Here is a 57,671-nt window from a genome sequence, read left to right as displayed (position 1 = left end):
ACATATGGATTTACTATTATAATAGAAGATACTACTGTGGCCAACCGTACAATAGATGGCGTGTTACCGCTGAATAACGTGAACAATGTATTGTTTGAATTGTCAGCCATACTGAACATGAAAATTGAAAAGAACAATGATACGCTGACCTTTAAGAGCGCCGGTCAGCGCGGCTTTTAAACACATATTATCAAAAACCAAGATCGATGAGGATTTGTATCAAACAAAGCCTGTATGGCTTCCTGTACCTATGCGTGTTGTTACTGGGCAGTTCCCGGGCAATAGCGCAACAACCAGCCGGTAAACGTTCGCCTGTTGTTTCTGTTAAAGAAGCCCTGGATAAGGTAACGGCATTATACGGAACTACCTTTATGTATGAAGGCGTGCTGCTGAAAAACAAAACCACCACGGTAAATGTAGCTGCCATGAAAGGCAGGCCGGTGGAGGATGTACTGAAAAGTATCCTGTATCCCCGTGATTTGTTGTTTTTGTATGTAGATAAAAATCACTACACCATTGTACCCCGTCAAAGAAAAGATATGCAGACCAGTAACCTGGTACAGTCATCACCGGCTGCAAGCGCCGATTCCTTTGAGGAAACAGGAACCCGCACGGTGAATGGAACAGTGAAAGACCAGCGTGGTAGCGTCCTCCCGGGCGTTACCATCCAACTGGAAGGACAAAGAAAATGGACAGTAACCGATAACAATGGCTACTTCCTGATCACCATTCCCGCAGATGCCGGCGTCCTGTTATTTTCTTACTCCGGTATGGAAGCAAAGAAGGTTGCATTGGGAAGAAGTAATACGCTGCAGGTAGTAATGGAAAACAAAGTGCTCAATGAAGTGGTGGTAACAGGTTATCAAACCCTGTCGAAAGAACGCGCCACCGGCGCATTCGCCACTGTAAAAGCTGCTGACCTGGAGAAACGCCGCATTTCCAGTCTCGCGCAGGTACTGGAAGGTACACTTCCCGGCGTAGTAAGTTATAAAGGCGATATCAATGTGAGGGGAACCAGCACCTTTAACGCTACCAGCGCACCGCTGTATGTGATTGATGGTTTCCCGGTAGAAAACATCGCCTACGACGATAACAGGAGACTGAGGGATTATGTGCCGGATATTAACCCGGAAGATATAGAAAACATCACCGTACTGAAAGATGCGGCGGCAGCCTCCATCTACGGCGCCAGGGCGGCTAATGGGGTAATTGTTATCACCACTAAAAAAGCGAAGTCCGGCCCGGCACGCATCAGCTTTTCCGGTGATTTTGCCATGACGCCAAAGTACGATCTCTCTTACCTGAAGAGAGCCGACGCTAACGAAATAATAGACCTTACCTACGATTACTTTGATAATGACCCTGCATTTAAAACAACACCGCTCACGGAAGCCGCACGCCTCCGCGCCGGCGCAGGAATAGTAACGCCTGCGCTCGACTACCTGCTACAGGTGGCAGAAGGAAAAATTACCCGTGCAGAAGCAGATGCAAAGCTGAACGAAATGCGTCATCAAAACGTATTCAATCAACAGATCCTGGATCACCTGGTGCGCCCCGCAGCTAATCAGCAATACAACCTGTCGGTATCCAAAGCCTCCGCAGGCAACGCTTTCAGTTTCTCTGCCACTTTCAGAAATGACCAGGGGTACAACAAACAGGATGTAAATAAATCACTGGGATTGAATTTTACCAACACGCTCACCATCAACAAATGGCTCACGGCTACCGCGGGCATATACCTGAATTATGGCGATAATAAACGTACGGGCGCCGATGGAATGTCTGCTACCGGTTTATTTAATAGCATGATGCCCTTTGAATCCATTTATGATGCACAGGGAAATGCATTGCCGTTAAGGAACACCCAAACTGCAGACGACAAGGCTATTTATGACAAATATGGTCTCTATTCTATCGATAGAATTCCGGAACAGGAAATGAACAAAAACCTGCTCTATACCCGTTCCATTAAAACCCGGGCCTATGGTAAACTAAACGCAAAGATTACTTCGTGGCTCAACTATGATATCATGTTCCAGTATGAAAAGAACAGTGGTAAAACGGAGCAGCTAATGGATGTTACTTCCTATTACATGCGCGATAAACTCAACACATTTTCCGCATTGGATACAAGGGGAAATACTACCTATAAATTACCGGTGGGAAACGCATTCCGCAACACGGGCGATTATTTGCGGGCTTATACATTCCGTAACCAGTTAAACTTCAGCAAAACATTTAATGAACGTCACGAAATAATAGCGATTGCCGGTTCTGAAACCAGGGAAGTGAAGAACAACCGCGACTTCAGTGGCATGTTCGGGTATGATCCGCTCACGCTGAGCTACATGCCGGTTAATGCACTGGAGCTCAGTAACCGCTTCATTGGCCTCAATGGAAGACCAGCATCTTTAAGCCCTTCTGAACTGGCGTATTTGAATGAAGTAACCAACCGTTATTTTTCTTTCTATGGAAATGCAGCCTATACCTATAACGACAAATACATGGTGAATGGTAGCGTAAGGTATGATTTGTCGAACCTGTTTGGAACCAATCCTACCTACCAGTACCGCCCTTTATGGTCTGTTGGCGCCAGCTGGATTATGAGCCGGGAACAGTTTATGGAAGGTATCTCCTGGCTGGATATCCTCAAGCTGAGAGCATCTTACGGAATTAATGGCAACGTGGCAAGGAACGCCGGTCCTTTTATGGTGGCATCGTATGGCATCAATACTATGACGGGCAACACCACCGGCTCTATTAATAATCCGCCGAACCCTAACCTGCGTTGGGAAAAAACTGCTACCACAAATGTGGGTATTGATTTCAGCGTATTGAAAAGCAGGCTGTCCGGATCAGTAGATGTATATAATAAGAAAAGTAATGACCTTCTGAGTACCGTGACCATTAACCCCGCGCTGGGCTTTGCCACTGCTTATGTGAACAACGGCGCTATGCAGAACAGGGGAGTGGAACTGATGCTCAAGGGACTGATCGTCCGCCGTCGTAGCTTCGACTGGGATGTTACCATAAATTCATCTTTCAATAAAAACGAAGTTACCAGGGTAGACTATAAGCCCAGAACGGCCAGTGAACTGGTGCCGAATGCAAACGGATACTATGTGCAGGGCGATCCGTACAGAAGTCTTTACAGCTACGCATATGGCGGCTTAAACAGCATCGGTGAACCACAGATCTACAACCAAAAGAATGAGCTGACGGATAAGCTGATCACTACGCCGGATGCAGTGCGTTACAGTGGTACCTATGTACCTGTTTACAGCGGTGCGTTAATCAATAATTTCCGGTATAGAAGTTTCCAGTTCTCTTTCCTGTTTGTATATAACGCAGGGCATGTAATGAGAATGAATGTGCCTTATATCAATGGCAGGTTCCCGAACGCAGTGATGCCGGCAGGCAATACCAATGCGTGGAAGAAACCGGGTGATGAACTGATCACCAATGAGCCGCGTATTACATGGGACTATGATAAAAATGGCAACAATTACAGGAACAGTTATTATATCTATGGCGATCAGACAATCGTAAGTGCTGCTTACATCAAGGCGAGAAATCTCTCCGTGAGTTATTCCCTTCCGAAAAGCTGGTTACACCGGTTGAAAATTGCAGATGCCAGGATCCGTTTACAGGCCGATAACCTGTTCTACATTGGGTTCAACGGAGAAGATATTGATCCGGAAGCGACCGGCTACAATGGTTCAGGGCTTACGCTGCCCATCATGCCAACCTATAATGTTGGATTTAATATTTCACTTTAATTCATGAGGTTGTAAAGATTTGTATATGAAAAGGATCATTCATTTTATATTATGCGGATTGGTGATTACCGGAACGATCAGTTGTAAGAAGTACCTGGAGATTGTGCCGAAGGGACAAAAGATCCCGCAGAGTTTTGAAGATTACAAAGCATTGGTGGAAAATGCCAAAGCGCATTCTTTCGATTACGATAATCAGAACCAGGTAGCCAATGATTTCTATTTAATCGCCAACGGGCAGGCTACGCTTAATTTAACCAGTATTAATTTCAACTGGCAGGAAACCCAGGACCGGTTGCAATATACTTCTGATGATGCAGGGTATAATGGCGCCTACACCGGCATCTTTATTTATAATGTGCTGGTGAATAATGTACAGAACGCCACTACCGGTACCCAGGCGGATAAAGACCGTTTAATAGCGCAGGCGAGGGTAGGCAGAAGTATGTTGTACTTCTACCTGATCACCAGCTATGCTAAAATGTATGATCCGGCCACTGCCGCCACGGATCCGGGCGTATTCCTGAATACATCGGATAATATGGAAGCATCCATGAAACAGGTATCGGTAAAAGAGATGTATGAATTTATCCTGAAAGATCTGAATGCGGCGATGCCTTATTTGCCTGTACATCCGGACAATCCTTACTTCTCAGGTAAAGGCGCGGGGTACGCATTGCTGTCGAGGATACATTTATTTATGAAAGACTATGCCTCCGCCGCTTCCTTTGCGGAGGAAGCCTTAAAACAGAACAGCGAACTGTTTGACTATGTGAATTATTATAACGAGAATAAAGTATTGGCAGATGGTACGAGCCCTTCTATCAATATCCCGAAGTATGAATTCAGGAACCCGGAGAATTATAACTTTCACTACGGCAGCTCTTATATGCAGGTACAGGGCATGTATATTTCTATGCTGCGGGAATCCGATTCAGCGCAGTATGATAAAGGAGACGCCCGGTTTAAAGTTAATTTCACAAAGCGGGCCCTTGGTTTGGAAACCATCTGGACCTACCGCAGAAGGGATGATGTAAATGCCGCAGGGCTTCGCACGCCGGAAATGTACTATGTAAAGGCTGAATGCCTGGCCCGTGCCGGGAAAATTGCAGAAGCCATGAACGTACTAAATACCGTGCGCCGTAAACGTATCCTGCCGGAGTTTTATGCAGATGTAACTGCCACTGACCTGGCTGGCGCCATTGCGCTGATCCGCAGGGAGCTGAAGTGTGAATACAGGGGCACCGGGCTGGTATATCTTGATTTGCGCAGGTTTAACAACGATCCGCAATTCAGGGCTACCATCACGAAGCAGGAAGGTGATAAAACCTATTCCATTACGCCTGATTCCCATTTATGGATTATGCCGTTTTCGCTGAATGCGATGGCGTATGGCGAAGGGCTGATACAGAATTCAAAGTAAGATATTAAAACCAACCATTACCATCAGGTTGCCGGTATATTGCCGGCAGCCTTTTTTATTTAATGGGTGTACTGGTTGAGCTGGAGGATTATATCGGGGTCGGGGCAGTTTTGCAGGTATTTCTCTTTTTCGCTGTAGCGGCATACGCCGGGATAATCGCCGCGGAAACCCTGCATATCTTCAATTACCTGGAAATGCAGATGTGGCGGCCATCCGCCGTTTTCGGCAGGTGTGCCGAAATGGGCCAGCGCCTGACCGGCAGTGATGGGCATATTTTCATACAACCCCTGCAGGTTGGAAATGCTGAGATGACCGTACAGCGTGTAAAAGGTATATCCGTCCAGCTGGTGCTGCAAAATGATGGTGGCGCCATAATCACCGAAATGATCATTAAAACGGAAGCTATGTACATGCGCATTCATAGGGGCATACAGCCGGGTGCCCGTTTCTCCCCATACGTCGATGCCAAGGTGCAGCCGGCGTGGTTCTTCCCCGGCGTCAAAATGAGGACTTACCGCATAAATAGTACGATGCTCTGCATAGCCGCCAATTCCCAGCCGGCAGCCACTTTGTTCCAGCGTATTGTCGATATACCGGCTGAAGCGGTTAATGTCCTGCAGTATGTTTTTGGTGAGGGTCGTGTTATTGGCGGTGAAATCCATTACCAGCAGGGGCTCATGATCTCCCAGAAGCGGAATAACCGGCTTAAAGGTGGACTGATATTTCTTTAATACCTCCTGTAACATATTTTGTAGTGCTTGACTTTCGTCTAAATATAAATATTAATTTGTGTATTAAATAATGCTGGTCCTTTGCAGTTCCCCGTTTATATCAATTTGTTTTCCTTACATTTTCCGCTGCACGCAGTAACGGAAACCCTGGGTATGTTTATTGGCTTCCGGTATTTTTTATACCTGCGGAAGCAGCAGGGCGACCGGATAGAAAGCAGTAACCGTCTCTGGGCCATTATAGGCGCCATTTTCGGCGCTTTGTTCGGCAGCCGGCTGTTAGGGGCGCTGGAGAACCCGCCGGGGCTGTATCATGCCCATAACCTGCTGTTTTATATCTATCAGAATAAAACCATCGTAGGAGGACTGCTGGGAGGTCTTGCCGGAGTAGAACTGATCAAGAAGGTGATCGGCGAAAAAGATTCTACCGGCGACCTGTTTGTTTATCCGCTGATACTGGCCATGATCATAGGCCGTATAGGTTGTTTTACGATGGGTATTTATGAAGAAACCTATGGGCTGCCCACTTCATTGCCCTGGGGCATGGATCTGGGCGATGGCATTCCCCGGCACCCGGTATCTCTCTATGAAATTGTTTTTTTAATATTATTATGGCAGATGTTAGCCGGCATCAGCCGCCGCTATTCCCTGGCAAACGGCGCACGGTTTAAACTTTTCATGATTGCCTACCTGCTGTTCCGTTTCGGGCTGGATTTTATCAAACCAGGATATCGCTTCGCTTTCGGGCTGGGATCTATACAGCTGGCCTGTTTGGCCGGGTTACTCTATTATTCACCGGTGATTATTTTTCCGTCACGACTAACACAAAAACAATATGCCTGAAAAAAATTACACCTACTACGATTTTACACTCAGCATCTGCAGTACCTGTTTGCGCCGTGTAGACGCGAAGGTGATATTTGAAGATGAAAAGGTTTTCATGATCAAGCATTGCCCGCATCATGGAAAAGAAAAGGTGTTAATCGCTACCGACATCGACTATTACAAAAATACCCGCAACTATAACAAACCATCTGAAGCGCCGCTTAAAACCAATACCAGCACACACTATGGCTGTCCTTATGATTGCGGCCTCTGTAAAGATCATGAGCAGCATTCCTGCCTGAGCGTCATTGAAGTAACAGACCGCTGCAATCTTACCTGCCCCACGTGTTACGCCATGTCGTCACCGCACTATGGCCGGCACCGTACCCTGGAAGAAATAGAGCAGATGCTGGATATCATCGTGGAAAACGAAGGTCAGCCCGATGTAGTACAACTCAGCGGGGGAGAACCTACTATCCATCCGCAGTTCTTCGAAATACTGGATATCGCCAAAACAAAGCCGATCCGGCATCTCATGGTCAACACCAATGGTGTGCGCATTGCAAAAGATAAAGAATTCACCGCACGCCTTGCTACCTACATGCCGGATTTTGAGGTATATCTTCAGTTCGACAGCTTTAAGCCGGAAGCGCTGGAACGTATGCGGGGAAAGGATCTGACCGATGTGAGAAAACAGGCGCTGGAAAATCTTAATGAAGTAAATCTAAGTACTACCTTAGTAGTAACCCTGCAACGCGGCGTGAATGAAGAAGAAATGGGCGCTATCATCGACTATGCCCTGAAACAACCCTGCGTTCGCGGTGTTACGTTTCAGCCGGTACAGGTGGCCGGTCGCACCGATGGCTTCGATCCCGCTACGGATCGTATTACCCTTACAGAAGTGCGGCAACGTATCCTGGAGCAATCACCCATCTGGAACGATCACGACATTATTCCCGTTCCCTGCAACCCGGACGCTTTAGCAATGGCCTATGCCCTCAAAATAGAAGGACAGGTATACCCGCTCACCCGCTACGTGGATCCTGCTGTGCTGCTGAATAATTCAAAAAACACCATCGTGTATGAACAGGACGAAAGACTGCATCAGCACATCCTGAAAATATTCAGTACCGGCATCTCCACCGATGCTGCGGTAAATGATATGCAGTCGCTGCTTTGCTGCCTGCCACAGGTACAGGCTCCCGGTCTCGACTATACGAACCTGTTCCGCATTGTGATCATGCGCTTCCTCGATGCTTATGATTTTGATGTGCGCGCCATTAAAAAATCGTGCGTGCATATTGTGCATAAAGATGGCCGCATTATCCCATTTGAAACCATGAACCTTTTTTACCGTGATGATAAAGAAGCCTATTTAAAACAACTCCAGGAAGAACGGACCTTTATTCCTATTGTTTAAATAATTGTATATGAATAAATTTTTCAAAGATGTACTCTTGTTTACCCTGATACCACTGGGCATTTTCCTGCTGATGTGCGTAGCCGGCGATGAAGGGATCATTGCTGCGGGACTGATAGCAATGTTTTTGGTAGGGGGTTATTTTATAATCGGACTGATACTGATCATTGCTAATAAGAACCACATAGGGAAAGTATTATTATTATCGTCGGGGATTATTTTGCTGGTGGGGTTGTCCACGTGCGGGATTATTTTAAGCGGGTTGAGTATACGGTAAGGAGGTTGTCTTGGACGCTGATTACGCTGATTTTACTGATTAATTTTTGGGATTTTTGGAGATGAGTGCATTGGCCGGATTTTAATTCAGTAGCTGATATTCTCTATTGAAAATTGATTTAAATTTGGCTTTTCATTGAATTTTTGGAAAATTCCGTGAAATTCAGCAGCTCTTACCAACAGTATTCCTTAAATAATTAAAAAAGTTGAGCGGCATTTAATAAGCTATTGCTATTAAATGCCGCTCACACTATATCGGGTATACATTTCATTAATAAGGAAGTGCCGCGTCTAAACACCCTGCACTTTTTCGTCTGTAACGCCCTGTGATAAACGATCTTAGATTCAAGTCCACGTCACTTCCACATCACCTCCGGGTCATCTGCATGTATTAAGCATATGCTAAGTATGAACGAAGTATTTCCCGGTCAATCTTTAAGTAATCTTTATTCATCCCCAACTCCTCCATCAATCTCCCAAAATCACAAAAAGATTAATCAGTAAAATCAGCGTAATCAGCGTCCAAGACAACCTCCGCTCTTATCTTCCCAAATCCCAAAAAGCTAATCAATAAAATCAGCGTAATCAGCGTCCAAGACGACCTCCGCTCCGATCTCCGCAAATCACAAAAGGTCTAATCCATTAAATCAGCGTAATCCTGAGAAAGACAACCTCCGCGCGGCATTATATCACCACATTGATCATCTTCCCTTTTACGATAATCACTTTTTTAGGCGCCTTCCCTTCCAGCCATTTCTGCACTACTTCGCTGGCCAGTACTTCTTTTTCGATGTCAGGAATAGCGGCGTCCAGTGAGAAGCCCATTTCAGAGCGGGTTTTACCGTTGATCGCAATAGGGTAATTGAAAGCGCTTTCTTTTGTGTATTGTTCTTCATACACCGGGTAAAGTGCATTCAGAATGCTTTCATTATTGCCTATATACTGCCACAGTTCTTCACACAGGTGAGGTGCATAGGGGGTGAGCAGGATCAGCAATGGTTCCAGGATGCTGCGTTTGTGACAACGCAGGGTAGCGAGTTCATTTACGCAGATCATAAACTGGCTTACAGCTGTATTGTAGGAGAAGCTGGATGTATCGTGATCTATTTTCTGGATCGTTTTATGCAATATTTTCAGTTCTTCCGGCGTAGCTGGTTGTTCATTTACCAGGATGCCTTTTTGCTCATCGGCAAACAGGCGCCACAGTTTTTTCAGGAAGCGGTGTACGCCTTCAATACCTTTGGTATCCCAGGGTTTGGATTGCTCTACTGGTCCCAGGAACATTTCGTACATACGGAAAGTATCAGCGCCGTATTTTTCCACCAATTGGTTTGGATTAACGGTGTTGTACTTGCTTTTGCTCATTTTCTCTACTTCCGCTCCACAGATGTACTGTCCGTCTTCGAGAATGAAGGTGGCAGCATGATAATCAGGTTTCCATTTACTGAAGGCTTCTGTATCTAATATTACTCCATCAACGAAACTCACATCTACATGAAGTCTGTCGGTTTGATAATTGTCTTTTAAGCCTGCAGAAACAAATTCATTTGTTCCATGAATACGATATACGAAGCGGGATGAGCCCTGAATCATCCCCTGGTTAATCAGCGATTTAAATGGCTCATCAAAACCGATATGTCCCAGGTCGTACAGCACTTTCGTCCACATGCGGGAATAGAGCAGGTGTCCTACGGCATGTTCGGTGCCGCCTACATACACATCTACCTGGTTCCAGTAATCGGTGGCTTTACGGTCTGCAAAGGTGTTGTTATTATGTGGATCCATATAGCGCAGGAAATACCAGCTGCTGCCGGCATAGCCGGGCATGGTGTTGGTTTCGCGCTTTACGCCGGGGGCTACGTTCACCCAATCGGTGATGTTGGCCAGCGGGCCTTCACCTTCTTCACCGGGTTTATAGTTTTCCACATGCGGTAATTCCAGCGGCAGGTCTTTTTCGTCCATCGCGTAAGGAATACCGTTTTTATAAATGATCGGGAAAGGCTCGCCCCAGTAGCGCTGACGGCTAAAGCCGGCGTCACGCATTTTATAATTGATCTGGCGTTTACCGATACCCAGTTCTTCCAGTTTAGTGATCACCACATCCATAGCAGGTTTCATGTCCATGCCATTGAGGAAGCCGCTGTTTTGCAGTTTGGCTTCTTTGGTTGGATTGGCTTCCTGCCCGTTGAAGGCGTCGCCAATGATGTTGGTGATAGGGATATTGAAATGTTTGGCAAAGCCAAAGTCGCGCTGATCGCCGCAGGGCACCGCCATGATGGCGCCGGTACCATAGCCGGCCAGTACGTATTCCGCAATCCACACCGGTATTTCGCGGCCATCAAACGGGTTGATGGCGTAGGCGCCGGTAAAGCAGCCGGTAATTTGTTTTACATCGGCCATGCGCTCCCGCTCGGAGCGGCTTTGCACGTATTCGAGGTACTTATCAATTTCAGCTTGCTGATCCGGGGTGGTGATCCGGGATACGAGCTCGTGTTCAGGCGCTATCACCATGAAGTCCACGCCGAAGATGGTATCGGGGCGGGTGGTATATACCTCCACATGTTCGGTGGAGTTTTTCAGGGCGAACTTAATTTCGGCTCCCTGGCTTTTGCCGATCCAGTTGCGCTGCATTTCTTTCATGGCATCGCTGAAGGATACTGTTTCCAGTCCTTCCAGGAGACGGTTAGCGTATTCGGTGATACGCAGGAACCACTGGCTCATCTTCTTCTTTACTACAGGGTAACCGCCGCGTTCACTTACGCCGTTCACTACTTCGTCGTTGGCGAGTACGGTGCCCAGTGCTGCGCACCAGTTAACTTCCGCATGCGCCAGGTAGGCGAGGCGATACTGCATCAATATGTTGCGCTGTTCCGGCTCACTATAGCTTTTCCAGTTGGCCGCCGTGAATTGTATACTCCGGTCGCCGGGGCAGATATGACCGGCGTTACCTTCTTTCTCAAAAATAGCTACCAGGGAAGTGATGGGTTCTGCTTTCTTTGTGCTGCGGTTGTACCAGCTTTCAAAGATCTGCAGGAAAATCCACTGCGTCCATTTATAGTAGGAGGGATCGCTGGTAGTTACCTGGCGGTCCCAGTCGTAGCAAAAGCCGATGTTATCCAGTTGTTCACGGAAAGCCTTGATATTCTGTTCGGTGGTTACTGCGGGATGCTGACCTGTTTCGAGGGCATATTGTTCTGTTGGCAAGCCGAATGCATCGTACCCCATGGCATGGAGTACATTAAAGCCTTTTAGTCTTTTATAGCGGGAGTAGATGTCCGTTGCAATGTATCCCAGCGGGTGGCCTACGTGTAAACCAGCCCCGGAAGGATAGGGGAACATGTCCAGTACATAACATTTGGGCTTTGGACTGTTATTGCTCACACGGTAAGCATGCGATTGCTCCCATTGTTGCTGCCATTTTTTTTCGATTGCCCTGAAATTGTATTCCATATCTGTTGTAGATGAACCTTAATTGTCCGGATATAAACAATACGTCCGGTCATTAAGGCGTTATCAGTTATAATTTAAAAAGTTGCTATAATGCCTGTTCAGCAAAATAATGTTAAATTCATTAATACTCCAATGTCATTCCCCAACATCTCTATATATTGCCATTCTATTGGCCGGAAAGGGTCTATTACCTGACCGGGTTGGCAAAATTAAACACATAACTACTAATTTTTATTATTTTCGCCGATAAACTGCAGATTAATGGCGCAATCCGGGAAATCATCAGCAAAGAAGTCGAAACCATCCTACCTGTACTCCATCATTGGTGTAGCACTGGTATTGTTTTTACTGGGCACATTGGGTCTGGTGGTAATACATGCTAACAAGCTGAGTGTGTATTTTAAGGAAAGCATAGAAATACAGGTCATCCTCCGGGATAACGTGAAAGAAGCACAGGCCACGGCCCTGCGCGATTCAATGGCACATAGGCCATATATTAAGTCAATTGAATATGTGTCGAAAGATATGGCGGCACAGCGGTTCAAAAAGGATTTCGGGGAGGACTTTATCACCCTTCTGCAATATAACCCGCTGTACAGCAGCATTAACATAAAGGCAAACGCCAATTATGTAAACAATGATAGTTTGAAGATCATTGAAAATAACCTGTCACAGCAAAGCATCGTAAGGGAAATATCCTATCAACGTATGCTGGTGAGCAAACTGAACGAAAACGTTAACAGGATTGGATTAATTATCCTGATCATCAGCGGATTATTATGCCTGGTGGTGATTTTCCTGATCGACAATACCATTCGTTTGGCCATGTTCAGCAACCGGTTCCTGATCAAAACCATGCAAATGGTGGGAGCTACCCGCTGGTTTATTGCCAAGCCCTTTGACCTTCGCAGCATTGCCAATGGCGCTATCGCCGCGGTAATCGCCATTGCAGGCCTGATCGGTATTATGTCAGTATCCGATAAATTATTGCCGGAACTGGCAGGATTGCGTGATAACCTGATGATAGCGTTCCTCTTTATAGGCATGATCCTCATCGGGATCAGTATTTCCCTGGTGAGCACACATCGCTCCGTAATGAAATACCTGCGCCTGAAACTGGACGATCTGTATTAACTTTAAATCTTTAACGAAGATATAATACCAAACACTATGGCTAAAACAGCTTTAAATAAGGAGGCAGAAAACACATTGGCCGACAGCCGCCCTATTTTCCCAAAAGAAAACTACAAATTTATGCTGGCTGGTATTGTGGTGATTATCCTGGGCTTCCTCTTCATGATGGGAGGAGATTCCAGCGATCCCAACAGCTTTAAGCCGGAACAGGTATATAGCTTCCGCAGAATCACCCTGGCGCCTATCGTTATTGTACTGGGCCTGGTGATAGAAGTATATGCTATTATGCACCGTCCGAAACCAAAGGCATAATTGCTTCTATAAAAGTATTTTAACAGCGATGATCCCTCATCGCTTTTTTTTTAACTTTTAACCATATTAAATTCGATGAATGTTTTTCAGGCTATCATTATTGCCATCGTGGAAGGCCTAACGGAGTTTCTGCCGGTTTCCTCCACCGGGCATATGATCATTGTGAGCGCGCTGCTGGGTATTGGTAAAGACGAATTTACCAAGTTATTCGAAGTAGTGATCCAGCTGGGAGCGATCCTGGCAGTGGTGGTATTTTATTGGAGAAAGTTCCTGGTATTTGATAAAAACCGGTTTAGCTTTTACCTGAAACTGGCCGTCGCCGTAATTCCGGCGCTGATCCTCGGTTTCCTCTTCAGCGACAAGATCGATGCCATGCTGGAAAGCCCGCTAACAGTAGGAATTACGCTGCTGGTAGGTGGTATCATCCTCCTGTTTGTAGACGACTATTTTAAAGAACCCACTATTACCACAGAAGAAAAAATAGACGTTTTTACCGCTTTACGCATAGGTTTTTACCAGTGCCTGGCGCTTATTCCCGGCACCAGCCGCAGTGCCGCCTCTATCATCGGTGGTATGCAGCAAAAGCTGTCCCGCAGTGTAGCAGCCGAATTCTCTTTTTTCCTGGCAGTACCTACCATGGCAGCAGCCACCGGCTACAAACTGCTGAAAGGACGGGAGTTGTTAACCGCGCATCCCGAAAACCTGAAGCTCCTGCTAATCGGCAACATCGTGGCCTTTGTAGTAGCCCTGGGCGCCATCAAATTCTTTATAGGGGCGGTAAAAAAGTACGGATTTAAAATGTGGGGATACTATCGCATCGTGGTGGGCATTATCATCATAGCGGCCATATTGATGGGCTACCAACTCGAAGTGTAGAGCGGATGTTGTCTTTCTCGCTGATTACGCTGATTATACTGATTTTTTGATTAATAATAATTAAGGGAGATAAGAGCGAATATCCGCTTTTATCTCCCTTAATCCTTTATAAAATCCAAAAGTAAAAATCAAAAAAATCAGTATAATCAGCGTAATCAGCGAGAAAGACAAAATCCGCTCTATCCTTTTACCGCCAGCAATAACTCCAAATCGGTGTATTTAAGCTTGAACTTTTCGCTCAGGTGGTAGTTCGTTAATGCGCCTTTATAAAGATAGATGCCGTTACGTACACCGCGTTTAATCCATACAAGGTTTTCGAATCCGCCGTCGTCGGCAGCTTCCACGAGTAAGGGCATCAGCACATTGCTGATGGCTTCAGAGGCGGTGCGGGCAAAACCGGATGGAATATTGGGTACGCAGTAATGTACCACATCGTACTTTTTAAATACCGGGTTTTCGTGTGTAGTGATTTCCGAGGTTTCAAAACAGCCGCCCCGGTCGATGCTCACATCCACAATAACGGAACCCGCTTTCATGTTGCTCACCATCGATTCGCTGACAACAATCGGCGTCCGCCCGCTTTGTGACGACAATGCGCCTACTGCTACATCGGCATTGCGCAGCTGCTCTGCCAGCACTTTAGGCTGGATAACGGAGGTGAATACACGTACCCCGATGTTGTTCTGTAGCCTTTTCAGCTTATAAATGTTATTATCAAATACTTTTACGGAAGATCCCAATGCGAGTGCCGTACGGGCTGCAAACTCACCCACGATACCAGCGCCTATGATCACTACTTTCGTAGGAGGAATGCCGGTAATACCTCCCAGGAGGATACCTTTTCCTTTGTTGTCGTTGCTCAGGTACTGTCCCGCAATCAGCATACAGGCGCCCCCGGCAATTTCGCTCATGGCCCTTACAATAGGGTAGGTGCCTGCATCGTCTTTCAGGTTCTCAAAAGATAACAGCGTAATACGCTTATCCATCATTTTTTCTACCTGTGGCGCTTTCAGGGCAGCCAGGTGGATGGGAGAAATAACGATCTGGTGCGGGTGCAGCAGCTCTATCTCTTCATCGTTCAGCGGTGCGGATTTTACAATGATCTCTGCTTTAAAGACCTCCTTTTTGTCGTATACAATTTCCGCCCCGGCTTCCGAATAGTCGGTGTCATAATAATGCGACCCGTCGCCGGCTTTATGCTCTACCACTATGTGATGTCCGTGTGCCGCTAGAATGCTGACTGCATCGGGCGTAAGGGCAATCCGGTTTTCCTGGAAAGATGTTTCTTTCGGGATACCTATAAACAAACGGGAATTTTTCTGCGGAATATCCAACGTTTCTTCCAGCGGTGAATAGGTAAACCCAGCACTTACTACAGGTTTTTGCCTCTGCTCCATATGCGTGTTCAGTTTTTTTAAATCGAAGTATCCAAAGATACATCATTTGAGAGATGAAGCGATTTCGCGCAGGACCCTTTTTTGATCCGGTTGTACCTCCAGCTGGAGGTGAATGGTATCCGGCGGTAGCATATGCGCTATTATTTCCGGCCACTCCACAAAACTAATGGCATCCTGGTAAAGTGTATCTTCCACGCCGGCGCTGATGGCGTCGTCTTCATCCCGGAGCCGGTACAGGTCCAGGTGGAAAATGCGGCGGGGTGTTCCCGCTGCGTCGGTGTAGGCATATTCATTTATGATTGAAAACGTAGGGCTGGCAGTAGCATCCTGCACGCCTTTGGCGGCGCATAAAGCCTTTACCAGGGTAGTTTTCCCGGCCCCCATCGGGCCTTTAAGGGTGAAAACCTGTTTACCGGTGAAATGATCCCAGAACTGCCGGGCTGTTTCCGGCAGTTGATCCAGCGTAAATGTCCATTGCATCCCCAAAAATAAGGAGAAAGCGGAAAGCAAAAGCGATTGTCGCCAGATTTTGCAAAAGTTGCAGCACTGCGTCAAAAATCGGGTAAGGCCCTTGTCCGGCCTGTTTCCGGGCACCTGTATGGCACTTCTGCCGCTTCGTTGCATTAATATTTTACCTGCCTATTTCATCCGCTGCTAACTTTGTATGCAGGAGGAAAGATGTCAGATGACAGCCATTAATTGCAAGGTGGAAGGAATGCATTGCACCAGTTGTGCACTCGGCGTTTCCAAATACCTGGAGAAAAAGGGAATGCAGGACGTTAACGTCAGCTTTGCCACGGAAGAAGTTAGTTTCAACGCACCGGAAGGCGCCAACTCAACGGAAATACTCAACGGTATTACCCAAATGGGATATCGCGTAGTGTTGCCGGAAGACAAACCCGCAGAAAAGAAAATATATACCACCCTTACATTCAAATTTGTTTTTTGTCTCATATTTACGTTGCCCCTGCTCCTGCATATGTGGGTCAGCTGGTCGTGGTTACACCACCCCTGGGTACAGTTCTGGCTTACGCTGCCAGTATACCTCGTGGGAATGTGGCACTTCGGCCGTAGCGCGATGCGTTCCGTCATCAACCGCATGGCCAATATGGACGTGCTGGTATCGATCGGTGCCACCGCAGCCTTCGCATACAGTTTTGTAGGAACCGTTGTGTACGGCAACCCCGATTATATGTTCTACGAAACCACGGCAGCCATTATCACCCTGGTATTCCTGGGAAATATGCTGGAGGAAAGGTCCGTAAAACAAACCACTTCCGCGATTGCCGAACTGGCACGCATGCAGGTCACTACAGCCCGGCTTATTAACACCGATCACGGCCACGAACATATCCATGAAGTGGATAACCGTACCCTGCGTACGGGCGACTGCGTACTGGTGAATACAGGTGATAAAATACCCATGGACGGTACCATCTACTGGGGCAGCGGCCATGCCAACGAAGCCATGATCACCGGCGAAAGCGCGCCTGTCAGCAAAAAAGAAAAGGACAAAGTAATTGGCGGTACCATACTGGAAGACGGCAGCATCAAAGTATATATCACGGCCACCGGTAAAGACACCGTGTTGTCCTATATCATAGAACTGGTAAAACAGGCGCAGTCGGACAAACCGCCGATGCAGAAACTGGCCGACCGCATCAGCGCCATATTTGTGCCACTGGTACTCGGCATAGCCCTGGTTACCTTCCTTGGATGGTATTTTATAGGGCATACCACGCTGGCCACTGCCATGATGCGCAGTGTAGCCGTATTGGTTATTTCCTGCCCCTGCGCTATGGGCCTGGCCACACCCGCCGCCGTGATGGTAGGACTGGGACGCGCCGCACGCAACGGTATCCTGATCAAAGGAGGTCACACCCTGGAAATGTTTAAGGATATCAGGCAGGTAGTATTTGATAAAACAGGTACCCTCACCACCGGTAAATTACAATTGGGCGAATACCGCTTTTTTGATATGCCGGAAGAAGATTTTAAACAGATAGTATACAGCCTGGAAAAATATTCTTCCCATCCCATTGCCCGCTCTATTGCTTCGCTCTGGAAATCTGCCGGAGAAGTGCCGCTGCAGCAGGTCCGCGAACACAAGGGTCTTGGCATGCGTGCCAGCGATAAAGCAGGTAACCAGTGGCAGTTAGGCTCTTTCCGCATGACAAATGGTATTACAGAAGATGACAGCCATAACCTGTATCTCCTGAAAAACGGCCTGCTGGCAGGATGGATCGATTTTACAGATGAAATAAGACCAGAAGCTGCACAGGTAATTATACAACTGCAGCAATCCGGTATCAAATCCATCTTACTAAGTGGCGACACTACCCGCAAGTGCCGGGAACTCGCCGCCAAATTGGGTATTACGGAAGTGTACGCGGAGCAGTCGCCCGAACAAAAATTACAAAAGATAGATGCCCTCATGAAAACCGCCCCCACCGCTATGGTGGGCGACGGTATCAATGATGCGCCTGCACTGGCTAAAGCTACCATCGGTATCTCTCTCAGCGATGCCACCCAGGTAGCCATGCAAAGCGCTAACGTAGTATTGCTCAATAACAACCTGGGCTCGCTGCCACTGGCGCTGGGACTGGGAAAACATACCTATCTCACCATCAAACAGAATCTTTTCTGGGCATTCATCTATAACGTAGTGGCGATACCGGTAGCCGCCCTCGGATTCCTCAATCCCATCGTAGGCGCCGGCATAATGGGCCTCTCCGATGTGGTGCTGGCAGTAAACTCTATACGCCTGCGCTACAAAAACGTGATCTAAGCGAATGTTGTCTTACTCACTGATTACGCTGATTATACTGATTACTTTGATTTTACTTTTTGGATTTTTAATGATTTGTGAAGATATAAGCGGGTATTTAAAATCCTTTCAAAATCCAAAAGATAAAATCAAAGTAATCAGTATAATCAGCGTAATCAGTGAGTAAGACAAAATCCGCTCTAATCGCGTATCTTCGCACTAACCATTAAATTTTTATTTGAGTACGCCCGTAGCCATATTACAGCAATACTGGGGATACGAACAGTTTCGCCCGTTACAGGAAGATATCGTGAATGCTGTACTGGAAGGACAGGATACACTGGCCCTGCTGCCCACAGGTGGTGGTAAGTCCATTTGTTTTCAGGTGCCGGCCATGATGAAGCCAGGGCTATGCCTGGTCATCACTCCGCTCATTGCGTTGATGAAAGACCAGGTGGCCAATCTCAAAAAAAAAGGGATCACTGCATACTCCATCTATTCCGGTATGCCTTACCAGGAGGTGGAAAGGGTCCTGGAAGCCGCCCGCCGCGGTGGATGCAAGTTTTTATATGTATCTCCCGAAAGATTACAAAGCAAACTTTTTCAAACCTATTGTGATGGCCTCCCGGTAAGCCTGCTGGCGATTGATGAGGCGCATTGCATCTCGCAGTGGGGATACGATTTCCGTCCGGCATACCTGCAGATCGCAGATATCCGCAGCTTCTTCCCGGAAGCGCCGGTACTGGCACTCACGGCCTCGGCTACACCAAGGGTACAAACGGATATCTGTGAGAAACTGCTGATGAAGGACGCCAAAGTTTTTACAAAAAGCTTTGCCCGCTCCAACCTTTCTTACAGCGTGCTGGAAGAATCTACCAAAATTGATAAGGTAAAACATATACTGGACCGCGTACCCGGCTGCGGCATCGTTTATTGCCGTAACCGTAAACGCACCAAGGAAATTGCTTCCCTGCTGGAACTACAGGGCATCCCTGCCAGTTATTACCATGCCGGTTTACCACAGGCAGAAAGGGCCGCCCGGCAGGAAGCCTGGATCAATAATGAAACACGCATCATGGTTTGTACCAATGCCTTCGGCATGGGAATCGATAAACCGGATGTACGCATAGTGGTGCATTACGATATGCCCGACGGACTGGAAGCCTACTACCAGGAGGCAGGCCGCGCCGGCAGGGACGAACAGAAAGCATATGCCGTGTTGCTCTATAACGAAGAGGAACTAACGGATATGCATGAACGGATTGCGTTGCAGTTTCCCTCGCTGGAGCAGATCCGTGAAGTATACCAGGGCATTGTTAACTACCTCCAGGTGCCGGTAGGCAGCGCGGAAGGCATGTACTTCGATTTTGACATCAACGATTTTGCCCGCACCTTCCACCTGAACCTCACCATTGCCTACAGCGCGGTGCGTGTGCTGGAACAGGAAGGCGTGCTGCAGCTCAGCGAAAGCGTATTCCTCCCTTCCCGGGCGGAATTCGTTACCAATAAAGAATCACTGTACGAGTTTGAAAATGCGTATCCTGCATTGGAAGAAATTATCAAAACTTTATTGCGTACCTACGAAGGGATTTTCGATAATGCCGTACCCATTTACGAACGGCAGATAGGCCGCATCATGCTGATGGAAGATGATGATATTGCCGCACAGCTGCACCAGCTGCACCAATACGGCATCCTGCATTATCAGCCCCGCCGCGACGAACCACAGCTGTGTTTCCTCCAGGAACGGGTATCCTCACAAAACCTGCGCATCAATATGGCCAGGGTGGAAGTACGCAAGAAAGTTTATGCGGACAGGCTCGCCGCCATGTTTGCGTATGTACGTAACCGTGATATGTGCCGTACGCAGCAACTGGTAGCCTATTTCGGCGAAAAGGATGCCACTCCGTGCGGCGTATGCGACATCTGCTTAAAAAAGAAATCACAGCCTATGGACGCCGCCGGATTCAAGCGTATATCCGACCACGTTATCACCATGCTGAAAGAAGAACCACTGCTGTTTAACATGCTGCAAACCAAACTACCCGATGTAAAAAGAAGCGACCTGATGGAAGTCCTCCAGTTCCTGAACGAAGAAGGCATCGTGGTGCGGGATGAGGCGGGGCGGCTGTCTTGCGCACGGTGAGAGCGGAGTTTGTCTTACTCAGGATTACGCTGATTATACTGATTAGCTGGATTTTTACTTTTGGATTCTTATATGATTTTTAAAAAGATTTGGGGAGATACAAGCGAATGTAACCGCTTATATCTCCCCAAATTCTTTTAAAACCCAAGGTGATCAATCCAGCTTAACCGCTTTTATTTCCCCGAATCTTTTTAAAAATCATATAAGAATCCAAAAGTAAAAATCCAGCTAATCAGTATAATCAGCGTAATCCTGAGTAAGACAAACTCCGCGTTAAAGATCAATCACCCTGCCCTCCTTACTGCTCTCGAAAGCAGCTTCGATTACTTTGATCACTTTAATGGCGTCCTGCGGTGGTACCGGGTTGGCAGCTTTATTTACTAAGGCTTCGTAGATGCCCTGGTAGTAGTCCATATAGTTGCCGCTTCCACCGGGAACATATTTCTTTACTACTTTGCCATCAATTTCCGTGTGGAGCAGGCCCCATTCATGCGGCTGTTCGGCGCCCCAGTCGGGGCTGTTGGGGAAAAGCCCTCTTTGCAGCTGCGCTTCCTGTATATCAGATTTTGTTTTGATAAAGGAGCCGATACGGCCATGCAGCTGGTAGGCTGGCAGGGCTTCGCGTACCAGGTAGTTGCATTTTACACGCGCCCGCAGATGATCATAGTAAAGTACCAGTTCAAAATAATCGTCTACAATGGAGTCGCGGCGGATCACGCGGATGTCTGCCCAGATGCGTTTGGGCATGCCAAACAAGGTAATGGCCTGATCGATCAGGTGTGAACCCAGGTCGTACAAAGCGCCGGTGCCGGGGCCTCCCAGTTCTTTATGTTTTTTATAACTCAGCTCTTCCTTGAAGCGGTCGTAGTGTATTTCTGCTTCCAGTACATCACCCAGCTGACCGGACTGCAATACCTCTCTTACTACTTTATAGTCGCTGTCGTACCGGCGGTTGTGGTAAACACTGAGCAATAAACCTTTCTCGGCCGCTAAGGCTGCAAGTGTTTCACCCTCTTTGGCGTGTACGGTGAAAGGCTTTTCCACAATCACATTCTTTCCTGCCTCCAGTGCTGCTTTTACAAAGTCGAAGTGCGTGTAGTTAGGAGTGTTTACTACGATCAGTTCCAGGTCTTTGTCTGCCAGCATATCCTCTACGCTCGTATATACTTTAACGTTAGGATAGCGTTGCTGCGCCAGGTTTTTACTTCTTTCTACTACCGCTGTAAATTCAAATCCCGGGTTTACGTGCAGGAACGGGGCATGAAATATCTGTCCAGACATGCCGTACGAGCATACGCCCGTTTTAATAATTCTACTCATACTTTTGATATATTGATGTAAACTGACAGCGTGGCTGTCGTTGCATAATTAAAACCAGCTTTTACTTTTACTGCTTTTTCCACCCAGGCCCAATGCGCCCAGTAGGCTACGGGTGATGATGTTGGCAGCGGTACGACCCACCTGCCGCGCTACAGAGCTATCCATCACCTGCTCAAGAACGCCTTTTTCCTGTTTTTGTTTCCCGGAAGATTTTGGCGCAGCTTCAGTAGCGGCTGTTTTCTCGGCGGCTTCCTGCAGCTTGGCGGTGAGGATTTCATACGCGCTTTCGCTGTCAATTTCCTGCCCGTATTTCTTTACCAGTTTAGAATTGTTCACCAGTCCGTCAATTTCCGCCGATGTTAATACATCCATACGTGACCGTGGAGATACCAGCATGGTAGCGGCTAACGGGGTAGGAACACCTTTTTCATTCAGGCAGGTAATGAGCGCTTCACCAATACCTATCTGGGTTAGCAACTCATCTGTTTTATAGAAATCTGATAACGGGTAGTTCTCCGCCGTTTGCTTGATTGTTTTGCGGTCGTTGGCGGTAAAGGCGCGCAGGGCATGTTGTACTTTAAGACCCAGTTGTCCCAGCACGGAAGGAGGTACATCCATCGGGTTTTGGGTACAGAAGAAAATGCCGACGCCTTTTGAACGGATCAGTTTAATGATGGTGTCTATCTGTTTCAGCAAGGCGTCGCTGGCTTCATTGAAAATAAGATGCGCTTCATCAATGAACATCACCAGCTTGGGTTTGTCCAGGTCGCCTTCTTCCGGAAGGGTTGCGTATAATTCTGCCAGCAGGCTGAGCATGAAGGTGGAAAACAGTTTCGGACGATCCTGTATATCATTTACGCGCAGTATGGATATGATACCGCGGCCATCGTCGCTGACGCGCATCAGGTCATCTACTTCAAAAGATTTCTCTCCAAAAAACAATGCAGCGCCTTGTTGCTCCAGTTCAATCACTTTGCGCAGGATGGTGCCTGTCGAGGTAGTGGATATCTTTCCGTAATCCTTTTCCAGCGCTACTTTGCCCTCATCGCCGGCAAATTGCAATACTTTTTTAAAGTCTTTCAGATCCAGTAAAGGCAGTTTGTTATCATCGCAATATTTGAAAAGCATGGCTACAAGGCCAGCCTGCGTATCGTTCAGTTCCAGGATCTTCGACAGGAGGATGGGACCAAACTCGCTGACGGTAGCCCGTAAGCGCACGCCCTTTTCCTGGCTGAGGGATAACAGTTCTGATGGATAGGCCGCTGCACTCCAGCTGCCACCTATTTTCTGATAACGCTCCGCAATTTTCGGGTTGTCGCTGCCGGCGGCTGCAATGCCGCTCAGATCTCCTTTGATGTCCATCAACAATACCGGCACGCTGGCATCGCTGAGTCCTTCGGCGATCACCTGCAGCGTTTTGGTTTTACCGGTACCGGTGGCGCCAGCAATCAAACCATGACGGTTAAGTGTTTTGAGTGGCAGGAAAACATCCGCCCCGGTTACTACTTCGCCGTTCAGCATGGCACATCCCAGCTTGAAATGCTCGCCTTTAAAAGTATAGCCGCTTTTAATATATTCCAGAAATGCATCCTGATTGGGCATGACGTAATTTTTTTTATGAAGATAATAAAAAGCAACAAGCGGTTGAGCTTCAAATTATTATCCGTCTGTACATACCGATTATCGATCATTAATTATTGATAAACGATAAAATTATTTTGATTTTCGATAAAATGAAAATATCTTTGAGGTATTAAACAGGGCGTAACATGAAAATCAGTAAGTATCTTCTCCCGTTGAAAATCGTGCTGCTCATTTCTGTATTGATCAGTGTTTACATCACGATCTTTAATGGTGTTGCTTTTTTTCAATCACGTTTCAGTCCTGATACCCCCGGTTTAAAAGCAGCCGTTCTTCAAAATACCATACTGGGTTTATTGTACCTGGTAATGACCTGGTATCTTTTCAGGTTATTGATCGGCGCCGGGAGTGAAGATATTATCTCCCGTAAAAATCTTAGCGCGGTAAAAGGGATCCTGCTGGTATTATCGGGACTGCTGCTCACTAAAATCGTTTTTGCCTGGATAGCGGGCGACAGCATAAAGGTGTACAACAACCGGCTTTATTTCCGGCTGCTGAGCGTATTGGGCGCTTCCTGGGAACTGCTGATGGCTTTCATGGTGATCCTGGCGCTGGCCATCGTTTTCGAAAGGGCGGTGAGCCTGAAGGAAGAACAGGCGTTGACCATTTAATGATCTAAATAACAATATACAATGGGGATAATCGTCAATCTGGACGTGATGCTGGCAAAAAGGAAGATGTCGCTGACGGAGCTGAGTGTACAGGTGGGTATTACGATGGCAAATCTCAGTATACTAAAAAGTGGCAAAGCAAAGGCCATCCGGTTTTCCACACTGGAAGAGATCTGCCGGGTACTGGAATGCCAGCCGGGCGATATACTGGAATACAAAGAATAGATTGCTTTTTCATACATGATAGACAAAAAAAAATCTGCTATTCGTTAGCAGATTTTTTTATTTATAAGATAACAGAAGATGATCTACAGATCTTCTTCTCTTTCCAGCATCAGGATAGCAGCCTGTGGTACGATATAATAGGTTTCTTCCTCGTACACTACCGCGGTGGAACCACTGACCAGGAAAATAGCCAGGTCGCCTTCTTTCACCTGTAACGGAATATATTTTACTTTCTCTTCTTCAGGCTTCCAGGCCTCGTCATTGTCCACAGGCACAGGTATAGCATACCCCGGCCCCGTTTTAATAACATAGCCGCGTTGAACCTTTTCTTTTTCCTGAACCCCGGGAGGCAGGTATAATCCACTGCTGGTGCGCTCGTGGGGTGTAGCTGGCTTTATCAGCACGCGGTCGCCCACAACGATCAGTTTTTTCAATTTATTATCTGTTGTTATGTGTATAGCCATACAGGATTGCTATCAAATATAATGCAGCAGCCATAATTATGACAGACTGACAGTAATTTAAATACTGCTGAGTGAAAAAGTTTCACCTGCACGGATGCCTTTTTCGGTTTGTTGCAACACACAGCATTCATTTACCGGGTCGTGCTCGAAGTAAAGGATGTATTCTTTATCTGCAGCCTCCTGTAGAAAGCTCTTCTTTTCCTGCAATGTTTTCAGTGGAAACATGTCATACGCCATTACATAGGGGAGTGGTATATGACCAGTGGATGGCAACAGGTCGGCCATGTATATAATGGTTTTGCCCTTATAGCTGATCTGCGGCAGCATCATGGCATCGGTGTGCCCGTTGGCAAACCGGATGGAAATGTTATCAGTGAAGTTGACGCCTTCAAGATGATTAATAAATTTCAGTTGACCGCTTTCCTGGATGGGAAGGATATTCTCTTTCAGGAAAGATGCCTTCTCCCGGTCGTTGGGTTGTGTAGCCCATTTCCAGTGATCTTCATTACTCCAGTAGGTCGCATTTTTAAAAGCAGGCGCCAGCTGTTCGCCCTGGCGGATAATACTGCCGCCACAGTGATCGAAGTGCAGGTGGGTGAGGAACATATCGGTGATATCATCCCGGTGGAAACCATGTGCCGCCAACGATTTATCCAGGGTCGCATCTCCGTGCAGATAATAATGACTAAAGAATTTTGCATCCTGCTTATCGCCAATGCCGTTGTCTACCAGGATGAGGCGGTTGCCGTCTTCGATCAGCAGGCAACGCATGGCCCAGCTGCATAAATTGTTTTCATCTGCCGGATTCAGTTTATTCCAGATGGTTTTAGGCACTACGCCAAACATCGCGCCGCCATCCAGTTTAAAGAATCCTGTTTCTATGGTGTATAATTTCATTATCCTTGAATTTTGTTGGATAGTTCTATTTTGAAAGATACCTAATTCTGCGATAGCTGCTTTTGTTTGCGCAATGCGGAAATGATCCATATCAGTCCGATCACAAAAAATACCACCAGTGCCAGCACGGAATTCCGCATGTCTTCCGTGAGATCATCTATATAGGCAAACGAAAACATACCAATTACAATAGACAGTTTTTCGGTAACGTCATAATAGCTGAAGAAGGACGTAGTGTCCTCTGTTTCGGGCATCAGCTTGGCATAAGTAGACCGGCTGAGGGATTGGATACCGCCCATCACCAGTCCTACCGCAGTGGCCAGTAAATAAAAATGCATAGCCGTTTGCATTTTGTAACCGGCAATACAGATGCCTATCCAGAATATGACAACGGCAATCAATACACGTAAATTACCAAACCTTGTGGAAAGCCTGGCCATGCTCCATGCACCGGCAATAGCCACAATCTGGATAATCACCACGGTAACGATCAGCATTTCATCCGGAAGCTTCAGCACCTTGCCACCAAAGATGGTGGCGGCCATCATCACGGTTTGTACCCCCATACTGTAAAAGAAAAATCCACGCAGGAATCTTTTCAGCACCGGCAGTTGTTTTACCTGGGCATATACTTTTCGTAATTCCGTAAATCCTTCTGTGAATGCGTTAACTGTGTGTTTGGTGACCGCGGTGCTTTTGGGTAGGCGGGCAAAGGTGATCTGTGCAAAGCCAAACCACCAGATACCTACCAGCAGGAAGGTAAGCTGCACTGGCTGACTTTTACCCATGCCCATTTTGGGACCCAATACCACCAGGCCAAACCCCAGCAGTTGTAAAATCACGCTGCCTACATAGCCCATGCTGTAACCCCGGGCGCTGATACGGTCCCGGTCTTCCGGCGCTGCAATTTCAGGCAGGTAGGAGTTGTAAAATACGAGCCCGCCGCAATACCCGATCGTAGAAAGGATAAAGCAAATCACGCCCAGCAGGAGATGATCCCCGTCGAAAAAGTAGAGGGCGCAGCAGGAAAGTGCCCCCAGTATGGTAAAGAAGCGCAGGAAATTCTTTTTATTACCCCTGGTATCCGCAATAGACGACAGGATAGGAGAGGCAAGGGCTACCAGCAGGTAAGCGGCTGCCATAGAATAATTGTACAGTGCGGAGTTTACAAAGTTCATCCCGAGAAAGGAAACATGTTCACCTGTAACCGCTAAAAAATAGATAGGGAAAAAAGTAGTGGTGATAACGAGGTTGTACACGGAATTAGCCCAGTCGTACATGGCCCAGCCATTAATCACTTTCTTACTGGCAGTCTTCATATAGCTTTTAGCTTTTCACGAAGATAATATTCCCGGTGATTTTATCTTATTTATAATCCAGGATATGGATATGTTCGCGGCACATGAAGTATTCCTGTTCATCGTTGGAGCTTACAATAATCAGGCGGTTGCCGCCATATTCATTGATGAGTTGCTGGTATACGGCGATACCGGCGGCATCCAGGTTAGTACAGGGTTCATCCAGCAAAAGAACGGGGACATCAGACAGGATGGCGAGGGCCAGCTTGATACGCTGTTTCATCCCGGAAGAAAAGTTACGGAGTTGTTTGTTGGCGGCTTTTTCCAGTCCTACCAGCTGCATGGCAATGGCGGGGAGTGATTCCCGGCAGGAAGCTTTTGAACTGTTGATGGAACTGGATGATTTCTGTGAGGGTGAACTCTTCGATGAGTTCAAGATAAGGAGCAGCGATGGCGCAATACTGGAAAAACGCATCGGGAGCGATGGGTTTTTCCGGCGTGCTATAGGTAACGGCGCCTTCATTGTGTTGAATGGCGCCGCTGATTACCTGTAATAAAGTGGATTTCCCTGAACCATTGGGACCCAGTATGGCATAACGTTGTCCTTCACTAAAGGTGAGGGTTACCCGACGGAAAATCCAGTCGTAGTTAAAACGCTTACCTGTCTGGTTAAGAGATATCGTCATTGGTCCTGGAAGTATAGCCTCTCATGATGCCACGTCCTGATTCACGGATGAACGACAGGATTTCATCTCTTTCATCGGTAGCAGGAAATTCTGCTTCGATGATATTCACGGCTTTTGATAATTTATAACCTTTTACAAAGATGACACGGTAAATGTCCAGGATAGAGTTGATCTTTTCCAGGGAAAAACCTCTTCTCTTTAACCCTACGGAATTTACGCCCACATAGGAAAGTGGTTCACGTGCTGCTTTTACGAAAGGAGGCACATCTTTACGCACCATGGAACCGCCGGTTACAAATGCGTGATCGCCTACTTTACAGAATTGTTGAATGGCTACCATTCCAGCCAGTACCACGTGGTCGCCCACGGTAATGTGACCGGCAAGGGTAGTGTTATTTGAAAATACGCAGTAGTTGCCTACTTCGCAATCGTGTGCAATGTGGCTATATGCCATGATCAGGCAGTTATTCCCGATGGTGGTTTTCCATTTGTCTTTGGTACCGCGGTTGATCGTCACATATTCACGGATAGTGGTGTTGTCGCCGATTTCAACGGTAGTTTCTTCACCCGCAAATTTCAAATCCTGGGGGATGGCAGAAATAACAGCGCCTGGAAAAATACGGCAGTTTTTGCCGATGCGGGCTCCTTCCATAATAGTTACGTTGGAACCTATCCAGGTACCATCACCGATTTCTACGTTTTTATGTATAACGGTAAATGGATCAATTTTTACATTAGGCGCAACTTTGGCGTCCGGATGTATGTATGTAAGCGGGTGGATCATTGCTATTATTTGCCTTCTCTTGTTTTTATAATTTGTGCGATCATGTCGGCCTCAGTAGCTACTTTGTTGCCGATGAATACTGTCCCCCGCATTTCCACAAGTCCTCTTCTGATAGGACTCAGCAACTCCATTTTTAATATCATGGTGTCGCCCGGAACTACTTTCTGTTTGAATTTACAATTATCTATCTTCAGGAAATAGGTATCATAGTTTTCAGGATCAGGTACGCGGTTCAATGCAAGAATACCGCCTACCTGCGCCAGCGCTTCCAATTGCAGAACGCCCGGCATTACAGGATTTGAAGGGAAATGTCCCTGGAAGAAATGCTCGTTGAAGGTAACATTCTTGATACCTACCACTTTTTCTTCTCCCAGTTCAATGATCTTATCAACCAGCAGCATCGGGTAACGGTGCGGCAATGTTCTTTCAATACGTGGTGTATCAAATACAGGTGGCTGATTAGGATCGTAAACAGGTACGTCTTTATTATGTTTGTTCTTTTTGATATACGCTTTGATCGCACGGGCAAACTCCACGTTGGAGGAATGTCCCGGACGGTTGGCAATGATATGCGCATTGATCGGATATCCGATCAGGGCCAGATCACCCACCACGTCCAGCAGTTTGTGACGTGCCGGTTCGTTCGGGAAACGTAATTCTATATTGTTCAGGATACCTTCTTTCTGTACAGAAATGGTTTCCCGGTTAAATACCTTTGCTAAACGTTCCAGCTCCTCTTCGGTAACCGGCTTGTCCACTACCACAATCGCGTTGTTGATATCCCCGCCTTTAATGAGGTTCAGCGACAGCTGGTATTCCAGTTCATGCAGGAAGCAGAAGGTACGGCAGGGTGCAATCTCTGTTTTGAACTCTTCGATACCCTTCATTTTCGCGTGCTGGGTACCTAATACCGGTGAGTTGAAGTCGATAAGACAGGTAATGCGGTAATCCAGGGCCGGCATCGCCACCATTTCTACCTTTTTCTTCTCATCATAGTAAGTGATGTTGGTATCAATAGTATAGTATACTTTCTTGGCATCCTGGTTTTGCAGACCGGTTTTTTCTATCGCTTCAATAAACGCGTAGGCGCTTCCGTCCATGATAGGAATTTCGCCACCATCCAGTTCCACCAGTACGTTGTCTACACCGGTTCCTGCCAAAGCAGCCATAATGTGTTCTACGGTACTCACTCTGGCGCCGTTGTGCTCGAGCGTGGTGCTGCGGGTTGTTTCTACCACATAATCCACATCTGCTTTCACGATGGGTTGTCCCGGCAGGTCTACACGTTGAAACTTAATCCCATGCCCCGGCGTAGCCGGTTTAAGGGTCATATTAACATAGGCGCCTGTATGCAAGCCAATACCCGACAAGGTGATCTCACCTTTTAAGGTATGCTGGTATTGCAACTGTTGATTTTCCATAATAAGGTAACTAATATATAACTATTTAACCAGTAATCATTTATACACCTGCCCGCTCTTGCAGCAGTTGTTTAACCATCTCTTCCAGCTCCTTTACGCGCTTTTCAAGGTCCGGCAAATTTCTAAAAATTGCCTGACTTTTCAGCGAACTTTTATAATCATACGCCGGAGAGCCTGTCAGAGAGGTATTGGGTACTGTAATCGACTTGGATAAGCCGCTCTGTGCATTGATTTTGGTATTGTCGGCTATGTGGATATGACCAACCATCCCTACCTGGCCACCGATCACGCAGTTCTGGCCGATTTTGGTGCTGCCGGAAACCCCGGTTTGTGCCGCAATCACCGTATTAATGCCGATGTCCACATTATGTGCCACCTGGATCAGGTTATCCAGCTTCACACCCTTACGGATCACCGTACTACCCATGGTAGCGCGGTCGATAGTAGTGTTTGCGCCGATTTCCACATCATCGTGGATCACCACGTTGCCAATCTGGGGTACTTTTTTATAGGAACTATCCGGCTGAGGAGCAAATCCAAAGCCATCGCCGCCTATCACACAACCTGCATGCAGCATTACGCGGCTACCCACAATACAGTTGTCGTATACTTTTACGCCCGGATACAGGATGGAATCGTTATTAACGATCACATTATCACCCAGATATACGCCAGGGTATATTTTTACGTTGTTGCCCAGCACCACATTTTCACCCAGGTACGCAAAAGCACCCACAAACACGTTTTCCCCCATCTTCACAGATGCAGGAATGTAAGATGGCTGCTGAATACCGGATTTATTGCCGGTCAGGTACCTGTACTGCTCCAATAACAACGCAAAGCTGCTATAGGCATCCTTCACCCGGATCAGGGTCGATTTGATCGGACGCTCAATCACCAGGCTCTCATTCACGATCAGAATGGAGGCATTGGTGGTATATATGAATTCTTCATACTTAGGATTGGCAATGAAACTGAGCATGCCCTCGCCAGCTTCTTCAATCTTGGCGATGTTGCTCACCTTTACGTCCGGATTTCCCTCCAGCTTACCATCTAACATGGTAGCTAATTGTAATGCGCTAAACTGCATAGTTTAAAATTGTAATGTTTTCCAGGCTACACCGGATAGTATGAACTTATTTATTTAACATTTTATTCCTTATAAAACGTTGTTAGCCTGAATTTTTGGATGACAAATGTAGAATTTTTTTACCGGTATCGCCAGTGTATGGCTAATCAGTGCATTGTCGATGGAGGAAATGTCTTTTACAGTTCCATCTTTAAATAGGATATTGATCTTCTCGTCATTAACGTTATAAGCCCTTAACGAGGCCGCACCGGAAAAAACGAAGTAGTCCAGATCCGCTCCTTCAATCCCCCATTTTTGTCTGACCTGTTCCTTCAATAATAGTGCTGCACTTCCGTCAAACGCCTGATTACTTAACACAACCTTGAATAAGTTCCTGTCTATCAGCCACTTGCATAAAAGGGACAAAACCTTGTCCTCGTGTGTTGTCCAAACTTTAATCGCCCCCATAATATCATAGTCGTCCAGTTGGCAAAATAACTCCAGGCATTCCGGTCCGCATTCAAAATTGTTCTTTGTAATGGTATTGTACAGGAAATATGACAGGGCAGGAGAGCAAAACAGCTCCTTTCCCTCCTGTGCCAGCGCTTTAGCCCTGATCAGGATTTTTACCAGCATGTTTTCGGCGCTGAGCACCGTTTTATGCAGGTATACCTGCCAGTACATCAGCCGCCGGGCTATGATAAACTTCTCAATAGAATAAATTCCCTTTTCCTCTACCATCAGCTCCCCCTTATGTACAATCAGCATCTTGATAATGCGGTCGTACCCGATGGTGCCCTCGGCCACCCCGGTATAGAAGCTGTCGCGGTTCAGGTAGTCCATTCTGTCTACATCCAGCTGGCTCGACACCAGCTGATGCAGGAATTTTTTATGATAACGTCCATTGAAAATATCCAGTGTAAGGGACAGGGCGCCATCCATCTCCTTGTTCAATGCCTCCATCAGCCACTGGGAAATCTCTTCATGAGATACCCCTTCAATAATGCCATTCTCTAAAGCGTGGGAATAAGGCCCATGCCCTATGTCATGCAGTAAAATGGCCATTTTGGCCGCTACTTCCTCTTCCGGGGTAATGTCTGCCCCCTTGCTCCGGAGCTCCAGCAGCGCCATACTGATGAGGTGATAGGCGCCCATGCTATGATGAAACCGCGTATGCATAGCACCAGGATACACCAGGTGCGCCAAAGCCATCTGGTGTATGCGGCGGAGCCGCTGGTAATATGGATGTGAAATGAGGTTAAGAATCAACGGGTGATCTATGGTAATAAAGCCATACACCGGATCATTAACAATTTTTCGCTTGCGTTCGGTCATTGCATTTAATTATACGATTTCAGACGGGGGCGTCCGCGTCTGAATCCCTGGTGCCTGTATGCAAAACTACACCCGAAATTAATTATATGTAATTTTTTTACTTATAATGACGCGCGGCATCCACGATACCCCTATGACAGTTCAAAACAATTGGTAGGTTACAGGTAATTAAAGTTATGGATGCGAAGGTAAATAACTTTATCAGCCTGTTCACTTTTTCCTGCTATGATTTTACCGTGTTCAGCCCTTTTTAACATATAATTACCGGCAAATGATAGACGGGGAATGATATTTGCAAAAAATTAGGGGTAAATTCCTTTTTTTACCGGAACCTTAAATCTTATTATGAGTCAGATAAATATACTATGGGTAGATGATGAAATAGAGTCCCTGAAATCGCAGATTATCTTCCTGGAAAGCAAAGGCTACAAAGTTTCGGCCCTTACCAACGGATATGACGCACTCGAATTTTTGAAAGAACAGGTGGTAGATGTAGTATTACTGGACGAATCCATGCCAGGCATCACCGGACTGGAAACACTCGGTAAAATCAAGGAAATTGATCAGCAGATTCCCGTGGTAATGATTACCAAAAATGAAGCGGAAAATGTCATGGACGATGCTATCGGCTCCCAGATCACCGACTACCTTATCAAACCGGTAAATCCAAACCAGGTATTATTATCTCTCAAAAAAATAATTGATAACAAAAGACTGGTGGCCGAAAAAACCACTACCGCCTACCAGCAGGAATTCCGCAGCCTGTTTATGGCGCTGAGCTCCAACCCCGACTTTAACGAGTGGATGGACATTTACAAGAAACTGGTGTATTGGGAAATGGAAATGACAAAAACCAACAGCCCGGAAATGCTGGAAGTGTTCAATGCCCAGAAAACCGAGGCCAACAACGAGTTTTCCAAGTTCATCAGCCGTAATTACAGCGACTGGCTCCATCCAAAAACAAAAGAAGCCCCGGTGATGTCCCATACCCTGTTCCGCGATAAGGTAGTGCCTAACCTGGACCCCAACGTGCCCAACGTATTCCTGCTCATCGATAACCTGCGGTACGACCAGTGGAAGGCGATCCAGCCTATTTTCCAGGAATCGTTCCGGCTGGTGGAAGAAGAGTCTTTTTACAGCATTTTGCCTACCAGCACACAATACAGCCGTAATGCCATTTTTGCCGGCATGCTGCCCATAGATATTGAACACCGGTTTCCCCAGGAATGGAAGAACGACGATGAAGAAGGCGGGAAAAACCTGTATGAAGAGCATTTTTTTGCAGCCCAGCTGAAGCAGATGAAAATGGATCCCCGGTTTTCATACACCAAGGTGACCAATCACGCCGATGCCCAAACCATGCTCAATAATATCCATAACATGCTGGATTACCCGCTGAGCGTAATTGTATACAACTTCGTGGATATGCTCAGCCATGCCCGCACCGAAATGGAAGTGCTGAAGGAACTGGCCGGCGATGAAGCCTCTTACCGCTCTATCACTGCCAGCTGGTTTGAACACAGCCCGCTGCACCAGGCCCTGAAACGTATCAGCGATAAAAAAATAAACCTGATCATCGCCACAGACCATGGCAGCGTAAGGGTAAAAACACCTGTAAAGGTGATCGGAGATAAACAAACCACTACCAACCTGCGCTACAAACACGGCCGTAACCTGAACTATGAGCCGAAAGAAGTGCTGGCCTTCCGCGATCCCCGTGATGCCGGATTGCCAAAGCCCAACGTCAACTCTTCCTACATCTTTGCAAAAGGAGATGGGTATCTCTGTTATCCCAACAACTATAACTATTTTGTGAACTATTACCGGAATACCTTCCAGCACGGCGGTATTTCCCTGGAAGAAATGATTGTGCCTTTTGCCAGGATGGTAACAAAGTAACAACAGCTTTTTGCTATTTTTGCGACATGAATATCAAAATCACACCTAATAACCTGACTAAACTGGAAAAGATCTTCGACGAGGCCAAATATGTATTGCGCTTCGAAAAAGGTAGTTTCCTGTCCGGTTACTGCATCCTGGAACACAAGAAGGTGGTAGTGATCAACAAATTCCTGAACCTCGAAGGGCGTATCAATACGCTGATCGATATTTTAACGACGCTGCCGTTGGATGAAGAAGCGCTGACGGCAGAGTCGCATAAGCTCTATAAACAGATACAGGCCAGCAAACCGATCCCGGAAGCGGGGGAGGAAGAAGGCGGGGCTTCGGAAGAACACGCAGCAGAATAGGCAAAAACAGACAAATGATGTTGGGATGAAAGTTACATTCTTAGGTACAGGTACGTCGCAGGGAGTTCCGGTTATAGCTTGTGGTTGCGAAGTTTGCACCTCGGCCGATAAAAAAAATAAACGCTTACGCAGCAGTATTATGATCTCGGCGCCCGCCGGTAATATCGTAGTAGATACCACCCCGGATTTCCGCTACCAGATGCTGCGCGAAAAAGTCGGGCACCTGGAGGCAGTACTCATCACCCACTCCCATAAAGATCATATCGCCGGCATGGACGATATCCGCGCCTTTAACTATTTTCAGAAAAGCGCCATTAATATATACGCCACCGAGTTCTCGCAAAGTGTGATCAAACGTGAGTTTGCCTATGCTTTTTCTGATTTTAAATACCCTGGCATCCCGGAAATAAACCTGCAGACCATTGCCGCCGATCCTTTCGATGTAAACGGACTAACGATTACACCGGTACATGTCATGCATCATCAGATGCCCGTGCTGGGCTTCCGCATCCATGATTTCACCTATATCACCGACGCCAACTACATTGCGCCGGAGGAAAAAGAAAAGATCCGTGGTTCTAAGATCCTCGTACTGAACGCCCTGCGCCGCGAAAAGCACATTTCTCATTTTACCCTGGAAGAAGCCATCGCGCTGGGAAAAGAGCTGGAAGTGCCGGAAGTATACCTCACCCATATCAGCCATCAGCTCGGGCTGCATGAAGCGGTATCAGCAGAGCTGCCTGCGGGTACCCACCTAGCCTACGACGGCCTTAGCCTCGAAATTTAGAGGCGTTTTATTTCTGTTAACAAAACACTGTATACATAATCCTAGCTTGGTCAAAAATTGTTGTTGACCCATGTGGAAATCATTTGTCCGCGAATATCTGCGGTTTTCCCGGAAAGAGCGGCTAGGCATATTAACGCTGGCGTTGCTCATGATATTAACCAGCTATATCCCCGACCTGGTTTTTTATTTTCAGCGTACGCCCGTTGCCGGTAGTGATAACCTGAAAGCGGCCGTAACGGCCTTTGAAGCCAGGCTGGCAGCAGTGGAGAAAGAACCGGCTTTTACCCGGCGGAGTAATGCACACACAGATAGCCTGTTTTACTTCGATCCCAACACGTTGCCGGCAAGTGGCTGGCAGCAGCTGGGTGTAAGCGAACGCACCGCTGTTACTATTGGTAAGTACCTGGCCAGGGGCGGGTATTTCAGGACGCCGGCTGATCTGGGCAAGATATATGGGTTGCCTCCCGTCTTATGCACACAGCTGATACCTTATGTGCGCATTGCGGGTAAGGAAAATAACCGGTTTTCCGGGAGATATGGTCCGCGGAGCGGACCCGGAAATAAAAACTATGGCAGGGAATCATACTACGGGGACAGCGTTGCCCTGCATGAAAGATTTAAAAAAGGACGTCACTATTACCGGGACAGCACATTTGCCAGGTATGATACGTCGTTTACCCGTTATCGTAAGAAAGCCCCGGCTGCACCTATTGATATTAACACAGCAGACAGCATCGTTTGGCAGTCGCTGCCGGGCATCGGAGCGGGCTTCGCGCGGCGGATTATTGCCTTCCGTGAGCGGCTGGGAGGTTTTTATGCCGTGGAACAGGTGGCGGAATGTTATGGCTTACCCGACTCCACATTTCAAAAAATTCAACCGTTCTTACAGATAGGTAGCAGTTCTCTAAAAAAACTAGACCTCAACCTCACAGATGAAAAATCTTTGGCAGCTCACCCATACATACGCTATAAACTGGCCCGTCTCATTGTGCAGTACCGCAGTAGCCACGCGGGTTTCAGGGCAGTATCGGACCTCCGCAACCTGCCGTTGGTGGATGAGATTATTTATCGTAAAATTGAACATTACATTGAGATCAAATATTAAAGCCACACGTTTATGAACTTTGCGCCTACGGAGATGCAACAACAGATTGCACAAATGATCCGGGATTTCGGGAAAACACATATTCAGCCTCACGTGATGGAATGGGACGAGCAGCAGGAGTTCCCGGTACATATATTCAAACAGCTCGGGGAACTGGGATTGATGGGCGTACTGGTGCCCCAGGAGTACGGTGGCAGCGGGTTGGGATACCTGGAATATGTAACCGTGGTGAGTGAAATTTCACGCATCTGCGGGGCGATCGGGCTAAGCGTGGCAGCCCATAATTCGTTGTGTACCGGTCATACGATGCAGTTTGCCAATGAAGCGCAAAAACAGCGTTACCTGCCTAAGCTGGCTACAGGTGAATGGATCGGCGCCTGGGGGCTCACGGAGCCTAACACCGGTTCCGATGCCATGAATATGAAATGCGTGGCTAAAAAAGACGGCAACGACTGGGTGCTGAATGGCACCAAGTGCTGGATTACCCACGGGAAAAGCTGCGATGTGGCGGTAGTAATAGTCCGTACCGGCGACGTGCGCGACAGTCATGGTATGAGCGCTTTCATTGTGGAAAAGGGTACTCCCGGCTTCAGTGGAGGCAAGAAAGAAAACAAACTGGGCATGCGGGCCTCCGAAACTGCGGAAATGGTATTCGACAATTGCCGCATTCCTGCAGATAATATGCTGGGCGCAGAAGGCGACGGCTTTATCCAGTCCATGAAAGTATTGGACGGGGGCCGGATTTCCATTGCCGCATTATCGCTTGGCATTGCCAAAGGCGCTATGGACGCTGCCCTGAAATACTCAAAGGAACGGTACCAGTTCGACCAGCCCATCTCTAATTTCCAGGGCGTGTCCTTTAAACTGGCGGATATGGCCACAGAAATAGCTGCTGCAGAATTGCTCACCATGCAGGCGGCAGATATGAAAAACCGCAAGGTAAAAATGACCCAGCAGGCAGCTATGGCTAAATATTATGCGTCGGAAGTGGCCGTGCGGGTTGCCAACGATGCCGTACAGATTTTTGGCGGTTATGGCTATACAAAGGACTTCCCGGTGGAAAAATTTTATCGAGATGCAAAATTATGTACCATCGGGGAGGGAACTTCAGAGATCCAAAAGATTGTAATTGCCCGGGAAGCCCTGAGATAGAATAACGATTTTGCAATTGATACTGATTCTATTGAGATAGCAGGATTTTTATAATTTATGAAAAGAGTATTTATAAGCCGTTCATCATTTTTTCAAAATAATTGAATATTACCCCTTTAGTGTTATTGAATATTGCAAAAGGAACGTTAAATTTGGGTTAATTCATCACTCTTTACCGTTTATCAACCTTAACACACAAAATCAAGAAAGATTTGAAACACTTTTACGCAATGAAAAGCACCCTGTAATACGGGTGCTTTTCTATACCGGGTCTGAACTGGTTTATCCCGTATAAAGATGCTTAGTAAAAATGTGAAGCCTGTAATCCACGTTATGATTCTTCTTTAATTCAGTAGTTCTACTGATACCTGTAATATTTATCCCTATTACTTTTACAGCTGAAATATTCCTTAATTGTTATGTTCTCCAAAAGTCTTAAGTGGGCCACACGTATCGTGTTGGGCCTGGTAGTGATCGTATTAACGGCATACGGCGTTTTTACTTTTCTCTTCCATCAGCATGCCAGCAAAAAATATACAGTTACAGTAAGAAACATTCCCATCCCCACCGATTCAGCTACTATTGCGGAGGGCCGGCACCTCTATGAAATAAAGGGTTGCGGCGAATGCCACGGGACAGACCTGCGCGGAAAAATGGTGGTGGATGACCCGGCTATCGGCCGTATTGCGGGTAATAATATCACCTATGGCCTGGGAGGGTTGCCGGAAAGCTATGATAACACCGACTGGCTAAAGGCATTGCGGCACGGTTTAAACACCGCAAATAAGCCATTATTGCTGATGCCTTCAGAGGAGTTCACCCGAATGGATGATCACGATATTGCGGCTATAATTGCGTTTTGCAGGGCACAGCCAAAAGTAGATGCGCCTTCCATTCCCATAAAAATAGGACCGATGGGAAAAGTCCTGTCTGTAATGGGTAAAATACCCTTGTTCCCCGTGGAAAAAATAGATCATCACCGGGAACAGCCTAACCAGGTGGCAAAGGCGGCAACAAAAGAGTACGGCCAGTACCTGGCGGTTTCCTGCACTGGTTGCCACAAGCCTACATTGACCGGCGGCGATAACCCGGTACCGGGCGCTGTGCCGGTAGCCAATATCACCTCTACCGGGAACCTCGGAAAATGGAGCCAAAACGATTTTATTACCACGCTGCGTACCGGTAAAACGCCGGAAGGAAAGCAGCTGCTGGTAAAAGATATGCCGTGGAATATGACTGCACAGTACACGGATGAAGAGTTAACCGCGTTGTATCTTTATCTCAGAAGCCTCTAAAAAAGAAGAAGGGCTTTCCGGGGAAATACCTCCGGAAAGCCCTTCTTCACTGTATTTTAAACTACTTTTTATCTTTGTTGAAGAAATCGGACACTTTATCCTTTGCTTCTTCGGCCCAATCCTCCGCTTTATCTTTCACGTTATCCAGAAAATCACCTGCCTGATCCATCAGACCAGCCTTTTTTCCTTCGGCTTTATCCGACATGCCTGCAAACCAGTTATCAACTGTACCGGCAATAAACGGAGGTAATTTGCCCTTCACATATTCTTTGATCACATCGATGGACTGTGCGGCCTGTTCGGCGGTAAGTCCGGCTTTTTCCTGTAATTGCTGAATGAGTTCCTGCATAAATAGCGTTTTATAGTTAGCGATAGTATTGCTGTTAACGGATTACCGGAACAGTTATGCCACTTTCAGTTTAATGAGGGTCGACTGCTCCAGTTTTGCCTGTGCATATTCCCTGGTAAGATGAAAGTGTGTTTCATTGGCAGACGGCAGTTCATACATCGCATCGCTCAGTACCACCTCACAGATGGAGCGTAAACCACGCGCACCCAGTTTGTATTCCATCGCTTTGTCCACGATATAATCTATTGCTTCTTCTTCTATCTGTAAATCGATATTTTCTACCTTGAAAAGTTTCTTGTATTGCTTTACCAGCGCGTTTTTAGGCTCAGTAAGGATCAGTTTCAGGGTATCTCTGTCGAGCGAGTTGAGATAGGTAACCACTGGTAAACGGCCCAGTAATTCAGGAATCAGACCAAAGGATTTCAGGTCCTGGGAGTTGATATAACGCAGGATCTGTTTTCTGTTTTCCTCTTCTTTTTCCTTGTTTACGGTAAAACCGATAGAGTGGGTCTGTACCCTTCTGCTGATGATTCTTTCCACGCCGTCAAATGCACCACCGCAGATAAAGAGAATATTCTGCGTGTTCAGCTTGATCAGTTTCTGTTCAGGATGTTTACGGCCGCCCTGCGGAGGTACCAGTACTTCGGTGCCTTCCAGTAATTTCAGGAGACCTTGTTGAACGCCTTCGCCGCTTACATCGCGGGTAATGGACGGGTTATCATTTTTACGGGCAATTTTATCGATCTCATCGATGTAAACAATGCCACGTTCAGCAGCTTCCACGTCGTAGTTACATACCTGTAACAGGCGGCTGAGGATACTTTCCACGTCTTCACCCACGTAGCCCGCTTCTGTGAATACGGTCGCATCCACAATAGCAAAGGGAACGTTTAATTGTTTGGCGATGGATTTAGCCAGCAAGGTTTTACCCGTACCGGTTTCGCCCACCATGATGATGTTGGATTTTTCAATCTCTACTTCGTCATCACCAATCTGCTGGTTAAGTCTTTTATAGTGGTTGTATACAGCTACTGCCAGTATTTTCTTTGCATCATCCTGGCCAATTACATATTCGTCCAGGAATTTCTTCATGTCAATTGGTTTAGACACTTTGGGTGCAAAGTTGGGGGCTACGGCTGCAGCTGCTTTTTTGCCGGGGGTGAATAACTCCTGGTCAATTATCTCCTGTGCGTTGGCTACACAGTTTTCACAGATGTGTCCTTCAGCGCCTGCAATCAGTATCTGCACTTCTTCTTTGGAGCGGCTGCAAAAGGAGCATCGGATTTTAGATTCTTTCATTTCGGAATAGATTATTTTTCTACGAAACTATCATTGCCTGCACTGTTATTGCAGGGTTACAAATTTACACTAAATAGCCGAAAGCGTAAGTCTTAATAGAGTAAAGCTTATCATCTCACAAAACAAAAGCTATTGTAGCGAAGATAATAGCGTTTTTTAATATGTATCGCTGTAATCTTCGCTACAATAGCTTATTTATGCCTGGTGCTTTAAGCTTTACTGAGGTGTTTCCAGGTTTTTCTTTGGATTTTTCTGGAGTACGTCATCAATGATGCCGTATTCTTTTGCTTCATCCGCAGTCAGCCAGTAGTCACGGTCAGAATCTTTTTCCACTTTTTTGAGTGGCTGTCCGCAATGGCCGGCAATGATTTCGTTGAGTTCCTTTTTCAGTTTCACGAACTCACGTGCAGTGATTTCGATGTCTGAAGTCTGGCCTTCTGCACCGCCATGAGGCTGGTGAATCATTACACGTGCATGTTTCAGCGCGGTACGTTTTCCTTTTGTACCTGCTACCAGCAGTACAGCGCCGAAAGAGGCCGCCATACCGGTACAGATAGTAGCTACGTCAGGAGAAATGATCTGCATAGTATCATAAATACCCAGGCCGGCGTAAACGCTTCCTCCCGGGCTATTGATGTACATCTGTATATCACGGTTACGGTCGGAAGACTCAAGGAACAACAGCTGCGCAGTAATCACGTTTGCTACGTAGTCGTTCACGGGATCTCCCAGGAAAATAATACGATCAGCCATCAACCTGGAGAAAACGTCCATCTGGGTCATATTCATCTGGCGTTCTTCAAGGATATAAGGAGTCAGACTGTTGATCTGGTGGCTTTTGGTGTAACTGTCTACTACCAGGCTGCTGATTCCCCGATGCTGGATGGCATATTTTCTGAATTCATTATTAATGTTCATGATGGTGATGTTTATGAGGTAAATTAACAAAATCTTCTGCTTTGATTTCCTCTTCTTTCACGTTCACCTTAGCCTCAGCCCAGTCAAATAACTTGGCAGTGATCATTTCACGGTAAGTCTGGTCTACAAATTTCTCATCCTGTAACAGGCGATCCAGGTAGCTGTCTAACCATTCTGCTCCATCAGCAGCGGCGCCGCCATAGTAGCCTAATACTTTTTGTTTGGCATTTTCCTTCAGATCTTCGAAAGAAACTTCCAGTTTATTTTCTTTAACCAGTTTATCGCTGATGAGTGTCCAACGTAATTGATGGTCAAAACTAGGGAATTCTTTTTCCGCTTCTTCCGCAGTTTTTGGCTTTTCACCGCCTACCTGCAGCCAGCGTTTGAGGAAATCCTTTGGCAATTCAATCGGCGTTTCGTGTACCAGTACTTCAAACAGGTCGTTGTGAAGGTGGTTGCGGCTTTCAGAATCCCAGTATTTGCCGATTTCTTCTTTCAGTTTAGCGCGGAAAGCTTCTTCAGTAGTGATTTCTTCTCCCGGATAAACTTCTTTGAAGAACTCTTCATTCAGTTCTCTTTTCTCAATCAAACCAACTTTCGTGATGGTCAGTTTGAAATATTTGTTTGCTGCTTCCTTGTCGCCTGCTTCAAAGCCCAGATCTTTCAGGATCCAGCCCAAACGCTGCTCGTCAAAGGAAGTAGCCAGTTGGAATACAATGCTGTCTTCATTCTTTTTACCCTGCAGCTCAGCCTGGATAGCCGGTGCAAAGTATTTAACCAGTAAGGCGTTTTCTTTTACGATACCGCCTTCCACTACATTACCTTTTTCGTCAGACTCTTCGAATTTAACGTTAATCACGTTATCTTCTGAAGTAATTGTTTCAGGTTCTGTTGTTTTTCCACCTTTCAGCTGTAAACGCTGTACTTCATCGTTCACCATTTCGTCGGTAACGGTTACTTTATATTTTGTAAGGGTGGTTTTGTTATCTTCCAGGGGAGTAACGCTGAAGCTGGGTTTCAGCCCCACTTCAAATTCGAAGGCATAATCAGCAGGCTTGTTGAAATCCAGGTCTTTTGCCTGTTTTTCCAGGGACAGCGGCTGGCCGAAGATCTCCAGTTTCTCTGTCTGCACATAACCCATTAATTCTCTCTCAACAGTTTTCAGAATTTCGTCGCCAAAGATAGCCTGACCGTGCATCTTCTTAACCATACCTGCAGGTACCATTCCTTTACGGAAGCCTGGTATGTTCGCATTTTTGCTGAATTGCTTTACTGCTTTGTCAAAATTAGGAAGGTAGTCTTCCTGGCTCACTTTCACAGTGATCTTATCGTTCAATAAACCAATGTTTTCTCTCGTAACGGTTGCCATAATTGAATTGTATAAAGTGTTCTTTAAGAAGCAATAATGATTCCTTGTTTATTTTTCTGCCATGAAGTCACAACGGCAAGTAGGAATGGCAGGAAACTATTTTTGAATAAAATCAGGTGAAACTGTGTCTGAATAAGACAGGAGTGACAATGAAAGTGAGGGAGAGCATAGCATTATCACGTTGCCATATTGACGCATTGCCACATAATATTATATGTGCGGATGAAGGGACTCGAACCCCCATGCCTCGCGGCACCAGATCCTAAGTCTGGCATGTCTACCAATTTCATCACATCCGCAATAAATAAAAAGAACTTACTCTTCCCAGTGTTCAACCGGCCCGGAAACCCTATCCGGCTATACATGACAAGAGCCCCTTTTTAACTCAAAAAGGATTGCAAAGGTATTATTTTTTGCGAATTAACAAAATCATTTATATAGAGAAACATTCCCCTGTTTCTACCCCTAAATTTTAAAAAATCAGAATTAAGCTGTTAAATTGGTGAGCAATTACTGTAAAAGTCTATCTGATGGCTATGGCTAAAACCTTTTTTGAAGAACTCAACAGCGCAAACGCTACCGGTGTAGCCTATAAGAATATCAACCTGAAAAAGGCGGCGCTGGCCTATTTTGCCAATACCGGCAACGCCACTATCGCCGATCTGTGCAAAGAGCTCAACCTCAGCACACCCAAAGTTACCAACCTGGTGAATGACCTTATTGTCGACGGCCTCGTAATGGACTATGGCAAAATAGAATCCACCGGCGGCCGTAAACCCAACCTGTACGGACTGGTACCGGATTCCGCCTTCTTCATCGGGGTGGATGTAAAACAGGATCACCTCAACCTGGGCCTGTCGAACCTCCACAAAAACCTGGTCACCACCGTGGAAGGACTCCCCTACGAACTGGATAATACCAAAGCTTCCCTGGAACAGTTGTGCCTCCTGATCAACAACTTTATTGACGGCCTCACCGTTCCCAAAGAAAAGATCCTCGGCATCGGTATCAATATCCAGGGACGCATCAATTACGCCACTGGCTACAACTACAGCCTTTTCTATTTCGACGATGAACCCCTCAGCAAAGTTATTGCCGCCAAAGTAGGCATCCGCGTTTTCCTGGAAAATGACTCACGGGCAATGGCCTACGGAGAATTTTGCTCGGACCTGGTAAATGGCGAACGTAACGTGCTGTTCCTCAACCTCGACTATGGTATAGGTATGGGCGTACTCATCAACGGGGAGCTATACTACGGTAAATCCGGCTACAGCGGCGAGGTAGGGCATATCCCGATGTTCGACAATGAAATCATCTGCCACTGCGGGAAAAAAGGATGCCTGGAAACAGAAGCCTCCGGATGGGCGCTGGTGAATATGTTCCGGCAAAAGCTCGCCGCAGGTTCTTCCTCTATGCTGAGCCGCACGCATCAATCCCCCGAAGATATCCACCTGCACGATATTATAGATGCAGCCAACAACGACGATATGCTGGCCATAGAACTTATTGCCAAAGTAGGAGAGAACCTGGGTCGCGGCGTTGCCCTGCTCATGAACATCTTCAACCCCGAACTCGTCATACTTGGCGGCGCCCTGGCTGCTACACAGGACCACATCCGCCTGCCCATAAAAAGCGCTATGAAAAAATATTCCCTCAGCCTGGTAAGCAACGATTCCAAACTGAAAATGTCGAGGCTCGGTGAAAGCGCCGGTATCATCGGCGCCTGCCTGCTGGTAAGAAATAAGGTGTTGATAAGTTAGTTTTTGCCTAACTTTAGGAGCTACCCAAATTCCATTTTCTTACCCTAAAAAGATTGTTATGTCCACCACATTAACACCTTATCTCACTTTTGGAACTAATTGCCGCGAAGCCATGAACTTTTACAAAGACATCTTCGGAGGAGAATTGTTTATCATGACAATGGGCGAGGCGCCTGAAAGCGAAAACGTACCCGCTGCGTCCAAAGACCTGGTGATGCATGCGTTTTTGAAAACATCTTCTTTCGAGCTCATGGCCTCTGATGGCATGGGAGGCCAGGCGCCCAAAAATGGTGACAACGTTACGCTGGCGCTGGGCACTGAATCAAACGAAGAATCAGAAAAATTATTCAATGCGTTATCCGCCGGAGGGAAAGTTACGATGCCCCTGGCAGAAACCTTCTGGGCGCACCGCTTTGGCATGTTAACCGATAAATATGGTTTCCCCTGGATGGTGAGCTTTAACAAGCCCATGTAAAAGGACAAAGATCTTTTTTCAGCTGTTTACCTGCTGCAGTTTGTGCAGAAAGTAAACAGCTGAATTATTATTTCTTCTTCCTGAAAAAAGAAAATAATCCTCCTCCTCTCAGTTCATTTTTTTTCTCTGCCGCAGGCCTGAATTCCGGATCATTCGCCACAATCAGGTCAATGATTTTTTTGCAGGTACCGGGGTCATCTTTTGCTTCATAAGCCAGCGCCATCGTATATCTTACGGCAGACGCCTCTGTATCCCATGCCCAGTTGTTGCCGGCATAAATATTCAAACACTGCGTGGCATATGCCAGGCACTCGTCATATTCTTTCTCTCCCAAATATGCCTCTGCAAGAAAAGCGTATACCCCAAACCGGTAGTTGGGGGCATTGTCTGCAGCATCGCCGTTAGACATAATCTGCAGCGTATGCAGCAGATCAGTAATCGCGGCTTTGTAGCGGCCAAGCTTTAACGCAGCCTTTCCACGGAAGTAATAGATCTTCATTTGCGAAATCACCGGCAGTTTGGTGATGCCGCCAATGGAAATGCGGTTGTTGATAGCGCCAATACAATGTTCATACTGGGCATTATCAAAATACAGGTACATCAGGTTGAAATAGGCGTCACTGTCATCCGGTTTTTCCACCAGGTGCGTTTCCAGCGCCAGTATGCGTTCAGACAAATCATCGGCGCTGTTGGTACGGATAAATGCGCGGCCGGTTTTAATACGGTCAATGTTATACGTAATGGTTTCCCGGTCGTAGTCATCCAGTTCCTGCATATCCTTTGCAATCCAGGTATTGTATTCCGCCAGTATTTTTTCATAGAGATCCAATGCTTCGGCATGTTTCTCTAACGTACACAGGTCGTCGATCATTCGTTCATGGATAGACACATAGTACATCAGCGGCAATACTTCTGTGAAATTTTCCAGGATGGTATGGCGGTCGGCGATGGCCTCGGCCAGCTTACCCATGCTGTGATACGCATCAGCCCTGGATTCCAGCTGTTCCCAGAAGGGCGACATATTGTAACCGATGGTGTGTACATGCGCTGCTTCCACAAAAATGCCGCCTTCATACAAGGCAATGCCATAGTTGTTACAGCACATGGCAAAATGATGAGGATGGCCTGCATAAGAGTTGCCTGAATTTTCATACCAGTAGGCATGATAGATATCAAATGCTTTTTTATACAGGAAGCGCTTCAGCGCGGTGGACGCCTGTTTTACGCCGTTGTCTTTTTCCAGTTGAATAATTTCACTGAAGATAACACCCGCTGCGTACCAGTCGTACGGAATGTGATGCTCCACATCCGGCCAGCTTTCGGGGAATTGCCCGTTCACTTTATAGCTCGTGAAATACCACCTCACCATGCTGAACGGATAAGGTTTTATGGCCATCGACTTTTCATACCAGGGCAATGCCTCCTGGTAACTGCCAATGTTGAAGAACGCCGTAGCGGTATAATGATAGAAGTAGGCTTCGTCGGGGTACTCAGCAATAAAGTGTTTGCCGGTGGAAATCTGTTCCAGGGTACCTTCGTCATCATCATCTCCAAAAAACTGCTGCCAGAATTCGGTAGTGCCTTTGCAGAACTCCCTTGCCAGTGCAGCATTCCGCACGCCATCCGCAAGCAGTTGCTGGATATGCCGGAGCAAACGCAGCATGTCTTCCTGTGTATTTTCTCCTGCCGTGATCATGATCTGCAGCATGCTGGCCGCAAAATCATAATCCGCCATATCCAGTGCGAACCAGGTGGTAGAGAGCAGGCGGTTGTTAAACACCGTACATTCAAAGGCCTGTTTGTAGTATTCCAGGGCGGCGGGCCTGTTTTCCGTGTGATAATATACATCGCCGATACGGGTAAAACACTGGAATCGCGCCACATTCAGCTGTGGCAGATCGTCGGCGTACAGTGATTCATATACCTGGAGGTTGCGGTGCATATCTGCCAGGGCCTTTTCGGTTTCATTTTTCAGCACCCATACCTGGAAACGGTACAGTAATGCTTTGGTAGTCAGTTCTTCATCGCCGCCGGCAATGAGGATATCACAATCGCCGATCGTTTCATCTCCTTTGTCTGCCATCACATTGGCGCCCATATAGGCGCGGTGTACACGGGCCTGCACATGTGCGGGGTCAATGGTCAGCACCTGGCTGAATGCCTCGTAAGCCTCGTTGTACATAGCGGTGGCCAGGTCGCGGTTATCAGTGGCCTTGGCGTTTTCCAGCTGGGATAAGCCCAGTAGTTGCCAGCCCCGGGCCTCGCCGGGGTTATCCTGCAGGTATATTTCCAGTTTGGTAATTGCTTCAGTATATGCCTGTTCATTATACAGCCTTTCCAGTTCGTCAAAATGCATATGCGCTTTATTAGGACATGTAATTTATTAATATTGGTGGAGGATGATAAATATTTTCTGGTAGTTTCCTCCCGAATATATATATTTAAAGACCATTTATTATCAGCCAGAAACATTCAAATCCTTTGCCATGAAAGCAATAGCAGTATTGTTATTACTCCTGTGTAATACAGTTGTAAACGCGCAGGAGTGCGATTGCAGGAAGAAATTTGACAGCGTACAGGTCTATCTGAGGAAGAATTATGCAGGGTTTATCGACAAAGTAACCCCGGTTACGGAGCAGGCTTATACTGCCATGCTGGCAAAACTACGGTTACAGGCGGCTACCATCAAGGGCGCCACGCATTGTCTCCTGCTGGTAAACCGCTACCTGCGCTTCTTCAAAGACCAGCATCTCGCCCTGCACATTGGCTACACGCCCCTCAGAGAAAAAATCACCCTCACCCCACAGCAGCTGGATTTGCTACAGAAACAGCCCGTAAGCGGTGTGGCTGGTATTTACCAGGCCGACTCCCTCTATAAAGTGGCCCTGGTAAAGAACCTGCGGGGATTGCGCACTTACGCCGGCGTAATCATGGAATCAGCCTCGCCGGATTGGAAACCCGGAGACGTATTGTTTGAACTGGCCGCTACCGGGCCGGATAAATTTGATATGATCAGCTACGCCGCGCAGGAAGTGAACTTTGATACCCTCACCATCGGAAAACAACGCGATGGCCTGTCTGCATTGGGTTGGCAGAAACCCGCTGCGGCATCGCCGCAGCAATTCACGGGCGTGAAGAAGAGTGACAATGCACCGGCGGAAATACCCGCCTTCGCCGATATGACGGCGCCTTTCTTTTTCCGGCAAATAAACGACAGCACCGGTTATCTGCGTATAAGCAGCTTTGACGCGGTGTCCTATCCGGCCGCCGATTCTGTGCTGAATGCCAGCGACGAGTACCTGCGGAGAAACCCCAACCTGGTCATTGATGTACGCAACAACGGCGCGGGCGCTGATAAACTGATTGAACGCCTGCGGCCCTTGCTGTATACCCAACCTGTAAGGATTACCGGGGCCGACTTTTATGCTACACCGGATAACATTGCTGCATGGCGCCATACCCTGGACGAACAAACCGGAAAACTACCCGGCGAATATGTAGAGCAGATCCGCACTGTAATTGAACAGGGTAGTGGTTTGCAAGGCCGGCTGGTAAGTATGGGGCCGGATGAAAACATGATCCTGCCGGCTCCTTTGCCAGCTCCGGCAAAAGTAGCGGTGCTCATTAATGGCCGGTGCAGCAATACCGCAGAACAGTTTTTACTGGAAGCGGTACAAAGTCAGAAAGTGAAGCTCATGGGAGCTCACACGGCAGGGGCGCTGGATTACTCTAATATAGCCAGGGTAAGGTTTTCAGCGCCTGATTTTTCAATAGACTATCCCGTTACCCGCTCCCGCAGGATTGCTGCAGGGCAGGGTATTGACAATAAAGGCATTCAGCCAGCGGTGAAAGTAAATTTCCATTCGGCAGGATGGCTCGAAGAAGTAGTGAAACAATTTTAATGCAGGAGTCGTTAAGATCCGGTTAACACTTGAACATAATTTAAAACCCACCTTTGAGGTATAAGCATATGCGTGAGCATATAAGGGTTTAAAAATAGTAACAATGGTAGAAAAGCTGCCTCACAATTCTTTGTGAGGCTTTTTCATTAAAATAATTTTTGCTGTAAAAGACGACCCAGTATATGTGTCAGCTCATGAAGACTGTTAGGTTTCGTCAGGAAATAAGAGGCCCCCAGTTCACGGGTTTCTTTTTTATCGGATTCATGTGAAGACGTTGAATAGATCACCACAGGGATGTGTTTTAAATGCTCCTGCTGCCGTATTTCTGCAAGAAACTGTTTCCCGTCTACCCTGGGCATATTCAGGTCCAGGAAGATAAGATCCGGCGCCAGGTTATTATTCAGCTTAAGTAGTGCGTCTTCTCCGTTGATAGCTTCATGGTAAATAATATCCGGTGCCAGCTCCTTTAATACTTCACCAAATATCATTCTGTCATCTATATCATCGTCAATTAAAAGTACTGAGGTATATTTACAACTATCGGGCATATATCGTTTTGGAATAGAGACAAATCTAAGATTTTGTTGTTATTTTATTATCATATAATTAGTTTTAGTGGTACTGTTTGGAATGAAATGTGTTAAAACCCGTTGGAAGCACAGTTTGCAGAATGGTGCCCCTGTAAAAAATAAACAAGCTCAGGCAAATGAAGAAATACTTTATGCAGCTCCCTCTTCCCAGGAAGCTGATGTTAGTTGCTGTAATACCGCTGGCGTGTCTCGTATATTTTGGTATAGCCGTATTCAATAAACAGAGTGAAGATATAGATACTATTGATAACCTGGTGCAGAAAATTACTGCTGCCACCACTATCATGAAAGTGGCCGATGAAATTCATATGGAACGCAGGAACAGCGTAAACTATGTGCTGCAAACCGGAAGCCTGAACGACCTGCTCACCCAACGCGCCAAAACCGATCTGGCCATCGATGCGGTGAAAGGCAGGTTGCTGGCCAGCGACAGCCGCTTCTTCCAATATTCACTGTTAAATACACTCCCTAAAAAGAGAAAAGATATTGATAGTAAAAGCATGCCGCAACGGGAGGTGCTGGACTACTATTCCAACCTTATTTTCCGCCTGAACAACCTGGCCAACACCAATACCCCGGATATTCCGGTATTAAAAGCCGTTCAGCAGGATATGAACGCGCAATACCTGCTGGCGCAAATGGCAGCTTACCAAGGAATGATCCGCATGGATATTTACTATTTCATGCTGAAAAAAGAAGTGTGGCCGGAAGATTTTGCCCGCATAGAAAATAATGCCGACATGTTTGCAGCCCTGCGTGCAGAACTGGTAGACAAAGCTTCTCCCGCCGTGTCAAAGGATTATCTTAAAACGGAATCCTCCAATGAAATGGTTATCACGAACGATTTTATTAAAAGCACCATCGCCTCCCGTAAAATTGATACCCTGTTTAATGCAGACTCCTGGTGGGACAATTCCACCCTGGCCGTGGATCAGCTGAAACTGCTGCAGCGCGCCGTAATGGATAAAGTAGGCAGGGACGCAAAAATTATCTCCAAAAAAGAAAATGATCTGAAAACCCGCTACCTGCTTGTATTGGTAGGTATCATAGTGTTGGTGGTGATATTTATTTCCTTTACTATTAAAGGCATCACCGACAGCCTGGAACTGCTGCAGGCAGCGGCTGTAAATATCGCGAAAGGGGTACCCGGATCGGCGCCCGAAGTACACACAAAAGATGCTATCGGAAGCCTGGGGCGTTCTTTTACAGTTATTGACCAAACCAGCCAGGAACTGGCCACTGCGGCCGACAGCATCGGCAAAGGCAATTTTAATATTGATGTAAAACCCCGCAGCGAAAATGATGTACTTGGCCATGCAATAGTGCAGATGGCCGCAGACCTGAAAACATTCCGCTATCATGCCGATCAGAAAATATGGATACAAACAGGGATTAACCGCCTTACCGAAACGTTGCTGGGTGAAAAGGACATGGAGGTACTGAGTAAAGATGCATTAACAGATGTGATACAATACATCGGCGCACAAACAGGTGTGCTGTACATCCGGTACTCCGGTGAACTTCGTTTATCCGCTGAATACGCACTGTCGCCGGCCCATCCGGCCCCCCGGGTGGTTGAAGTAGGGAAAACCTTACTCGGACAAAGCGTGTTACAAAAGGAACCATTATATATCCGCGAAGCGCCGGATGATTTCCTGCATATCGCCGGCGCTGCAGCCGCCGCACAACCTGGTCACGTGCTCATTATCCCGCTGATCCATGCAGGTGTTACGGAGGGCGTAGTAGAACTAGGTTCCCTGTTCCCTTTTAAAGAAAATGTGATCGACTTTGCCCAGCAGGCTGCTGTGAAAATCGCCATTGCCCTGCAAAGTACCCGGAGCCGCACCCGCCTGCAGGAACTGCTGGAGGAAACGCAGGCGCAGGCAGAAGAACTGCAAACACAACACACCGAACTCGAAAGCCTGAACGTAGAACTGGAAGCCCAAACACAAAAGCTCCAGGTGTCTGAAGAAGAACTGAAAGTACAACAGGAAGAACTGATGCAGTCGAACGCTGAACTGGAAGAAAGAAGCCGCCTCCTCGAAGAAAAAAACCAGATCATCGTGGAACGGAACCTGGATATCCATAAAAAAGCAGAAGAGCTGGCACTCAGTACCCGCTACAAATCAGAGTTCCTGGCTAATATGTCGCATGAACTGCGCACACCGCTGAATTCTATCTTATTGTTATCAAGGCTCCTCTCTGAAAATCACGACACCAATCTTAACGGCGACCAGATCGAATATGCACAGGTGATCAATAGCTCCGGAAAAGGGCTGCTCACGCTGATAGACGAAATACTCGACCTCTCGAAAATAGAATCCGGCAAAATGGAACTGGAATTCAGCCAGGTATCCATTGCCGATATCAGTTCCAATATGCAGGCGTTGTTTGAACCAATGGCTAAAGAAAAAGGATTGCAGCTGTTGATACATAAAGACGCTGCGGTGCCGGCCAGTATTGAAACAGATCAGTTGAGACTGGAACAGATCCTCAAAAACCTGTTGTCCAATGCCCTGAAATTTACCGCCAGGGGATTTGTCCGCATGGAAATACTGGAAGGAGAAACACCCGAAACGATCCGCTTTGCAGTAAAAGATACCGGCATCGGTATACCGGCGGAAAAGCAACAGGTGATTTTTGAAGCTTTCCAGCAGGCTGATGGATCTACCCGGAGGAAATACGGCGGCACCGGTCTGGGGCTGTCTATCAGCCGGGAACTGGCCAAGCTGCTCGGCGGACATATTTCGGTGAGCAGTACCAACAATGAAGGAAGTGAATTCGTCATTACGATCCCGGTGGTTCGTAAAACGGGAGTACCCGTAAGCCAACCTTTCGTACTGCAGTCACCGGTAGTGGTAGAAACAGCCGCCGGTCCGAAACAGAGATACCTGTCGCCCACCGTTCCGGAAGACGTTTACGACGACCGTGGCCTCATTGAAAACGGCGATTCCGTAATACTCATCGTGGAAGACGATACGCATTTTGCGAAGGCATTGCTAGACTTTACCCATGCAAGAGGATATAAAGGAATTGTATCTGTACGCGGTGATGAAGCCGCAGAACTGGCACGCATCTACAAACCGCTGGGTATCCTGCTGGATATCCAGCTGCCCATAAAAGACGGCTGGCAGGTAATGGAAGAACTGAAAAGCGATCCGGCCACCAGGCCGATACCGGTACATATCATGTCTTCCATGGAAGCAAAAAAAGAAAGCCTGCTGAAAGGTGCGGTCGACTTTATCAGCAAGCCGGTAGACGTGCAAAGCATGCAACTGATCTTTGAAAAGATGGAGTTTGTATTGCAACGGTCTACCAAAAAAGTACTGATCCTGGAAGAAAATGCGAAGCACGCCAAAGCGCTGGCCTATTTCCTCAGTAACTACCACGTAAGTTCTGAAATCAGCAATACCGTGGAAGATGGCGTATCGCTGCTGCAACAGCAAGATGTGGACTGTGTAATCCTTGATATGGGAATTCCTGACCAGCGGGCTTATCAGGCGCTGGAAATGGTGAAAGAAATAAAGGGACTGGAAAATCTTCCTATTATCATTTTTACCGGTAAAAGTTTATCAAAGGCAGAAGAACAACGGATCCGGCAGTATGCTGATTCCATCGTGGTAAAAACGGCGCATTCCTATCAGCGTATGCTGGACGAAGTATCCCTGTTCCTGCACCTGGTATCTGAAAACGCGCCAGCTGCACAGGGTGGAAGTGGGAAGATGGGCGTATTGAATGAAGTGCTGAAAGACAAAACCGTGTTGGTAGCAGATGATGATGTACGCAATATTTTCTCTTTAACAAAAGCACTGGAAAAACACCAGATGAAAGTACTGTCTGCTATCGACGGTAACGAAGCGCTGCAGCAGCTGAAAGAGCACCCGGTAGACGTAGTGCTGATGGACATGATGATGCCGGAAATGGACGGCTATGATGCCATTGCGGCTATCCGCAAACAACCGGGACTCAAAGGGTTGCCAGTGATTGCCGTTACCGCCAAAGCGATGATGGGCGACCGGGAAAAATGCCTGCAGGCGGGGGCCTCTGATTATATTTCCAAACCAGTGGATATAGATCAGTTGCTATCCTTATTACGGGTATGGTTATACGATAAAGCCATGAAATAACTTTTATGGAACAGAAACAGGTATTAATTGTAGATGATGATGCACGCAATATCTTTGCGTTAAAGGCAGTATTGCGATCCAGGAATATCCTATGCGTGGCTGTTGGCACCGGTGCGGAAGCATTACGGGTATTATCGCCGGAGCATGCAATCGGCGCTGTGTTGATGGATATCATGATGCCGGATATGGATGGCTATGAAACGATTTCCGCCATCCGCGCCATGCCCTGGAACAGCCGCCTGCCGCTGATCGCCGTTACTGCAAAAGCAATGGTAGGCGATCGTGAAAAATGCCTGGAAGCAGGCGCCGATAATTATATTTCCAAACCAATTGATGTAGATGAGCTACTGTTGCAGCTACAACAATATTTATCTGAGCAAACGTGAGCAGGAACCCGATAAGTGAACAGGAAGTGTTGCTGTTACTGAATGACGTACTGGAAAGGTATGGGTATGATTTCACAGAGTATGCGCCCGCCTCTATTAACCGGCGGGTAAACCATCTGTACCAGGTAGACCGCTTTCCCAGTTTTGCCGAATACCGCTACCGTATTATTTCCGATCCGGCATACGCATTACGTTTTGTGGAAGAAATAACGGTAAATGTAACGGAGATGTTCAGGGACCCTTCTTTCTACCAGGCATTGCGTACCCAGGTATTGCCGGTGCTGGCCACCTATCCGTCTATCCGGGTATGGCATGCCGGCTGCTCCACCGGGGAGGAGGTATATTCCTTTGCCATCCTGCTCAAAGAAGCGAAACTGCTGCACAAGGCAGTGATCTATGCTACCGATATCAATGCAGGCGTATTGGAAAAGGGACGCAAAGGAATGTTCCGGCTTTCACAAATGCAGCAGTATTCCCGCAACTACATGGAGGCCGGTGGCCGGGAAGATTTCTCTTCCTATTATACGGCCAATTATGAATATGCCAAGTTCCGGGAAGACCTCGGGGAAAAAATCATTTTTTCCCCGCATAACCTGGTAACAGATGGCTCATTTAATGAATTCCAGTTGATCATCTGCCGCAATGTATTGATCTACTTTAATAAAAAACTACAGGACAGGGTATTAACGTTATTCAGTGACAGTTTGGAGCAGCTGGGCTTCCTGGCACTGGGAAGTAAGGAAACACTTAACTTTACCAGCGTGACCGGTAAATTTAAACAACTGGAAAACCGGGAGAAGATCTGGCGGAAGGTGCAGCTGTAATAACAAAATAAGAGGCATATGACTACAGCACCGTATTTAATTGTAATAGGCGGTTCTGCCGGGGGATTGCAACCTATCCTGACATTGTTACCAGGACTTGTTGCTTCACTTCCTGCAGCCATTTTAATTGTATTGCACCGCCAAAGCCATTATGAGTCGGTATTAACGGAGTTATTGTCTGGTAAATCCATCCTGCCGGTCAGAGAAGCTGGTGAAAAAGAACCCCTGCTACCGGCCACCATCTACATCGCGCCGGCAGATTACCATTTACTGATAGAATCGGATCATACCTTTTCCCTGGATGATTCGGAGAAAGTGAATTTCAGCCGACCAAGTATTGACGTTACCTTTACTTCCGCGGCGCTGGCCTATGGCAGTAAAATGACTGCCATACTGCTTTCCGGCGCCAACACAGATGGCACCGAAGGACTGAAAGATGTACACGAGGCAGGAGGCACCACCGCCGTGCAGGACCCGGCTACAGCAGATGTGGATTACATGCCAAGGCAAGCCATCCTCCAGGCGCCCGTTGACGCTATACTGCAGCCACAGGAAATGGCTGCCTTCATAAACCGAATGGCAGAGGTATGATTATTGAGCTGTCATTGTTTAAAAGTTTAAAAGAATAACATTGGGCCGCTTTCCACCCGTTGCCCACCTGTTATAACGAGTATGTCGTATGATCTTAATTGTAGATGATAAGCCGGAAAATATACTGTCTATCAGGAAAACCCTCGAACTATACCAGTTCGAAGTGGATACCGCGCTATCCGGGGAAGAAGCCCTGAAGAAAATACTCAAACACAGCTACACGCTCATCATCCTGGATGTGCAAATGCCCAGCATGGACGGCTTTGAAGTGGCGGAAGCACTGTCGGGGCACAGTAAAGCGAAAGACATTCCGATTATATTCCTCTCTGCCGTGAATAAAGACAAACGGTTTATTGTAAAAGGATATGATTCCGGCGGTATCGACTATATCACCAAGCCGGTAGACCCGGATATCCTCCTGATGAAAGTAAAGACATTCTCCCGCCTTTATCAGCAATCGCAGGAACTGAAGCAAATGCATCAGTCGCTCAAAGAAGAAGTAGAGGTAAGAAAACTCGCACAGGAAGCATTGATAGCACACCAGCAACAGGTAAATGATATGCTGGAACAGAAAGTAAGGGAAAGGACAGAAGAACTGAGAGAGATTAATAAATCGCTGGAAGCCAGCAACCACGATCTGCAACAGTTTGCATCCGTCGCTTCCCATGACCTGAAAGAACCCCTGCGGAAAATTCAGCTTTTCGGCGCTATTTTAAGAGATAAGTTTCTGCATACAGACCCTAACGCCCTTTCCTATATGGAAAGGATTGTAGGCTCCTCAGAACGAATGGCAAGGCTCATCAACGACCTGTTGAACTATTCCCGTTTATCCGGGGCAAGCATAAACGAAGTTACCGATTTCAATAAAATCATCCAGGAGATCCTGGTCGACCTGGAGCTGATGATCGTTGAACGGGATGCGGTCATTACTGTGGAGAAAATGCCTCAGATTGAAGCTGTGCCGGGGCAAATACGCCAGGTGTTTCAAAACATCATCAGCAACGCGTTGAAGTTTTCACGGAAAGATATACCTCCTCAGATACATATTACCGCAGATGTTGTAACGGATCTAAACCCCGACAGTGCCAGCTTTGAAGGCGGGCATTACTGCCGCATTATTATCCGCGATAATGGAATCGGGTTCAATGAAAAATATCTGTCCAAGATATTTACCATCTTCCAGCGCCTCCACACTTCGGAACTTTATGAGGGCACCGGCATCGGGCTGGCTATTGCCAAAAAAGTGATTGATAAACACGGCGGACTTATCACCGCCAGGAGCAGGGAAGGGGAGGGCGCTACCTTCATCATCGTATTACCCCTGAAACAAACCAGGCCTGTGGCAGCTGGCTTAACTGATGTACTGGCCTGATCGCCGGCTACAGCCATAAAAAAAAGCCCGACACATTGTGTCAGGCTTTACGGGTGGAGGATAACGGGCTCGAACCGTTCACCTCAAACATGCCATGCTTGCGCTCTACCAGATGAGCTAATCCCCCGTTTATTGCTTTCTTCGGGATGCAAAAATATATTTTTTCCTGTAAACACCAACATTTTATAAAAAATCTTTGAAAATTCCTTCCACGGTTTCTTTCAGATCTTTTAACAGCAAGGGTTTCCGGAGTAATTTAATTACCATGGGATTCGCGTTGGTACGGGTAATATCCCCATAATCAAGGGAAGAAGACACCATTACGATATGACATTGGGACTTAATCTTACTGGGATAAGAATCAAATGCCTGGAGAAATTCAAAGCCATCCATTTCCGGCATCTGGATATCCAGCAGGATAACAGTGGGCGGAATTTTAGGCAAGGCAATATTGGAAGACAGGAATTCCAGTGCCTTATTGGCATTTGCAAATGAAATCACCGTTCTGCTGATTTGTTGAAATCCGATCAACTTCTCATGCAGCAACAAATCAATTTCATTGTCATCAATCAATATGACTCGCAGGTCAGGTATCGAATTCATTTCTGTTGGGGATGGTAATTTCAAATTGGGTGCCCTCGCCATATTTGGACTCCACATTAATGGTACCGCCTATTTTACTCAATGCTTCCTTTACAATATACAAGCCAATACCACTGCCCGGTTTATTATTGTTCTTGGACCGGAAGAACATCTTGAAAATATTGTTCAGATGCTCGCTTAAAATGCCGATCCCGTTATCACGTATACAGATAGTTGCTTTGTGTGGCTCTACTTTAA

The 57,671-nt window shown here is 46.9% G+C and carries 50 protein-coding genes and 2 tRNA genes (2 of these 52 cut by a window edge); 27 read left to right on the top strand and 25 right to left on the bottom strand.

Going from position 1 to position 57,671, the window contains the following annotated elements:
• The 3 genes in view from QFZ51_RS00610 to QFZ51_RS00600 are tightly spaced (at most 26 nt apart) and all read left to right on the top strand, a layout consistent with a single transcriptional unit that may run on beyond the window.
• A protein-coding gene (locus QFZ51_RS00610; protein WP_429042148.1) for a FecR family protein crosses the window boundary here: on the top strand, nt 1-180 show its final stretch. It extends 828 nt beyond the left edge of the window; the window shows 180 of its 1,008 coding nt (coding positions 829-1,008); its start codon lies off the left edge, out of view; the stop codon is at nt 178-180.
• A gap of 26 nt (nt 181-206) precedes the next feature.
• Nucleotides 207-3,779, top strand: coding sequence for a SusC/RagA family TonB-linked outer membrane protein (locus tag QFZ51_RS00605; protein ID WP_429042146.1), 3,573 nt, complete (start codon nt 207-209; stop codon nt 3,777-3,779).
• A 25-nt stretch (nt 3,780-3,804) separates the two neighbouring features.
• Entirely contained in the window at nt 3,805-5,199 is a 1,395-nt protein-coding gene (locus QFZ51_RS00600) for a RagB/SusD family nutrient uptake outer membrane protein (protein ID WP_429042144.1), read from the top strand.
• A 59-nt stretch (nt 5,200-5,258) separates the two neighbouring features.
• Here QFZ51_RS00600 and QFZ51_RS00595 read toward each other — a convergent pair whose 3' ends face one another.
• The gene (locus QFZ51_RS00595) at nt 5,259-5,945 is read right to left on the bottom strand and encodes a peptidoglycan DD-metalloendopeptidase family protein (protein WP_429042143.1); all 687 of its coding nucleotides are present in this window, start codon (nt 5,943-5,945) and stop codon (nt 5,259-5,261) included.
• Nucleotides 5,946-6,011: 66 nt separating this feature from the next.
• On the opposite strand from QFZ51_RS00595, the gene QFZ51_RS00590 reads away from it, so the two are divergent.
• The 3 genes from QFZ51_RS00590 to QFZ51_RS00580 are packed head-to-tail and all read left to right on the top strand — an operon-like array spanning nt 6,012 to nt 8,449.
• Nucleotides 6,012-6,770 (top strand): prolipoprotein diacylglyceryl transferase, encoded by a 759-nt coding sequence (locus QFZ51_RS00590; RefSeq protein ID WP_429042142.1) that lies wholly within the window; start codon nt 6,012-6,014, stop codon nt 6,768-6,770.
• Complete coding sequence (locus tag QFZ51_RS00585) at nt 6,763-8,172, top strand: radical SAM protein (RefSeq protein WP_429042140.1); 1,410 nt, start codon at nt 6,763-6,765, stop codon at nt 8,170-8,172. Before QFZ51_RS00590 ends, QFZ51_RS00585 begins: the two co-directional genes overlap by 8 nt.
• A gap of 10 nt (nt 8,173-8,182) precedes the next feature.
• On the top strand, nt 8,183-8,449 hold the full coding sequence (locus QFZ51_RS00580; RefSeq protein WP_370913385.1) for a hypothetical protein: 267 nt from the start codon (nt 8,183-8,185) through the stop codon (nt 8,447-8,449).
• A 683-nt stretch (nt 8,450-9,132) separates the two neighbouring features.
• Here QFZ51_RS00580 and leuS read toward each other — a convergent pair.
• Nucleotides 9,133-11,898, bottom strand: a complete 2,766-nt coding sequence (gene leuS, locus QFZ51_RS00575; RefSeq protein ID WP_429042138.1) for a leucine--tRNA ligase — start codon at nt 11,896-11,898, stop codon at nt 9,133-9,135.
• Between the two features lie 261 nt (nt 11,899-12,159).
• Between leuS and QFZ51_RS00570 the strand changes: the two genes are divergently transcribed.
• From QFZ51_RS00570 to QFZ51_RS00560, 3 genes are all read left to right on the top strand, one after another.
• On the top strand, nt 12,160-13,032 hold the full coding sequence (locus QFZ51_RS00570; protein ID WP_429042136.1) for a cell division protein FtsX: 873 nt from the start codon (nt 12,160-12,162) through the stop codon (nt 13,030-13,032).
• Nucleotides 13,033-13,068: 36 nt separating this feature from the next.
• Nucleotides 13,069-13,344, top strand: a complete 276-nt coding sequence (locus QFZ51_RS00565; protein ID WP_079473553.1) for a DUF3098 domain-containing protein — start codon at nt 13,069-13,071, stop codon at nt 13,342-13,344.
• 75 nt (nt 13,345-13,419) lie between these two features.
• Nucleotides 13,420-14,220, top strand: a complete 801-nt coding sequence (locus tag QFZ51_RS00560) for an undecaprenyl-diphosphate phosphatase (protein WP_429042134.1) — start codon at nt 13,420-13,422, stop codon at nt 14,218-14,220.
• A 179-nt stretch (nt 14,221-14,399) separates the two neighbouring features.
• Here the strand turns inward: QFZ51_RS00560 and QFZ51_RS00555 are convergent, their stop codons facing one another.
• Together QFZ51_RS00555 and tsaE are read right to left on the bottom strand one after the other, a co-directional pair.
• Nucleotides 14,400-15,617, bottom strand: coding sequence for an alanine dehydrogenase (locus QFZ51_RS00555; RefSeq protein WP_079473555.1), 1,218 nt, complete (start codon nt 15,615-15,617; stop codon nt 14,400-14,402).
• A 42-nt stretch (nt 15,618-15,659) separates the two neighbouring features.
• A complete protein-coding gene (tsaE, locus tag QFZ51_RS00550) occupies nt 15,660-16,097 on the bottom strand; it encodes a tRNA (adenosine(37)-N6)-threonylcarbamoyltransferase complex ATPase subunit type 1 TsaE (RefSeq protein ID WP_429042132.1) in 438 nt (145 codons plus the stop codon).
• Nucleotides 16,098-16,302: 205 nt separating this feature from the next.
• On the opposite strand from tsaE, the gene QFZ51_RS00545 reads away from it, so the two are divergent.
• On the top strand, nt 16,303-18,405 hold the full coding sequence (locus QFZ51_RS00545) for a heavy metal translocating P-type ATPase (protein WP_429042130.1): 2,103 nt from the start codon (nt 16,303-16,305) through the stop codon (nt 18,403-18,405).
• 217 nt (nt 18,406-18,622) lie between these two features.
• On the top strand, nt 18,623-20,530 hold the full coding sequence (locus QFZ51_RS00540) for a RecQ family ATP-dependent DNA helicase (protein WP_429042128.1): 1,908 nt from the start codon (nt 18,623-18,625) through the stop codon (nt 20,528-20,530).
• Between the two features lie 273 nt (nt 20,531-20,803).
• Here QFZ51_RS00540 and QFZ51_RS00535 read toward each other — a convergent pair whose 3' ends face one another.
• Together QFZ51_RS00535 and QFZ51_RS00530 are read right to left on the bottom strand one after the other, a co-directional pair.
• Nucleotides 20,804-21,850, bottom strand: coding sequence for a Gfo/Idh/MocA family oxidoreductase (locus QFZ51_RS00535; RefSeq protein ID WP_429042126.1), 1,047 nt, complete (start codon nt 21,848-21,850; stop codon nt 20,804-20,806).
• A 48-nt stretch (nt 21,851-21,898) separates the two neighbouring features.
• Nucleotides 21,899-23,452, bottom strand: a complete 1,554-nt coding sequence (locus QFZ51_RS00530; protein ID WP_429042124.1) for a helicase HerA-like domain-containing protein — start codon at nt 23,450-23,452, stop codon at nt 21,899-21,901.
• Between the two features lie 167 nt (nt 23,453-23,619).
• On the opposite strand from QFZ51_RS00530, the gene QFZ51_RS00525 reads away from it, so the two are divergent.
• Both QFZ51_RS00525 and QFZ51_RS00520 read left to right on the top strand, forming a co-directional pair.
• Nucleotides 23,620-24,102: a DUF2975 domain-containing protein gene (locus QFZ51_RS00525; RefSeq protein WP_370913375.1), complete on the top strand. Its 483-nt coding sequence runs from the start codon at nt 23,620-23,622 to the stop codon at nt 24,100-24,102.
• 21 nt (nt 24,103-24,123) lie between these two features.
• Entirely contained in the window at nt 24,124-24,327 is a 204-nt protein-coding gene (locus QFZ51_RS00520) for a helix-turn-helix domain-containing protein (protein ID WP_079473561.1), read from the top strand.
• Between the two features lie 83 nt (nt 24,328-24,410).
• On the opposite strand, the gene QFZ51_RS00515 is transcribed toward QFZ51_RS00520, so the two are convergent.
• The 9 genes from QFZ51_RS00515 to QFZ51_RS00475 form a co-directional block, all read right to left on the bottom strand.
• On the bottom strand, nt 24,411-24,791 hold the full coding sequence (locus tag QFZ51_RS00515) for a co-chaperone GroES (RefSeq protein ID WP_429042122.1): 381 nt from the start codon (nt 24,789-24,791) through the stop codon (nt 24,411-24,413).
• Between the two features lie 57 nt (nt 24,792-24,848).
• Complete coding sequence (locus QFZ51_RS00510; RefSeq protein WP_370913373.1) at nt 24,849-25,688, bottom strand: MBL fold metallo-hydrolase; 840 nt, start codon at nt 25,686-25,688, stop codon at nt 24,849-24,851.
• A gap of 41 nt (nt 25,689-25,729) precedes the next feature.
• Nucleotides 25,730-27,007, bottom strand: a complete 1,278-nt coding sequence (locus tag QFZ51_RS00505; protein WP_429042119.1) for an MFS transporter — start codon at nt 27,005-27,007, stop codon at nt 25,730-25,732.
• A gap of 46 nt (nt 27,008-27,053) precedes the next feature.
• Nucleotides 27,054-27,329, bottom strand: coding sequence for an ABC transporter ATP-binding protein (locus QFZ51_RS00500; protein WP_429042116.1), 276 nt, complete (start codon nt 27,327-27,329; stop codon nt 27,054-27,056).
• The gene (locus QFZ51_RS00495) at nt 27,283-27,672 is read right to left on the bottom strand and encodes an ABC transporter ATP-binding protein (RefSeq protein ID WP_429042114.1); all 390 of its coding nucleotides are present in this window, start codon (nt 27,670-27,672) and stop codon (nt 27,283-27,285) included. Before QFZ51_RS00495 ends, QFZ51_RS00500 begins: the two co-directional genes overlap by 47 nt.
• A complete protein-coding gene (lpxA, locus tag QFZ51_RS00490) occupies nt 27,656-28,456 on the bottom strand; it encodes an acyl-ACP--UDP-N-acetylglucosamine O-acyltransferase (protein WP_325643621.1) in 801 nt (266 codons plus the stop codon). Before lpxA ends, QFZ51_RS00495 begins: the two co-directional genes overlap by 17 nt.
• Before the next feature lie 5 nt (nt 28,457-28,461).
• Nucleotides 28,462-29,877: a bifunctional UDP-3-O-[3-hydroxymyristoyl] N-acetylglucosamine deacetylase/3-hydroxyacyl-ACP dehydratase gene (locus QFZ51_RS00485; protein ID WP_429042111.1), complete on the bottom strand. Its 1,416-nt coding sequence runs from the start codon at nt 29,875-29,877 to the stop codon at nt 28,462-28,464.
• A 40-nt stretch (nt 29,878-29,917) separates the two neighbouring features.
• On the bottom strand, nt 29,918-30,967 hold the full coding sequence (gene lpxD, locus QFZ51_RS00480) for a UDP-3-O-(3-hydroxymyristoyl)glucosamine N-acyltransferase (RefSeq protein WP_429042108.1): 1,050 nt from the start codon (nt 30,965-30,967) through the stop codon (nt 29,918-29,920).
• A gap of 69 nt (nt 30,968-31,036) precedes the next feature.
• Nucleotides 31,037-32,281, bottom strand: a complete 1,245-nt coding sequence (locus QFZ51_RS00475) for an HD domain-containing protein (protein ID WP_429042107.1) — start codon at nt 32,279-32,281, stop codon at nt 31,037-31,039.
• Between the two features lie 345 nt (nt 32,282-32,626).
• On the opposite strand from QFZ51_RS00475, the gene QFZ51_RS00470 reads away from it, so the two are divergent.
• The 6 genes from QFZ51_RS00470 (at nt 32,627) to QFZ51_RS00445 (ending at nt 38,869) form a co-directional block, all read left to right on the top strand.
• A complete protein-coding gene (locus QFZ51_RS00470) occupies nt 32,627-34,180 on the top strand; it encodes a response regulator (RefSeq protein ID WP_370913368.1) in 1,554 nt (517 codons plus the stop codon).
• A gap of 26 nt (nt 34,181-34,206) precedes the next feature.
• Nucleotides 34,207-34,530 (top strand): hypothetical protein, encoded by a 324-nt coding sequence (locus tag QFZ51_RS00465; protein WP_370913367.1) that lies wholly within the window; start codon nt 34,207-34,209, stop codon nt 34,528-34,530.
• Nucleotides 34,531-34,555: 25 nt separating this feature from the next.
• Nucleotides 34,556-35,317, top strand: a complete 762-nt coding sequence (locus QFZ51_RS00460; RefSeq protein ID WP_429042104.1) for an MBL fold metallo-hydrolase — start codon at nt 34,556-34,558, stop codon at nt 35,315-35,317.
• A gap of 70 nt (nt 35,318-35,387) precedes the next feature.
• Nucleotides 35,388-36,422, top strand: a complete 1,035-nt coding sequence (locus QFZ51_RS00455; RefSeq protein WP_429042103.1) for a helix-hairpin-helix domain-containing protein — start codon at nt 35,388-35,390, stop codon at nt 36,420-36,422.
• A gap of 12 nt (nt 36,423-36,434) precedes the next feature.
• Nucleotides 36,435-37,574 carry an acyl-CoA dehydrogenase family protein gene (locus QFZ51_RS00450; RefSeq protein ID WP_429042101.1) on the top strand — a complete coding sequence of 380 codons (1,140 nt, stop codon included), beginning with the start codon at nt 36,435-36,437 and terminating at the stop codon, nt 37,572-37,574.
• 419 nt (nt 37,575-37,993) lie between these two features.
• Nucleotides 37,994-38,869 carry a c-type cytochrome gene (locus QFZ51_RS00445; protein ID WP_429042098.1) on the top strand — a complete coding sequence of 292 codons (876 nt, stop codon included), beginning with the start codon at nt 37,994-37,996 and terminating at the stop codon, nt 38,867-38,869.
• 61 nt (nt 38,870-38,930) lie between these two features.
• Here QFZ51_RS00445 and QFZ51_RS00440 read toward each other — a convergent pair whose 3' ends face one another.
• The 5 genes from QFZ51_RS00440 to QFZ51_RS00420 form a co-directional block, all read right to left on the bottom strand.
• On the bottom strand, nt 38,931-39,218 hold the full coding sequence (locus QFZ51_RS00440) for a hypothetical protein (RefSeq protein WP_079473575.1): 288 nt from the start codon (nt 39,216-39,218) through the stop codon (nt 38,931-38,933).
• 54 nt (nt 39,219-39,272) lie between these two features.
• The gene (clpX, locus tag QFZ51_RS00435; RefSeq protein WP_079473576.1) at nt 39,273-40,517 is read right to left on the bottom strand and encodes an ATP-dependent Clp protease ATP-binding subunit ClpX; all 1,245 of its coding nucleotides are present in this window, start codon (nt 40,515-40,517) and stop codon (nt 39,273-39,275) included.
• Between the two features lie 216 nt (nt 40,518-40,733).
• Nucleotides 40,734-41,435 (bottom strand): ATP-dependent Clp endopeptidase proteolytic subunit ClpP, encoded by a 702-nt coding sequence (clpP, locus tag QFZ51_RS00430; RefSeq protein WP_370913362.1) that lies wholly within the window; start codon nt 41,433-41,435, stop codon nt 40,734-40,736.
• Nucleotides 41,425-42,804 carry a trigger factor gene (gene tig / locus QFZ51_RS00425; RefSeq protein WP_370913361.1) on the bottom strand — a complete coding sequence of 460 codons (1,380 nt, stop codon included), beginning with the start codon at nt 42,802-42,804 and terminating at the stop codon, nt 41,425-41,427. Before tig ends, clpP begins: the two co-directional genes overlap by 11 nt.
• Nucleotides 42,805-43,021: 217 nt before the next feature.
• Nucleotides 43,022-43,103: transfer RNA gene (locus QFZ51_RS00420), tRNA-Leu, on the bottom strand.
• Between the two features lie 237 nt (nt 43,104-43,340).
• On the opposite strand from QFZ51_RS00420, the gene QFZ51_RS00415 reads away from it, so the two are divergent.
• Nucleotides 43,341-44,564, top strand: coding sequence for an ROK family transcriptional regulator (locus QFZ51_RS00415; protein WP_429042095.1), 1,224 nt, complete (start codon nt 43,341-43,343; stop codon nt 44,562-44,564).
• A gap of 58 nt (nt 44,565-44,622) precedes the next feature.
• Nucleotides 44,623-45,039, top strand: coding sequence for a VOC family protein (locus QFZ51_RS00410; protein WP_429042094.1), 417 nt, complete (start codon nt 44,623-44,625; stop codon nt 45,037-45,039).
• A 67-nt stretch (nt 45,040-45,106) separates the two neighbouring features.
• On the opposite strand, the gene QFZ51_RS00405 is transcribed toward QFZ51_RS00410, so the two are convergent.
• Nucleotides 45,107-47,395 carry a hypothetical protein gene (locus QFZ51_RS00405; protein ID WP_429042091.1) on the bottom strand — a complete coding sequence of 763 codons (2,289 nt, stop codon included), beginning with the start codon at nt 47,393-47,395 and terminating at the stop codon, nt 45,107-45,109.
• 130 nt (nt 47,396-47,525) lie between these two features.
• Here QFZ51_RS00405 and QFZ51_RS00400 point away from each other — a divergent pair, with 130 nt between their 5' ends.
• The gene (locus QFZ51_RS00400; RefSeq protein WP_429042088.1) at nt 47,526-48,941 is read left to right on the top strand and encodes a S41 family peptidase; all 1,416 of its coding nucleotides are present in this window, start codon (nt 47,526-47,528) and stop codon (nt 48,939-48,941) included.
• Between the two features lie 146 nt (nt 48,942-49,087).
• On the opposite strand, the gene QFZ51_RS00395 is transcribed toward QFZ51_RS00400, so the two are convergent.
• Entirely contained in the window at nt 49,088-49,489 is a 402-nt protein-coding gene (locus QFZ51_RS00395; RefSeq protein WP_429042086.1) for a response regulator, read from the bottom strand.
• 158 nt (nt 49,490-49,647) lie between these two features.
• Between QFZ51_RS00395 and QFZ51_RS00390 the strand changes: the two genes are divergently transcribed.
• The 5 genes from QFZ51_RS00390 (at nt 49,648) to QFZ51_RS00370 (ending at nt 56,831) form a co-directional block, all read left to right on the top strand.
• A complete protein-coding gene (locus QFZ51_RS00390; RefSeq protein WP_429042085.1) occupies nt 49,648-53,658 on the top strand; it encodes a response regulator in 4,011 nt (1,336 codons plus the stop codon).
• A gap of 5 nt (nt 53,659-53,663) precedes the next feature.
• Nucleotides 53,664-54,044 carry a response regulator gene (locus tag QFZ51_RS00385; RefSeq protein ID WP_429042084.1) on the top strand — a complete coding sequence of 127 codons (381 nt, stop codon included), beginning with the start codon at nt 53,664-53,666 and terminating at the stop codon, nt 54,042-54,044.
• Nucleotides 54,041-54,868, top strand: coding sequence for a CheR family methyltransferase (locus QFZ51_RS00380; protein ID WP_429042082.1), 828 nt, complete (start codon nt 54,041-54,043; stop codon nt 54,866-54,868). Before QFZ51_RS00385 ends, QFZ51_RS00380 begins: the two co-directional genes overlap by 4 nt.
• A gap of 18 nt (nt 54,869-54,886) precedes the next feature.
• A complete protein-coding gene (locus tag QFZ51_RS00375; RefSeq protein ID WP_429042080.1) occupies nt 54,887-55,459 on the top strand; it encodes a chemotaxis protein CheB in 573 nt (190 codons plus the stop codon).
• Nucleotides 55,460-55,547: 88 nt separating this feature from the next.
• On the top strand, nt 55,548-56,831 hold the full coding sequence (locus QFZ51_RS00370; protein WP_429042078.1) for a hybrid sensor histidine kinase/response regulator: 1,284 nt from the start codon (nt 55,548-55,550) through the stop codon (nt 56,829-56,831).
• A 54-nt stretch (nt 56,832-56,885) separates the two neighbouring features.
• Here the strand turns inward: QFZ51_RS00370 and QFZ51_RS00365 are convergent.
• The 3 genes from QFZ51_RS00365 to QFZ51_RS00355 all read right to left on the bottom strand — a co-directional run.
• A tRNA-Ala gene (locus tag QFZ51_RS00365) sits at nt 56,886-56,958 on the bottom strand.
• A 56-nt stretch (nt 56,959-57,014) separates the two neighbouring features.
• Complete coding sequence (locus QFZ51_RS00360; RefSeq protein ID WP_370913350.1) at nt 57,015-57,434, bottom strand: response regulator; 420 nt, start codon at nt 57,432-57,434, stop codon at nt 57,015-57,017.
• On the bottom strand, nt 57,418-57,671 hold the 3' end of the coding sequence (locus tag QFZ51_RS00355; RefSeq protein WP_429042076.1) for a sensor histidine kinase. The gene runs 844 nt beyond the window's last position; only the last 254 of its 1,098 coding nucleotides appear in the window; its start codon lies beyond the right edge, outside the window; its stop codon occupies nt 57,418-57,420. The genes QFZ51_RS00360 and QFZ51_RS00355 overlap by 17 nt, the downstream gene beginning before the upstream one ends.

Source organism: Chitinophaga sp. W3I9, assembly GCF_050434025.1.
Taxonomy (GTDB): domain Bacteria; phylum Bacteroidota; class Bacteroidia; order Chitinophagales; family Chitinophagaceae; genus Chitinophaga.
The sequence above is the reverse complement of the archived record's forward strand: the minus strand, read 5'-3'. Positions and strand labels throughout refer to the sequence as shown.

What these genes read in the sequence shown, in the direction of transcription:
- QFZ51_RS00460 (WP_429042104.1), top strand. Translation starts at nt 34,556, where the DNA reads ATGAAAGTTACATTCTTAGGTACAGGTACGTCGCAGGGAGTTCCGGTT.
- lpxD (WP_429042108.1), bottom strand. Translation starts at nt 30,967, where the DNA reads ATGCAGTTTAGCGCATTACAATTAGCTACCATGTTAGATGGTAAGCTG.
- QFZ51_RS00395 (WP_429042086.1), bottom strand. Translation starts at nt 49,489, where the DNA reads ATGCCCGATAGTTGTAAATATACCTCAGTACTTTTAATTGACGATGAT.
- QFZ51_RS00410 (WP_429042094.1), top strand. Translation starts at nt 44,623, where the DNA reads ATGTCCACCACATTAACACCTTATCTCACTTTTGGAACTAATTGCCGC.
- QFZ51_RS00475 (WP_429042107.1), bottom strand. Translation starts at nt 32,281, where the DNA reads ATGACCGAACGCAAGCGAAAAATTGTTAATGATCCGGTGTATGGCTTT.
- leuS (WP_429042138.1), bottom strand. Translation starts at nt 11,898, where the DNA reads ATGGAATACAATTTCAGGGCAATCGAAAAAAAATGGCAGCAACAATGG.
- QFZ51_RS00565 (WP_079473553.1), top strand. Translation starts at nt 13,069, where the DNA reads ATGGCTAAAACAGCTTTAAATAAGGAGGCAGAAAACACATTGGCCGAC.
- QFZ51_RS00375 (WP_429042080.1), top strand. Translation starts at nt 54,887, where the DNA reads ATGACTACAGCACCGTATTTAATTGTAATAGGCGGTTCTGCCGGGGGA.
- QFZ51_RS00595 (WP_429042143.1), bottom strand. Translation starts at nt 5,945, where the DNA reads ATGTTACAGGAGGTATTAAAGAAATATCAGTCCACCTTTAAGCCGGTT.
- QFZ51_RS00505 (WP_429042119.1), bottom strand. Translation starts at nt 27,007, where the DNA reads ATGAAGACTGCCAGTAAGAAAGTGATTAATGGCTGGGCCATGTACGAC.
- QFZ51_RS00415 (WP_429042095.1), top strand. Translation starts at nt 43,341, where the DNA reads ATGGCTAAAACCTTTTTTGAAGAACTCAACAGCGCAAACGCTACCGGT.
- QFZ51_RS00440 (WP_079473575.1), bottom strand. Translation starts at nt 39,218, where the DNA reads ATGCAGGAACTCATTCAGCAATTACAGGAAAAAGCCGGACTTACCGCC.
- QFZ51_RS00605 (WP_429042146.1), top strand. Translation starts at nt 207, where the DNA reads ATGAGGATTTGTATCAAACAAAGCCTGTATGGCTTCCTGTACCTATGC.
- QFZ51_RS00580 (WP_370913385.1), top strand. Translation starts at nt 8,183, where the DNA reads ATGAATAAATTTTTCAAAGATGTACTCTTGTTTACCCTGATACCACTG.
- QFZ51_RS00535 (WP_429042126.1), bottom strand. Translation starts at nt 21,850, where the DNA reads ATGAGTAGAATTATTAAAACGGGCGTATGCTCGTACGGCATGTCTGGA.
- clpX (WP_079473576.1), bottom strand. Translation starts at nt 40,517, where the DNA reads ATGAAAGAATCTAAAATCCGATGCTCCTTTTGCAGCCGCTCCAAAGAA.
- QFZ51_RS00545 (WP_429042130.1), top strand. Translation starts at nt 16,303, where the DNA reads ATGACAGCCATTAATTGCAAGGTGGAAGGAATGCATTGCACCAGTTGT.
- QFZ51_RS00520 (WP_079473561.1), top strand. Translation starts at nt 24,124, where the DNA reads ATGGGGATAATCGTCAATCTGGACGTGATGCTGGCAAAAAGGAAGATG.
- QFZ51_RS00405 (WP_429042091.1), bottom strand. Translation starts at nt 47,395, where the DNA reads ATGCATTTTGACGAACTGGAAAGGCTGTATAATGAACAGGCATATACT.
- QFZ51_RS00530 (WP_429042124.1), bottom strand. Translation starts at nt 23,452, where the DNA reads ATGCCCAATCAGGATGCATTTCTGGAATATATTAAAAGCGGCTATACT.
- QFZ51_RS00510 (WP_370913373.1), bottom strand. Translation starts at nt 25,688, where the DNA reads ATGAAATTATACACCATAGAAACAGGATTCTTTAAACTGGATGGCGGC.
- QFZ51_RS00445 (WP_429042098.1), top strand. Translation starts at nt 37,994, where the DNA reads ATGTTCTCCAAAAGTCTTAAGTGGGCCACACGTATCGTGTTGGGCCTG.
- QFZ51_RS00450 (WP_429042101.1), top strand. Translation starts at nt 36,435, where the DNA reads ATGAACTTTGCGCCTACGGAGATGCAACAACAGATTGCACAAATGATC.
- QFZ51_RS00495 (WP_429042114.1), bottom strand. Translation starts at nt 27,672, where the DNA reads ATGACGATATCTCTTAACCAGACAGGTAAGCGTTTTAACTACGACTGG.
- QFZ51_RS00360 (WP_370913350.1), bottom strand. Translation starts at nt 57,434, where the DNA reads ATGAATTCGATACCTGACCTGCGAGTCATATTGATTGATGACAATGAA.
- QFZ51_RS00455 (WP_429042103.1), top strand. Translation starts at nt 35,388, where the DNA reads ATGTGGAAATCATTTGTCCGCGAATATCTGCGGTTTTCCCGGAAAGAG.
- QFZ51_RS00585 (WP_429042140.1), top strand. Translation starts at nt 6,763, where the DNA reads ATGCCTGAAAAAAATTACACCTACTACGATTTTACACTCAGCATCTGC.
- QFZ51_RS00525 (WP_370913375.1), top strand. Translation starts at nt 23,620, where the DNA reads ATGAAAATCAGTAAGTATCTTCTCCCGTTGAAAATCGTGCTGCTCATT.
- QFZ51_RS00465 (WP_370913367.1), top strand. Translation starts at nt 34,207, where the DNA reads ATGAATATCAAAATCACACCTAATAACCTGACTAAACTGGAAAAGATC.
- QFZ51_RS00515 (WP_429042122.1), bottom strand. Translation starts at nt 24,791, where the DNA reads ATGGCTATACACATAACAACAGATAATAAATTGAAAAAACTGATCGTT.
- tsaE (WP_429042132.1), bottom strand. Translation starts at nt 16,097, where the DNA reads ATGCAATGGACATTTACGCTGGATCAACTGCCGGAAACAGCCCGGCAG.
- QFZ51_RS00400 (WP_429042088.1), top strand. Translation starts at nt 47,526, where the DNA reads ATGAAAGCAATAGCAGTATTGTTATTACTCCTGTGTAATACAGTTGTA.
- QFZ51_RS00560 (WP_429042134.1), top strand. Translation starts at nt 13,420, where the DNA reads ATGAATGTTTTTCAGGCTATCATTATTGCCATCGTGGAAGGCCTAACG.
- tig (WP_370913361.1), bottom strand. Translation starts at nt 42,804, where the DNA reads ATGGCAACCGTTACGAGAGAAAACATTGGTTTATTGAACGATAAGATC.
- QFZ51_RS00370 (WP_429042078.1), top strand. Translation starts at nt 55,548, where the DNA reads ATGATCTTAATTGTAGATGATAAGCCGGAAAATATACTGTCTATCAGG.
- lpxA (WP_325643621.1), bottom strand. Translation starts at nt 28,456, where the DNA reads ATGATCCACCCGCTTACATACATACATCCGGACGCCAAAGTTGCGCCT.
- QFZ51_RS00500 (WP_429042116.1), bottom strand. Translation starts at nt 27,329, where the DNA reads ATGCAGCTGGTAGGACTGGAAAAAGCCGCCAACAAACAACTCCGTAAC.
- QFZ51_RS00390 (WP_429042085.1), top strand. Translation starts at nt 49,648, where the DNA reads ATGAAGAAATACTTTATGCAGCTCCCTCTTCCCAGGAAGCTGATGTTA.
- QFZ51_RS00485 (WP_429042111.1), bottom strand. Translation starts at nt 29,877, where the DNA reads ATGGAAAATCAACAGTTGCAATACCAGCATACCTTAAAAGGTGAGATC.
- QFZ51_RS00570 (WP_429042136.1), top strand. Translation starts at nt 12,160, where the DNA reads ATGGCGCAATCCGGGAAATCATCAGCAAAGAAGTCGAAACCATCCTAC.
- QFZ51_RS00600 (WP_429042144.1), top strand. Translation starts at nt 3,805, where the DNA reads ATGAAAAGGATCATTCATTTTATATTATGCGGATTGGTGATTACCGGA.
- QFZ51_RS00555 (WP_079473555.1), bottom strand. Translation starts at nt 15,617, where the DNA reads ATGGAGCAGAGGCAAAAACCTGTAGTAAGTGCTGGGTTTACCTATTCA.
- QFZ51_RS00385 (WP_429042084.1), top strand. Translation starts at nt 53,664, where the DNA reads ATGGAACAGAAACAGGTATTAATTGTAGATGATGATGCACGCAATATC.
- clpP (WP_370913362.1), bottom strand. Translation starts at nt 41,435, where the DNA reads ATGAACATTAATAATGAATTCAGAAAATATGCCATCCAGCATCGGGGA.
- QFZ51_RS00470 (WP_370913368.1), top strand. Translation starts at nt 32,627, where the DNA reads ATGAGTCAGATAAATATACTATGGGTAGATGATGAAATAGAGTCCCTG.